Annotated in this window: 55 protein-coding genes and 2 pseudogenes (1 of these 57 running past the window's edge); 41 read left to right on the top strand and 16 right to left on the bottom strand. The window is 45.5% G+C overall.

Going from position 1 to position 57,671, the window contains the following annotated elements; all coding sequences use genetic code 11:
- Nucleotides 1-3,910 carry the 3' portion of an S-layer homology domain-containing protein gene (locus ACUYLD_RS21030; RefSeq protein ID WP_446675916.1) on the top strand. Its footprint begins 662 nt before the window's first position, so the window shows 3,910 of its 4,572 coding nt (coding positions 663-4,572); its start codon lies beyond the left edge, outside the window; it ends in the stop codon at nt 3,908-3,910.
- 321 nt (nt 3,911-4,231) lie between these two features.
- Here ACUYLD_RS21030 and ACUYLD_RS21025 read toward each other — a convergent pair whose 3' ends face one another.
- The 3 genes from ACUYLD_RS21025 to ACUYLD_RS21015 are packed head-to-tail and all read right to left on the bottom strand — an operon-like array spanning nt 4,232 to nt 7,341.
- The gene (locus tag ACUYLD_RS21025; protein WP_061831365.1) at nt 4,232-5,335 is read right to left on the bottom strand and encodes a CobW family GTP-binding protein; all 1,104 of its coding nucleotides are present in this window, start codon (nt 5,333-5,335) and stop codon (nt 4,232-4,234) included.
- An 18-nt stretch (nt 5,336-5,353) separates the two neighbouring features.
- A complete protein-coding gene (locus ACUYLD_RS21020; RefSeq protein ID WP_069291814.1) occupies nt 5,354-6,331 on the bottom strand; it encodes a TIGR03943 family putative permease subunit in 978 nt (325 codons plus the stop codon).
- An 8-nt stretch (nt 6,332-6,339) separates the two neighbouring features.
- Nucleotides 6,340-7,341, bottom strand: coding sequence for a permease (locus tag ACUYLD_RS21015; RefSeq protein WP_254351310.1), 1,002 nt, complete (start codon nt 7,339-7,341; stop codon nt 6,340-6,342).
- Between the two features lie 234 nt (nt 7,342-7,575).
- Between ACUYLD_RS21015 and ACUYLD_RS21010 the strand changes: the two genes are divergently transcribed.
- From ACUYLD_RS21010 to ACUYLD_RS20965, 10 genes are all read left to right on the top strand, one after another.
- Entirely contained in the window at nt 7,576-8,568 is a 993-nt protein-coding gene (locus tag ACUYLD_RS21010) for a CobW family GTP-binding protein (RefSeq protein WP_254351309.1), read from the top strand.
- Nucleotides 8,565-9,689 (top strand): FecCD family ABC transporter permease, encoded by a 1,125-nt coding sequence (locus ACUYLD_RS21005; RefSeq protein ID WP_446675915.1) that lies wholly within the window; start codon nt 8,565-8,567, stop codon nt 9,687-9,689. Before ACUYLD_RS21010 ends, ACUYLD_RS21005 begins: the two co-directional genes overlap by 4 nt.
- The gene (locus tag ACUYLD_RS21000) at nt 9,686-10,474 is read left to right on the top strand and encodes an ABC transporter ATP-binding protein (protein WP_250261500.1); all 789 of its coding nucleotides are present in this window, start codon (nt 9,686-9,688) and stop codon (nt 10,472-10,474) included. Before ACUYLD_RS21005 ends, ACUYLD_RS21000 begins: the two co-directional genes overlap by 4 nt.
- Nucleotides 10,475-10,538: 64 nt before the next feature.
- Nucleotides 10,539-11,561, top strand: a complete 1,023-nt coding sequence (locus ACUYLD_RS20995; RefSeq protein WP_446675914.1) for an ABC transporter substrate-binding protein — start codon at nt 10,539-10,541, stop codon at nt 11,559-11,561.
- A 217-nt stretch (nt 11,562-11,778) separates the two neighbouring features.
- Nucleotides 11,779-12,486, top strand: coding sequence for a metal ABC transporter ATP-binding protein (locus ACUYLD_RS20990; RefSeq protein WP_025724201.1), 708 nt, complete (start codon nt 11,779-11,781; stop codon nt 12,484-12,486).
- Nucleotides 12,432-13,280 (top strand): metal ABC transporter permease, encoded by an 849-nt coding sequence (locus tag ACUYLD_RS20985; protein ID WP_061831372.1) that lies wholly within the window; start codon nt 12,432-12,434, stop codon nt 13,278-13,280. The genes ACUYLD_RS20990 and ACUYLD_RS20985 overlap by 55 nt, the downstream gene beginning before the upstream one ends.
- Nucleotides 13,281-13,335: 55 nt before the next feature.
- On the top strand, nt 13,336-14,334 hold the full coding sequence (locus ACUYLD_RS20980; RefSeq protein ID WP_061831373.1) for a metal ABC transporter substrate-binding protein: 999 nt from the start codon (nt 13,336-13,338) through the stop codon (nt 14,332-14,334).
- 201 nt (nt 14,335-14,535) lie between these two features.
- The gene (locus tag ACUYLD_RS20975) at nt 14,536-16,797 is read left to right on the top strand and encodes an ATP-binding cassette domain-containing protein (RefSeq protein WP_039273336.1); all 2,262 of its coding nucleotides are present in this window, start codon (nt 14,536-14,538) and stop codon (nt 16,795-16,797) included.
- 11 nt (nt 16,798-16,808) lie between these two features.
- Nucleotides 16,809-16,967, top strand: a complete 159-nt coding sequence (locus ACUYLD_RS20970; RefSeq protein ID WP_446675913.1) for a hypothetical protein — start codon at nt 16,809-16,811, stop codon at nt 16,965-16,967.
- Nucleotide 16,968: 1 nt separating this feature from the next.
- The gene (locus ACUYLD_RS20965; RefSeq protein ID WP_446675912.1) at nt 16,969-17,232 is read left to right on the top strand and encodes a MarR family winged helix-turn-helix transcriptional regulator; all 264 of its coding nucleotides are present in this window, start codon (nt 16,969-16,971) and stop codon (nt 17,230-17,232) included.
- Between the two features lie 286 nt (nt 17,233-17,518).
- On the opposite strand, the gene ACUYLD_RS20960 is transcribed toward ACUYLD_RS20965, so the two are convergent.
- Complete coding sequence (locus tag ACUYLD_RS20960) at nt 17,519-17,770, bottom strand: helix-turn-helix domain-containing protein (protein WP_039273332.1); 252 nt, start codon at nt 17,768-17,770, stop codon at nt 17,519-17,521.
- Between the two features lie 240 nt (nt 17,771-18,010).
- On the opposite strand from ACUYLD_RS20960, the gene ACUYLD_RS20955 reads away from it, so the two are divergent.
- The 6 genes from ACUYLD_RS20955 to ACUYLD_RS20930 all read left to right on the top strand — a co-directional run bounded on the left by ACUYLD_RS20955 (nt 18,011) and on the right by ACUYLD_RS20930 (nt 20,817).
- On the top strand, nt 18,011-18,364 hold the full coding sequence (locus tag ACUYLD_RS20955; protein WP_446675911.1) for a hypothetical protein: 354 nt from the start codon (nt 18,011-18,013) through the stop codon (nt 18,362-18,364).
- A gap of 408 nt (nt 18,365-18,772) precedes the next feature.
- Nucleotides 18,773-19,135: a response regulator gene (locus tag ACUYLD_RS20950; RefSeq protein ID WP_023988407.1), complete on the top strand. Its 363-nt coding sequence runs from the start codon at nt 18,773-18,775 to the stop codon at nt 19,133-19,135.
- Nucleotides 19,136-19,219: 84 nt separating this feature from the next.
- Complete coding sequence (locus ACUYLD_RS20945; protein WP_039273324.1) at nt 19,220-19,708, top strand: hypothetical protein; 489 nt, start codon at nt 19,220-19,222, stop codon at nt 19,706-19,708.
- 104 nt (nt 19,709-19,812) lie between these two features.
- Nucleotides 19,813-20,007, top strand: a complete 195-nt coding sequence (locus ACUYLD_RS20940) for a hypothetical protein (RefSeq protein ID WP_446675910.1) — start codon at nt 19,813-19,815, stop codon at nt 20,005-20,007.
- Nucleotides 20,008-20,019: 12 nt separating this feature from the next.
- A complete protein-coding gene (locus ACUYLD_RS20935; protein WP_013310132.1) occupies nt 20,020-20,355 on the top strand; it encodes a YolD-like family protein in 336 nt (111 codons plus the stop codon).
- A 117-nt stretch (nt 20,356-20,472) separates the two neighbouring features.
- The gene (locus ACUYLD_RS20930) at nt 20,473-20,817 is read left to right on the top strand and encodes a cupin domain-containing protein (protein WP_061831375.1); all 345 of its coding nucleotides are present in this window, start codon (nt 20,473-20,475) and stop codon (nt 20,815-20,817) included.
- A gap of 106 nt (nt 20,818-20,923) precedes the next feature.
- Here ACUYLD_RS20930 and ACUYLD_RS20925 read toward each other — a convergent pair whose 3' ends face one another.
- Nucleotides 20,924-21,793: an aminoglycoside 6-adenylyltransferase gene (locus ACUYLD_RS20925; protein WP_446675909.1), complete on the bottom strand. Its 870-nt coding sequence runs from the start codon at nt 21,791-21,793 to the stop codon at nt 20,924-20,926.
- Nucleotides 21,794-22,482: 689 nt separating this feature from the next.
- On the opposite strand from ACUYLD_RS20925, the gene ACUYLD_RS20920 reads away from it, so the two are divergent.
- The 5 genes from ACUYLD_RS20920 to ACUYLD_RS20900 all read left to right on the top strand — a co-directional run bounded on the left by ACUYLD_RS20920 (nt 22,483) and on the right by ACUYLD_RS20900 (nt 27,409).
- Nucleotides 22,483-23,178: a response regulator transcription factor gene (locus tag ACUYLD_RS20920; protein ID WP_446675908.1), complete on the top strand. Its 696-nt coding sequence runs from the start codon at nt 22,483-22,485 to the stop codon at nt 23,176-23,178.
- A 1-nt stretch (nt 23,179) separates the two neighbouring features.
- Complete coding sequence (locus ACUYLD_RS20915) at nt 23,180-24,235, top strand: HAMP domain-containing sensor histidine kinase (protein ID WP_028541664.1); 1,056 nt, start codon at nt 23,180-23,182, stop codon at nt 24,233-24,235.
- A gap of 221 nt (nt 24,236-24,456) precedes the next feature.
- Nucleotides 24,457-25,638 carry an alpha/beta hydrolase gene (locus ACUYLD_RS20910; RefSeq protein WP_446675907.1) on the top strand — a complete coding sequence of 394 codons (1,182 nt, stop codon included), beginning with the start codon at nt 24,457-24,459 and terminating at the stop codon, nt 25,636-25,638.
- A gap of 90 nt (nt 25,639-25,728) precedes the next feature.
- On the top strand, nt 25,729-26,679 hold the full coding sequence (locus ACUYLD_RS20905; protein WP_061831377.1) for an ABC transporter ATP-binding protein: 951 nt from the start codon (nt 25,729-25,731) through the stop codon (nt 26,677-26,679).
- Between the two features lie 13 nt (nt 26,680-26,692).
- On the top strand, nt 26,693-27,409 hold the full coding sequence (locus ACUYLD_RS20900; protein ID WP_250261490.1) for an ABC transporter permease: 717 nt from the start codon (nt 26,693-26,695) through the stop codon (nt 27,407-27,409).
- Between the two features lie 225 nt (nt 27,410-27,634).
- Here the strand turns inward: ACUYLD_RS20900 and ACUYLD_RS20895 are convergent, their stop codons facing one another.
- Nucleotides 27,635-28,009 (bottom strand): hypothetical protein, encoded by a 375-nt coding sequence (locus tag ACUYLD_RS20895; RefSeq protein WP_416145622.1) that lies wholly within the window; start codon nt 28,007-28,009, stop codon nt 27,635-27,637.
- Nucleotides 28,009-28,122: a transposase gene (locus ACUYLD_RS20890; RefSeq protein WP_348622253.1), complete on the bottom strand. Its 114-nt coding sequence runs from the start codon at nt 28,120-28,122 to the stop codon at nt 28,009-28,011. Before ACUYLD_RS20890 ends, ACUYLD_RS20895 begins: the two co-directional genes overlap by 1 nt.
- A 14-nt stretch (nt 28,123-28,136) precedes the next feature.
- On the opposite strand from ACUYLD_RS20890, the pseudogene ACUYLD_RS20885 reads away from it, so the two are divergent.
- A pseudogene (locus tag ACUYLD_RS20885) lies at nt 28,137-28,355 on the top strand (DUF3732 domain-containing protein); the annotation flags it as partial.
- A 94-nt stretch (nt 28,356-28,449) separates the two neighbouring features.
- On the opposite strand, the pseudogene ACUYLD_RS20880 reads toward ACUYLD_RS20885, so the two are convergent.
- The 4 genes and pseudogenes from ACUYLD_RS20880 to ACUYLD_RS20865 all read right to left on the bottom strand — a co-directional run.
- Nucleotides 28,450-29,359, bottom strand: a pseudogene (locus ACUYLD_RS20880) (transposase); the annotation flags it as partial.
- Between the two features lie 52 nt (nt 29,360-29,411).
- Nucleotides 29,412-30,245 carry a class I SAM-dependent methyltransferase gene (locus tag ACUYLD_RS20875; protein WP_446675906.1) on the bottom strand — a complete coding sequence of 278 codons (834 nt, stop codon included), beginning with the start codon at nt 30,243-30,245 and terminating at the stop codon, nt 29,412-29,414.
- A gap of 156 nt (nt 30,246-30,401) precedes the next feature.
- Complete coding sequence (gene hslO / locus ACUYLD_RS20870) at nt 30,402-31,283, bottom strand: Hsp33 family molecular chaperone HslO (protein WP_446675905.1); 882 nt, start codon at nt 31,281-31,283, stop codon at nt 30,402-30,404.
- Between the two features lie 31 nt (nt 31,284-31,314).
- Nucleotides 31,315-31,791, bottom strand: a complete 477-nt coding sequence (locus ACUYLD_RS20865; protein ID WP_250268202.1) for an RrF2 family transcriptional regulator — start codon at nt 31,789-31,791, stop codon at nt 31,315-31,317.
- A gap of 243 nt (nt 31,792-32,034) precedes the next feature.
- Between ACUYLD_RS20865 and ACUYLD_RS20860 the strand changes: the two genes are divergently transcribed.
- The 8 genes from ACUYLD_RS20860 (at nt 32,035) to ACUYLD_RS20825 (ending at nt 42,453) form a co-directional block, all read left to right on the top strand.
- The gene (locus ACUYLD_RS20860) at nt 32,035-33,048 is read left to right on the top strand and encodes an LLM class flavin-dependent oxidoreductase (RefSeq protein WP_061831380.1); all 1,014 of its coding nucleotides are present in this window, start codon (nt 32,035-32,037) and stop codon (nt 33,046-33,048) included.
- A 264-nt stretch (nt 33,049-33,312) separates the two neighbouring features.
- Nucleotides 33,313-35,382 (top strand): bifunctional aldolase/short-chain dehydrogenase, encoded by a 2,070-nt coding sequence (locus tag ACUYLD_RS20855; RefSeq protein ID WP_250261485.1) that lies wholly within the window; start codon nt 33,313-33,315, stop codon nt 35,380-35,382.
- Between the two features lie 338 nt (nt 35,383-35,720).
- Nucleotides 35,721-36,941: an L-rhamnose isomerase gene (gene rhaI, locus ACUYLD_RS20850; protein ID WP_446675904.1), complete on the top strand. Its 1,221-nt coding sequence runs from the start codon at nt 35,721-35,723 to the stop codon at nt 36,939-36,941.
- Nucleotides 36,938-38,413 (top strand): rhamnulokinase, encoded by a 1,476-nt coding sequence (rhaB, locus tag ACUYLD_RS20845; protein WP_446675903.1) that lies wholly within the window; start codon nt 36,938-36,940, stop codon nt 38,411-38,413. Before rhaI ends, rhaB begins: the two co-directional genes overlap by 4 nt.
- Before the next feature lie 20 nt (nt 38,414-38,433).
- A complete protein-coding gene (locus tag ACUYLD_RS20840) occupies nt 38,434-39,192 on the top strand; it encodes a DeoR/GlpR family DNA-binding transcription regulator (RefSeq protein ID WP_069291831.1) in 759 nt (252 codons plus the stop codon).
- Between the two features lie 267 nt (nt 39,193-39,459).
- The gene (locus tag ACUYLD_RS20835) at nt 39,460-40,188 is read left to right on the top strand and encodes a (Fe-S)-binding protein (protein WP_446675902.1); all 729 of its coding nucleotides are present in this window, start codon (nt 39,460-39,462) and stop codon (nt 40,186-40,188) included.
- Nucleotides 40,185-41,714: a LutB/LldF family L-lactate oxidation iron-sulfur protein gene (locus ACUYLD_RS20830; protein ID WP_446675901.1), complete on the top strand. Its 1,530-nt coding sequence runs from the start codon at nt 40,185-40,187 to the stop codon at nt 41,712-41,714. Before ACUYLD_RS20835 ends, ACUYLD_RS20830 begins: the two co-directional genes overlap by 4 nt.
- Nucleotides 41,698-42,453, top strand: coding sequence for a LutC/YkgG family protein (locus ACUYLD_RS20825; RefSeq protein ID WP_446675900.1), 756 nt, complete (start codon nt 41,698-41,700; stop codon nt 42,451-42,453). Before ACUYLD_RS20830 ends, ACUYLD_RS20825 begins: the two co-directional genes overlap by 17 nt.
- Nucleotides 42,454-42,465: 12 nt before the next feature.
- Here the strand turns inward: ACUYLD_RS20825 and ACUYLD_RS20820 are convergent, their stop codons facing one another.
- The 4 genes from ACUYLD_RS20820 to ACUYLD_RS20805 form a co-directional block, all read right to left on the bottom strand.
- Nucleotides 42,466-43,572, bottom strand: a complete 1,107-nt coding sequence (locus tag ACUYLD_RS20820; protein WP_446675899.1) for a sensor histidine kinase — start codon at nt 43,570-43,572, stop codon at nt 42,466-42,468.
- A 15-nt stretch (nt 43,573-43,587) separates the two neighbouring features.
- Complete coding sequence (locus tag ACUYLD_RS20815; RefSeq protein WP_250261478.1) at nt 43,588-44,289, bottom strand: response regulator transcription factor; 702 nt, start codon at nt 44,287-44,289, stop codon at nt 43,588-43,590.
- 110 nt (nt 44,290-44,399) lie between these two features.
- A complete protein-coding gene (locus ACUYLD_RS20810; RefSeq protein WP_446675898.1) occupies nt 44,400-45,590 on the bottom strand; it encodes an acyltransferase in 1,191 nt (396 codons plus the stop codon).
- 320 nt (nt 45,591-45,910) lie between these two features.
- Complete coding sequence (locus ACUYLD_RS20805; protein ID WP_023988435.1) at nt 45,911-46,336, bottom strand: CHRD domain-containing protein; 426 nt, start codon at nt 46,334-46,336, stop codon at nt 45,911-45,913.
- Between the two features lie 168 nt (nt 46,337-46,504).
- Between ACUYLD_RS20805 and ACUYLD_RS20800 the strand changes: the two genes are divergently transcribed.
- From ACUYLD_RS20800 to ACUYLD_RS20790, 3 genes are all read left to right on the top strand, one after another.
- Nucleotides 46,505-46,927 carry a hypothetical protein gene (locus ACUYLD_RS20800; RefSeq protein WP_446675897.1) on the top strand — a complete coding sequence of 141 codons (423 nt, stop codon included), beginning with the start codon at nt 46,505-46,507 and terminating at the stop codon, nt 46,925-46,927.
- Nucleotides 46,928-47,157: 230 nt separating this feature from the next.
- Nucleotides 47,158-48,318: a rhamnogalacturonan acetylesterase gene (locus tag ACUYLD_RS20795; protein ID WP_446675896.1), complete on the top strand. Its 1,161-nt coding sequence runs from the start codon at nt 47,158-47,160 to the stop codon at nt 48,316-48,318.
- A 115-nt stretch (nt 48,319-48,433) separates the two neighbouring features.
- Nucleotides 48,434-48,757, top strand: coding sequence for an MGMT family protein (locus ACUYLD_RS20790; RefSeq protein ID WP_446675895.1), 324 nt, complete (start codon nt 48,434-48,436; stop codon nt 48,755-48,757).
- A 155-nt stretch (nt 48,758-48,912) separates the two neighbouring features.
- On the opposite strand, the gene ACUYLD_RS20785 is transcribed toward ACUYLD_RS20790, so the two are convergent.
- The gene (locus tag ACUYLD_RS20785) at nt 48,913-49,101 is read right to left on the bottom strand and encodes a hypothetical protein (protein ID WP_013370989.1); all 189 of its coding nucleotides are present in this window, start codon (nt 49,099-49,101) and stop codon (nt 48,913-48,915) included.
- A gap of 318 nt (nt 49,102-49,419) precedes the next feature.
- Between ACUYLD_RS20785 and ACUYLD_RS20780 the strand changes: the two genes are divergently transcribed.
- From ACUYLD_RS20780 to glpX, 7 genes are all read left to right on the top strand, one after another.
- Complete coding sequence (locus tag ACUYLD_RS20780) at nt 49,420-50,583, top strand: TolC family protein (RefSeq protein WP_069291842.1); 1,164 nt, start codon at nt 49,420-49,422, stop codon at nt 50,581-50,583.
- A 13-nt stretch (nt 50,584-50,596) separates the two neighbouring features.
- The gene (locus ACUYLD_RS20775; protein ID WP_446675894.1) at nt 50,597-52,057 is read left to right on the top strand and encodes an efflux RND transporter periplasmic adaptor subunit; all 1,461 of its coding nucleotides are present in this window, start codon (nt 50,597-50,599) and stop codon (nt 52,055-52,057) included.
- Between the two features lie 6 nt (nt 52,058-52,063).
- Nucleotides 52,064-52,783 (top strand): ABC transporter ATP-binding protein, encoded by a 720-nt coding sequence (locus ACUYLD_RS20770; protein ID WP_061832084.1) that lies wholly within the window; start codon nt 52,064-52,066, stop codon nt 52,781-52,783.
- Entirely contained in the window at nt 52,780-53,991 is a 1,212-nt protein-coding gene (locus ACUYLD_RS20765; RefSeq protein ID WP_061832083.1) for an ABC transporter permease, read from the top strand. Before ACUYLD_RS20770 ends, ACUYLD_RS20765 begins: the two co-directional genes overlap by 4 nt.
- 236 nt (nt 53,992-54,227) lie before the next feature.
- Complete coding sequence (locus tag ACUYLD_RS20760; RefSeq protein ID WP_223822107.1) at nt 54,228-54,842, top strand: helix-turn-helix transcriptional regulator; 615 nt, start codon at nt 54,228-54,230, stop codon at nt 54,840-54,842.
- 13 nt (nt 54,843-54,855) lie between these two features.
- Entirely contained in the window at nt 54,856-55,659 is an 804-nt protein-coding gene (locus tag ACUYLD_RS20755) for a pyruvate, water dikinase regulatory protein (protein WP_061832082.1), read from the top strand.
- Between the two features lie 147 nt (nt 55,660-55,806).
- Entirely contained in the window at nt 55,807-56,784 is a 978-nt protein-coding gene (gene glpX / locus ACUYLD_RS20750) for a class II fructose-bisphosphatase (RefSeq protein ID WP_013310165.1), read from the top strand.
- Nucleotides 56,785-57,671 lie beyond the last annotated feature (887 nt).

Genomic DNA, 57,671 nt, shown 5'->3' with positions numbered 1-57,671 from the left:
GGACCATGTAGTCCAACTCCAAAAAGTAGAGGATGGAAAGGCTTGGATTAACGGGATTGAATATAAACTCTCGGATTCAGTTAAAGGAATCCTGCAAACCTCTAACCAAGAGATTCTCAAAGGAGCAGATATTCAATTTGTAGCATCACAGCGGACCATTGAATCGATCACCAAACTGGTCATCCATGCGAGCGGGCAAGCTCCGATAGGGCAAGCTTCCGAATTCAGCGGCAATCTTGTATTAGATGGTCATAACTCCTCGATTGACGGAGATTTAACTATTGACGGTGATTACATTTCGGTTATGAATTTGAATGTCAAAAATAGTTTTACAGTTACGTCAAGCCTTGAACATGATTTCTATGCCTCTAAATTTACGGTACAAGGAAAAACATATATTCAGGGCGGTGACCAGAACACCGTATTGTTTAACACATCTGAGCTGCAGGATGTCGAGGTATCCAAACAGGATGTCCACGTAGTCATTCAAGGAAATTCGACGGTGGATCAAATGTCGTTGATTTCCAATGCAACGATTGAAAATGATTCATCCTCAACGATACAGCAGTTGAATGTTCTTACCGGTGCCAAGCAAGTAGAGTTGCAGGGGATTATTAAGCAATTGTCGGTCAACAGTGACCAGCCCGTAGCTCTGACAGGCCAGGCCTCCATTAATACATTGGCTGTGAACAGTTCCTCTCCGGTCAGTCTGGAGGTAGCTGGAACTATTTCAAATTTACAAGTAAATAACTCTGCAGCAAATATTAGTGTAAGCTCCTCCAGCCAAGTCACGAATACTTCATTTGCAGTAGGTGTGTCTTCTTCGACGGTATCAGGAGTCACTGGAGTCACTACAACTTCTTCTGGTAGCTCGCGTTCTACGGTTGTGACCAATACAGCACCGAAGTTAGTGACCAAATATGACGATCAAGCCGTAACGGTGGGCGATTCTGAACTTCAGATTGACTTACTTGGTCATTTTACGGACGAGGAGCAGTCCGAGCTCAAATATACGGCAGTGTCGTCTAGTACAAAAATCAGTACAGTCCGAGTAGAGGGAACAAACCTGTTTATCAAGGCTGTTGGCAAAGGGACTGCGACCATTACGATCGCCGCAGATGACCAGGCCGGGAAAAAAGCGGGAACGAATTTCAAGGTCCGTGTCAATGAATCTCCTGTTTCATTGAGTATCCCCGATCAAAACGAACAGTTGGGGAGCGGCGATGTAACCTTATCTTTAGGATCGTTTTTTACGGATTCTGAAAATGATCCTATGACCTATGAGGTTGCGATCGATGATCCTTCCATTGCTACCTTTACCCTGACGGGTGATCAATTGGTATTAACTCCGGCAGCTGTAGGACATGTCCAAGTTACCGTCAAGGCATCCGATGGTCGGGGAGGCAGCGCAAGCCAGTCGTTTCAATTGGTGGTAACTGCAGTACCTAATCAAAATCCGGTTGTAAATCAGAAGCCGGGCAACCAAACGCTCACTGTGGGCGATGCGGACTACATCCTGGATTTATCTCCGGTGTTCCTTGATTCGGACAGCAATCCGCTAACCATCTCGGCAGAATCCTCGGATCTATCCATTGCGACGGTCTCCGTTAATGGAAACCAGGCCACAGTTCATGCGGTTTCCTCAGGAACAGCAAACATCCAGCTAAAAGCGACAAATGGCCTTGGAGGCGAGGTTAAGACCGATTTTGATATTACCGTTAATGAACCTCCGGTATCCTTGCGAATTCCGGATCAGACGAAACAAATCAATTCAGACGACATTCAATTATCTTTAAACGACTTCTTTACCGACCATGAGAAGAATTCGTTGTCATACAGCATTGATATTTCCGATTCTTCGGTTGCGACTGCAGTGCTAAATGGGGACACGCTTACCATTACACCGTTAAAAATTGGCAGCACATCAGTATCTGTTAAGGCATCTGATGGCCATGGAGGTAGCACAAGCCAGTCGTTTCAAATGGAAGTAACGGCTGTATCTAACCAAAATCCGGTTATAGACCAGAAGCCGGGTAATCAGACACTGAATCTAGGCGATGTGGATTATATCCTGGATTTATCTTCGGTATTCCACGATCCCGATGGCGACCCTGTGGACGTTTTGGCAGAATCTTCGGATTCGTCAGTTGCTGTTGTATCCGTTAACGGATACATAGCCACGGTTCATGCAGTTTCCTCAGGAATAGCAACGATTCAGCTTAAAGCAAAAGATGGCCGCGGGGGCGAGGTCACTGCTGATTTTGATGTTACCGTCAATGAATCCCCGACTTCCACAGGGATTCCGGATCAGATGAAAGAAATAAATACAGGCGATATTCAATTGTCCTTAAATGATTTCTTTTCCAGTCCTGATAGCGATGTTTTAACTTACGATGTTCATAGCATTTCTGACCCGACTGTTGTGACGGCTGCCGTTTATGGAGATATGCTTACTCTTACACCGTTAACGATCGGTAGCACATCGGTATCGATCAAAGCAACAGATAGCTGGGGAGGGAAAGTGATCGAAACTTTCAAAACCACCGTCACGGCTGGACCTCCACAGAATCAGTATCCAGTAGAAACTAAACCTGCCGACCAGTCGCTTACTGTAGGTGGTGCGGTCTACTCACTCAATTTAGGTTCCGTTTTTACTGATCCTGATGGGGATACGTTGACCTTTAAGGCAACCTCTTCTGATCCGTCCGTTGCTTTGGCGGAAATCACTGGAGCTCAATTGGAAATTCAGGCACTAAGTGCAGGGACGACAATCATAGAAATCAAGGCTATGGATGGCCGTGGAGGGGAAACTTCAAGCACCTTCCAAGTCAGTGTCCAATCATCCGGTTCGTCTAACCCATCTTCTAATCAGCCGCCTCAAGTAGATGCGACCATTTATGAACAAGTGTTGACTGCAGGAGTTACGAATGCAAGAAGCTACGACCTATCTCAATTGTTCAGTGATGCTGACGGGGATGCCCTAACGTTTACTTCTACTGTTGAATCAACCGGTATGGTAAATGCAGAGGTTAACGGATCAACGTTGACTCTTACTCCGGGTAATCAGACAGGAAGTACCAAGGTAACGATTACTGCGAATGACGGGCATGGCGGAACAGCCACCTATAATTTTCAGGTAACGAATGCTCCTCTGGCGACGAATGGAATTGTTCAAATCCGAACCAAGCAAGGGGCCAAAGATCCGATTACTTATGACATGTCAACAGTGTTCCCGGGTGAAACTTCATTTAAAATCTATTCGGGTACGGCAGATTCCACCTTTACTGGGCCAATCCCTCTTAATGGGACGGTTTGGACATGGAACGGGGATATTTTTCAATACTTCTGGGTAATCGGGGCGAACGGATCTGCCGCTGTATTCCAAGTGACCTCAAATCCTCAAGGACCGGAGGATCTATATTTTTCCCAGTATCTATCTGTGGATAAAACCCGTACTGCTATTGAGCTGTTTTACAATCCGGTAGGAGATACTTCTAAACCTATAGAAAATGCAGGATACTCACTTGAGATTCATCAATACAATTTAGCTACAAATACTCCCAAGGTGTGGAGCCAGCCTATTAATTCGTTTTGGAAAGGCATGCCTTATATATATATCGATTCCATCTTTTATGACTTTTTCGACATTGTTCCAGCGACATACTATAATGATGAATTGATGTTACTAGAAACGAATACCAATGTAACGACAGGCTATGTCCTGAAAAAGAACGGTGTAACGATCGACGTCTTAGGTGATCCTAACGGAAAAACGCAATTTATGCCGAATAATGGTACTATTATCCGAAAATCGGGGATTAAGTCCGGTTCCTCCTCTTATAATCTTCCAGGAGAGTGGAACTCTTATCCAACCGGAACGCTTCAATATTTTAGTCATCATACTCCATAACATTTTGTTGAATTAACCGGGAAGCCCTCCAGCGCCGATGGTACTTGGGCCGAAGGGTCCTGGGAGAGTAGGAGACATCGCCAAGCAATAAATGTATAACTCTGCATAGTCGTACTCAAGCTGTCGAGACATTCTCGACAGCTTTTTTTATTCCCAATCTTTCAACACGGCATCCTATAAGGTACATACTGCTTATATGCAAATTTATGATAGTTACGAAAAAAAGGCCGTTCCCTGAATTTTAAAAGTCAAAGGAACAGCCTTATTAATTTCGTAGACATACCAAAGGGAATTTTCATCATTACTAGCCGAATATGTCGATTACAGCGACACGAAGCACTGTTCCCATTGATCGGTAATGGAGGCTTTGTCAAGCTGTTCTCCAATGAGTGTGACATATCCCTGGCTCACAGGAAGTGCAGTAGGCTGCCACTCCAAGTGATTTCCTGAAAATTGCAAAAGCATAGTACCTTCCTGAGGAAGCACGCAGTAACCTTTCGCACGAAGCAACGAGGAACCTAACCCGGTCAAAAGGTTTTCCAATCGTTGTTTTTCGAGTGGCTGAGGAGAATATTGATGCAGCGTTAGGCTCTCCAGACGGGAGAACGAATGAGGCTGCTTAGGATCGTGGTTATGACTGTGTGCCGCAATAACTTTAAAAGCCGTACTTCTGGAGACACTACTGGTGCTTCCGATACTTTTGACGGGAATGGAAACGGACGGTACACCTGCATCGGTGGACTGGACTTGTGCAGGTGCAGGTTGAAGTGTCTGTATGGGTTTCGCGGCAACGGATGCGGAGGCCAGAACAGGCTCTAGTAGTGGTTCAAGGTCAATCCGGCTATATTCAGTAGTTTGCAGCTTGGCCGTATCGTTGAGCTTGCGGATGCTCTTGACGACCTTCGTCACTTCACGGCTACTTGCTGCATCCGTCTTGTTCACCACAATAAAGTCTGCGGTGCGAAGTTGTCCGTGCAGGGTGCGAACCAGTTCTTTATCAGCCGTAAAGCGGCTATTGTATTCATGGAACAGCTCAGCATCCACAACACTGATGCTGTGAACCAGATAAAGCCGATCTGCCAGTAGAGGGGAGCGAAGCTCCTCCAGTACTTGTTCGGGGTTGGCTACCCCGGTGGTTTCCATGAAGATCAGGTCTGGCTTCTGACTGAGCAGGGTATGCAGAGCCCCTGCCAGCTCATTTCTTTTGCTGCAACAAATGCAGCCTTCTAGCAATCCTTCTACTGTTACGTCAGGCATTTCCTCTGAAATTATAGCGCTGTCTACATCATATTCACCCATTTCGTTCATTAAAACAGCAGCACGAAGGGGAATTTGGCGAGTATGGGCTAACAGGCGTAAAAGCAGTGTTGTTTTGCCGCTTCCAAGAAAACCACTGATTAAAATAACAGGAACTTTGTTCATCATTTTCCCTCCTTGGTGGGTTTAGTGTACTGTGTTCAAGCGATCAAAGGTAGCTACCGAGTCTGCTTGGGTATAGACATAAGGGGATTCTGGCTGCTCGACAGCGGTTATTTTTTCGGATCGAATTTCAAGTACCGGAACGTTGCCCTTTTGTGTGGCATGCAGTGTTCCTTCAATGGTCACCCAGGTATCCTTGTCAAAGGACGGGGCCTTCTGGGATTGGACGATGATCCCGAATGGCATGGCATCGGCAGTACAGCACATGACGAGGAATCTTCCTACTGCAAATAGGCCTTTACCCGGCAGGTTGTCGTCTTTATAGACAAAGCCAGTCACCTGTACTTTTTTTCCTTCAAAAGCTTGTTTATATAACTCAATGGCGCCAATAGTTTCGGAGAAAATCTCCGGCTTGATCTGTATGATAGGTTGCTGATACAGGCGTTTCGCCAGCTCGGCGAATTCTACATTGTACTTGTCAGGCGGAACGAACAGCTTATCCAGCGTTTCCTGACTCCATTTTCCCTCTGGAGGGGGCGAAGTTGGGACAGAAGATGCAGTTGATAAAAGGGAGGAGGTGGATGCTTTCGTGGTCTGTATATCTGTTTTTCGTCGGATATCCGGGTTGGGATACGTGAAGGACATGCCTTTTTTGGCGGCCATATCACTACCAAGTGCCTGATTGGGCAGCAGAGAACCGAACAGGAGCGGGATGAGCAGCATTCCATATACGAGTGTTTTTTTGAACCAGCTTTGCGGCAACGGATGCTCACAATCACATACATCCTCACCGTCCCGCTCTCCGATGATTCCGTGCCATGCCATCGCCAATGCGATGAACAAGAGTGGTACAGGACAGAGTAGGAGCAGCTTTTGCATATGGGGAGCTAGGTAGTAATGAAGTGCATTCGTACGGTTTAATGAGATAATGTACACAGCCAATCCGATTAGGAGCAAGGAGCGCATACCATATTGCCAGCGGATGCTAAAGGTTGAATTCACGTTTGTATTCACCTCCCCAATAACCATTCTGCAGCTATAGAACCCACAAGGACGAGTGAAGCAATGAGCAAGCCCAGGATGGCGACAAATTTAGTGCGGAAGGTGCTGAGCAGCATGAGCGTGCCTTTGAAGTCTAACATCGGACCGAGTACAAGAAAGGCTGCCAGCGGACCTAGTGTAAAGGTGTGTGAAAAAGCAGTGGCTACAAAGGCATCGGAGGTGGAACATAGCGACAGTATGTAGGCAAAACCCATCATAAAGGCGTACGATCCGACCGTTCCGTTGCTTAACGAAAGCATCTCATCACGTGGGATGAAGGTTTGGATGCAGGCTGTTAATAATGCGCCGATAGTGAGATATTTACTCATGTCCAAAAACTCGTCACCAGCATGTACAAAAAAGCCCCGCCATGTGCGACTATGCCGATGAGTCTGATTGTTCTGCTTTTGCTGGTTAAAAGAGAGCAACGACCGTTTGAGCGGATGCACTCGCACAAAGGCATACACGATCAGCCCGATGATCGCGGAGACGGCAAAAGCCAAACCCATTCGAACGGCAGTGACCTCGGGATGGGAAGGGAAAGCCATCATCGTCGCAGCCAGTACCACGGGATTGATAATGGGCCCGCTTAAAATAAAAGTGATACCCATATAGGCAGGCATTCCCTTGAGCATTAATTGGCGAACGACAGGGATCATGCCGCATTCACAGATGGGAAACAGCATACCTAGTAAGGAGGCCAGCAGGACACCCGGTACAGGATGCGCAGGCGCTATTTTTCGAATCCATGTCTCCGGTACAAGCCACTGCAAAAGGGATGAGACGAGTACACCGATAAGGAGAAACGGAACAGCTTCCAGAAAAATACCCATAAATACCGTTTTTAACGGTTGCAGCTGGCCCATATCTAACAAACGAAGCCACTGGGGAGATAGCGTGACAAGCACAGGGATGAGAAAGGCAAACGGAATCATAAAAGGCAGCATCTTCAACAGCGTACTGTTTTTCATTCCACGTCTCCTTGGGAATAAGGGTTCTTATCTACATCCTATGTCTGTAGAGGGACAATCATGCCCGCTGGATTGTGCTTGTCTCACCTCCTATATTGACAATTCAAAGAGTGGTCATATATATTTATGTTTGTTATTAGTAATTATTACGATTAAAATCCGATAAATGATTGCAAGAAGGAAACTTTTACGGTACGATCCATATTAAATGTTGTAAAGACAAGGAGGGGTTATATGATACCGATAGTTGTTTTATCCGGTTTTTTGGGTAGCGGTAAAACCACTCTTCTTCAGCATGCGCTGGCTTACTACAAGGAGAAGGGCCTCAAGCCAGCCATTTTGATGAATGAGTTGGGTGATGTTAATCTGGACGGCAGTTTGGTGAATGGCCAAGCACCCATGAAGGAAATGCTCAGTGGTTGTATATGCTGTACTATTCGCGGGGATTTGGGCGTCGAGCTCATGAATCTTGCTGAGGAATATAAGCCGGACGTGATTATTGTAGAATGTACTGGAGTAGCTAACCCGATGGAGATCGTAGATGCAGTGACAGACGCCTCCATCTATTCTTCTATGATTCTACAATCCGTTATCACGGTCATAGACGCGCGTCAATTTCTGGATTTTGCCTCGGGGAACGAGAGAGGCAAGTCGCTTCGTTTGATGCAGGATCAGCTTCGGTGCGCTTCCAAACTGATTATTAATAAGACCGATTTATTGGCTGTTGGCGAGTTGCAGAAAGTACAGGCCCTCGTAAAAGAGTTAAATCCATATGCTCTGACTGTGAGCACGCAACGAAGTGACGTGGACGCGGATATTTTTTTCTCCACTCAAGGAGAGGGGCGTATGGACGTTGACCATCACTCTCATGATCACCATGACCACGCCCATGACCACGAACATGGGGAGCATTATCATTCCTACGACCACGTAGTGGTTCACACGCATTTCTTTGGACAACCTGTGCCACGCTCCGAGTTTGAACAGTTGTTCCGCAGTTTGCCAGCTGAAATTTACCGGGCCAAAGGAATTGTGCGGTTTCTGGAATCAGAGGGTCAGATGATGTTTCAGTTTGCCTATCGGGAGCTGGAAATCATTCCGATCCGCCCGCAAAAGCCAGTGAACGATGTAGCGGTTGTCATGGGTGAGAATTTCTCTGCTTCCGAGATCGAGGAACAATTGAGAAAGTTGGAAGCGGCCGAAAAGCCATTGAGTAGTAGTTCATGACTTCGAGAACGAGCAACCTTAATCCATCAAGACCTAATCCATCACAACATAATTCTCGCGCACACCTAGCTGGCAAGTCTACTTGGGGATTTACAACAATTCTGCTGCTGACTGCTGGGCTGTTGCTTTCGGTGACACTCGCAGTCATGCTCGGTCCTGTAGCTGTCGCACCGGGAACGATATGGCGAATTGCACTGTCTCATCTTCCCTGGCTGGACCAGTGGATACCCGTGACATGGACCAAGCCTGAGCAATATATCGTTTGGGAAATCCGCTTTCCACGCGTGCTGCTAGGAGTTGTCGTAGGAGCAGGACTTGCTGTTACAGGGGCGACTATACAGGCATTAATTCGTAATTCGTTAGCGGACCCCTATATTTTAGGAGTCTCGTCTGGGGCTTCGGTGACAGCCACGTTGGTAATTGTGTTCGGAGCTTTCGGATTTTTAGGACGATTTGCGCTGCCTTTATCTGCTTTTATAGGCTCGTTAACTGCAATGCTTATGGTGTTCGCGTTAGCCCGTGTGGCTGGGAGCATATCGACGACCCGCTTATTGCTGGCAGGAGTGGCGGTGTCCATGATGCTGTCGGCTGTGACTAGCTTTATCGTTACGATGGCCCCGAATGAAAAAGGCATTCGTGACGCGATGTATTGGATGATGGGAAGTCTGGCAGGTGCTCAATGGGACACGCTTTTCATTCCAAGCCTCATTGTAGCCGTTGGAACGGTAGTCCTCCTGACCCGATACCGTTCGCTGAATGCTTTGCTAACGGGCGAAGAAACCGCAGTAACGCTAGGTGTGAACGTACAGACGTTCCGCGTATTACTGGTTGTTGTGGCGTCTCTTTTAACCGGGGCAGTCGTATCAGTTAGTGGCTCAATTGGCTTTGTGGGGCTTATGATTCCGCACATCGTTAGGCTGATAGTGGGATCAGATCATCGGCGTGTACTGCCCGTCAGTCTGTTGGCGGGAGCTATTTTTGTCGTGTGGGCTGATGTATGTGCCCGGCTCGTGCTGGCTCCACAGGAGTTGCCGATTGGTATTGTAACGGCTGTGTGCGGAGGCCCCTTTTTTGTGTGGCTGCTGCGTCGTAGTTCCTACTCGTTTGGAGGCGAAAAATGAATATAGAAGTCGAATGCGTGACCTTCAGTATTCACGACAAACGGCTGATCGACGGCATCTGTCTCCAGGTAAAAGCAGGGGAACTGGTCGGATTGATCGGTCCGAATGGCAGCGGGAAATCGACGTTGCTCAAAAATATGTATCGCGTGCTAAAGCCTGACAGTGGTTTGGTTACGTTGGATGGCCAAGATATGCTGCGGATGAAGTATAAAGAAACGGCCCGACAAATGGCAGTGGTGAGTCAGGATGCGCCGCAAACGTTTGATTTTTCAGTACGGGACATCGTCCTGATGGGTCGCCATCCGCATAAGAAACTGCTGGAAGCAGATACTGTCGCCGATCATGAATTGGTCGAGCAGGCGCTGGAGCGGGTAGGCATGAATGCTCAGGCGGATCAGGGCTTTGCCACCTTGTCTGGCGGCGAAAAGCAACGGGTATTGATCGCCAGAGCTTTGGCCGGGCAGGCGAAATTTCTTGTTTTGGATGAGCCAACAAATCATCTGGACATCCGGTATCAGCTGCAAATTCTGGATTTGGTCAAAACACTTCGGATAACTACGCTAGCTGCACTACATGATTTGAATTTGGCGGCATTTTATTGTGATCGAATGTATGTATTAAAAGAAGGCAAAGTGGTAGCCTCCGGCATAACGGAGGATGTGCTTCAGCCAGACCTGCTGTGGAGTGTATTCGGGGTGGAGACAGAAATCTGTATTCATCCAAAAACCGGGAAGCCGAATATTACCTTTTTACCGGATTCTCTCAGGAGAGGAGGCTATCCATGACGCGAACAGAACAGGTGATATGATGAGGTAAGATAAACTACAAATAAAAGAGGAGACGGTACATATGAAAAAATATAGCAAGCCCGCGTTACCGCTGGTTATGATCGCTTTGGCGATGATGCTGTTGTTATCAGCCTGCGCAGCAGGAAACACGGCTCAAACAAGCGATCCATCGGCAAACGGGCAGCAACCTGCCGCATCGCAATCGGCAACCAATAAGACGTCGGTAGAGCTTGAGAACATGGGCGTTAAAATGGCATTTCCCGAGGCGCCCAAACGCGCGGTTACACTGAACCAGCACGCGACTGAGGTTATGCTGGCTCTTGGACTGGAATCCTCTATGGTAGGAACTGCGTATTTGGATGATCAGATTTTACCGAAATATAAGAATCAATATGACAAAATTCCGGTACTGGCCGAACAATATCCGTCCAAAGAGGTGTTTATGGCCGCTGCACCGGATTTTGCCTATGCAGGCTGGAAGAGTGCCTTTAATGATAAAAATCTGGGTTCCCGTGAGGAGCTAGCCAAACAAGGGGTGCTGACCTATGTACAGAAGTCCTCAAACAAGCCGGGTCCCATATTAGAAGATGTATATCAGGATATACTAAATATTGGGCGTATTTTCAGGGTTGAGGAGCGTGCAGAAAAGCTGGTAAATGACATTCGTGAACAAGTGAAGTCCATTCAGACTCAAATTGGTACTGTTGAGCAGGCACCCAAGGTGTTTGTTTATGACAGCGGAGAAGACAAGCCCTTTACGGCTGCCAACAATTATCTAACGTCCTTGATTGAAAGTGTGAAGGCGAAAAATATTTTTGATGATATTGACAAAAGTTTCACCGAAGTAAGCTGGGAAGAGGTTGTGAACCGTAACCCTGATGTGATCGTCATTCTTGACTATGGTGATACTTCACTGGCTGATAAAGAGAAGCTGCTCCTGAGCAAGCCTGCGCTGGCTGGTGTGGAAGCGATCAAAAACAAACGGTTTATTGTCCTGCCATTATCCGCGGCGGCTGAAGGTGTACGTGCACCGATTGCACTGAAAACCTTGGCTGAAGGCTTGTACCCGGACAAAATGAAGTAAACAAACAAAAGAGTTGCCAAAACATTGACGAACCTTGCCTAAACTGTTAAACTTGCTAATGCGTAAAGGTTACGTTTATCAAACGCTTATTTTTTTATTACCAAATCGTAATAATTACGGTAGATGGTTTAATGATCATAAACGACCTGGAGAATCTGCGCAAATGATGATCGCTCAGATGGCTCCAGGCTTTTTAAAGGAAAAGGAGATTTGCGTCATGTTATTGGCCTCATTGGAACAGGTCACATTTGGCTACGGAGATGTTCCTAACTTGGTGGATGCCAATGTTGAAATTTTTTCGGGAGAATTTGTGGCTATTACCGGACCGAATGGTGCTTCCAAATCAACCATGCTCAAACTATTACTCGGCTTGCTTCAGCCTTGGAAGGGCAAGGTGTTTATGTCTAACCGTACAGGTGAAGGCAAAAAGCTTGTTGTCGGCTTTGTATCCCAACAAATTGCTGCTTTCAATGGCGGATTTCCAAGTACGATTTTGGAATTTGTCCGTTCAGGAAGATATACTCATGGCTCTTGGTTACGCCGTATGCGTTCTGAGGATCATGATCTGACTGAGCAGGCGCTGCGTCAGGTAGGCATGTGGGATTTGCGTCACCGTAAAATCGGCGAATTGTCCGGTGGACAAAAGCAACGCATTTGTGTGGCGAGAGCGCTCGCTCAGGAATCGGATTTGCTCATTTTGGATGAGCCCACGACCGGCATGGATCAGGAAAGCCGCCATCATTTCTACGATCTGATGAATCAGCAGGTTAAGGAATATGGAAGAACTGTGGTCATGGTGACCCATGGACTATCGGAAGTACAACATTATCTGGATCGAATTATTGAGCTTGAAAGGAAGGAAGATGGCGGATGGAAATGCTGCACTACGACTTCATGCAGCGGGCATTTTGTGCCGGTGGGGTAATTGCACTGCTGGCCTCGGTGCTTGGAGTATACCTGATGCTGCGGCGTCAGGCTCTCATGGCGGACATGCTATCGCATGTATCGCTGGCAGGGGTGGCAGCGGGTGCCTATTTAGGCATTAACCCGACGATAACCGGATTTGTTGTTGCCGTAATCGGCGCGATTATCGTTGAATACGTCCGCAGGTCTTATAAAACATATAGTGAGATTTCTGTGGCTATTATAATGGTAGGTGGCCTATCGACGGCTGTTATTTTAATGAATCTGAATCAGAGCATCAACAAAGGGTTTTCCGCTTATTTGTTCGGCTCGGTCGTAGCGGTCAATCAGACAGAGCTGATGTTGATGATTGTAGTGGCTGTGATCGGAGGTATTTTCTTTTTTGTATTCCGGCGTCCTTTGTATCAGATTACCTTTGATGAGGAAACGGCAAAGACTAATGGTCTTCCTGTCAAGTCTATCTCATTTGCGTTTAGTATTTTAACAGGGATGATTGTAGCCGCAGCCATGCCGATTGTCGGTGTGCTGCTTGTCTCCTCACTCATCGTGCTCCCTGCAGCGCTGGCGATTCGAATTGCACCGAGCTTCGCGGCAGCCATCTGGATATCTATGGTCACTGCGTTGATCGGCGTATTTATGGGTTTAACGGCATCATATGAACTCAGTACACCCCCAGGGGGGACGATTGCCATGGTGCTGTTATTATTCCTGATCGTAGGAGCTGGTATTCAAAAGCTGGTCCGTAAGCTGGGCAAGCAACAGGCTTCCCGGCGGAAGAATGCGACAGGCCAGTGAGTGTAATTACAGTGAGAATTAACTAAAAAATCTAACGCATAAAGGAGTAATGAATATGAATACATGGTTCAAAAAATCATTTGTATTGTCTGCGGGACTAGCACTTATTTTGTCTGGCTGCGGAGCCAAATCCGATAATGCAGCTACAAATGCTTCCCAAACCGAGCCGAATGCTGCACAAACAGCAGACAGTGGTAAGAAGCTGAATGTAGTCACCACTTTTTATCCAATGTATGAATTCACGAAGCAAGTTGCTGGTGACCATGCTAACGTAACCGCGTTGATTCCTGCTGGTGCTGAACCGCATGACTGGGAACCGAGCGCCAAAGATATGGCACAGGTTAAGGATGCTGACGTATTTGTGTATAACGGTATTGTCGAAGGTTGGGCAGAACAGGCTTTGAGCAGCGCGTCCAACGATAAGCGTGTTGTAGTTGAAGCGAGCAAAGGGTTGAACCTGATGGAAGGGACTGCTGAGGAGGAAGAAGGAGAAGAAGCACACGCAGAGGAAGGCCATGATCACGATCATGTGCTGGACCCTCATGTATGGCTTGATCCAGTCTTAGCTCAAAAAGAAGTAGAAGCTATAGAAGCAGGGCTTGTAAAAGCCGATTCGGCAAACAAAGCTGATTATGAGAAAAACGCCGATGCTTATATCGCTAAGCTGAAAGAACTGGATACCGAGTTCAAAACGGGTCTGAAAGATGTAAAACGTAAAGACTTTATTACGCAGCATGCTGCTTTTAGCTATTTGGCTAAGCAATACGGTCTAACCCAAGTACCCATTGCCGGTTTATCTCCAGAGCAAGAGCCTACACCGGACAAGCTGGCGGGTATTATCAAATTTGCCAAAGAAAATAATGTTAAAACGATTTTCTTCGAAACTCTTGTTGATCCGAAGGTCGCTGAGACCGTAGCTACTGAAATCGGTTCAAAAACCGATGTACTGAATCCGCTCGAAGGATTGACAGATGAAGACAAACAGAAGAACCTGGATTACCTTGGTGTGATGAAAAACAATCTGGAGGCTTTGAAAAAAGCCTTGAATGAATAAGTAAACTTTAAATAAATAGTTCGAAAAAGACGTCGGCATAATAGCGGCGTCTTTTTTTATGACTATCGGCCCTTTGGTTACTGGTGATTTTCGTGTCTGCTGACTAAGTTCAACATTGCCATTCATAAAAATAATGATAAAATATAGTTGATCATATCAACTATCAACCTAATCAACTATATTGTAAAGAAGGTAAATGAAATGAGCGACAATTGTATACGGGTATTAGGAGCGAGGGAACGAAATCTAAAAAATATAGATGTGGTGATCTCCAAAAAAGAAATTACCGTTTTTACAGGTGTATCCGGCTCAGGGAAATCATCTTTGGTATTCGATACAATAGCGGCAGAATCACAACGGCAATTAAATGAAACCTACACAAGTTTTATTCGTCACCGTATGCCGCATTATGGAAAACCAGATGTGGATACAATTGAAAATTTATCAGTCGCTTTTATTATCAATCAAAAACGGTTAGGTGGTAACGCAAGGTCAACAGTAGGGACAGTTACAGATATTTATTCTCTATTGCGACTGTTATTTTCACGAATCGGAACTCCGTTTGTAGGGTACTCTGATGTGTTCTCATTCAATAATCTGGCGGGTATGTGCAGCCAATGTCAAGGTTTGGGAAAGGTTGAAACAGTTGATATCGAACGACTGTTAGATAAAAACAAATCCTTAAACGAGGGCGCAGTCTGTTTTCCCACCTTTGAACCTGGGGGTTGGCGATTAACACGCTATATTCATTCGGGTTTTTTTGACAATGACAAAAAAATTAAGGATTATTCCGAAACCGAGTTGGAAATGCTTCTTTACGCTGATGGTATAAAAGTGAAAAAACCCTCACCTGAATGGCACAAAACCTCGTTGTATGAGGGGCTGATCCCGCGCATTGAGCGGAGTTTTCTAAAAAAAGAAGAAGGAGAAAAGATAAGATACAGTAAACAAATTGAACGTTTTGTTACCAAACAGACTTGTTCACACTGCAACGGGACACGCCTGAGTGACAAGGTCCTATCTTGTAAAGTGAATGGGAAAAATATCGCTGAATGTGCTGAAATGCAGGTGAGTGAACTTTTAGAGTTTATTGAGGCCATTCATACTCCGATGACCACCACAATCGTTTCAGAGTTAGTCAATCGGCTGCGGCAGATGGTATCGATTGGATTAGGCTATTTAAGTTTAAATAGAGAAACACCTACTCTTTCAGGTGGGGAGTCGCAAAGAATCAAAATGGTTTGTCAACTGGGAAGTAGTCTGACTGACCTTACTTATATTTTCGATGAGCCAAGCATAGGGCTACATCCCCATGATATAAGCAAAATAAATGACCTTATGAAACTTTTGCGAGACAAAGGCAACACCGTGCTTATCGTGGAACATGACCCCGATCTGATAAAGATTGCAGACCATGTAATCGACATGGGACCGGGTGCGGGAATTTATGGTGGTGAAATTGTATATCAGGGCGACTTACAAGGATTAAAGGAATCGGGTACACTGACTGGGAAATATTTGTCACACCAGCCTGAGTTTAAACTCAATACACGCACCCCAAAAGGCTGGCTTTCCATCGAAAATGCAACATTACATAATTTGAAAAATATTTCGGTTCAAATACCCAAAGGAGTAATGACCGTTGTAACTGGTGTCGCTGGTTCAGGAAAAAGTACGCTTATCAATCAAGTATTACCTCAATTTTTTCCTGAAACTATATTCATCGATCAAAAAGGGATACAAGCGTCAAAACGTTCAAATATAGCCACCTTTATGGGGATCTTTGATAGGATCAGAAAGTTATTTGCAAAAAAGAACGGTGTTAGTGCCTCCCTGTTCAGCTTTAATTCGCAAGGGGCTTGTCCTGTTTGTAAAGGCTTGGGTGTTACATACACAGACTTAGCTTTTATGGATACAATTGTTACCGTGTGCGAGGAATGCCAAGGGGATCGTTTTACCGATGAAGTGCTCCAATACAAGCTAAGAGGCAAAAATATTAGTGAAGTCCTTAAAATGACTGTAGCCGAAGCTTTGGACTTTTTTCAGGAAGAAGAAATTAGCAGGGGATTAAAAATGCTTTCAGATGTTGGAATCACTTATATTCCTTTGGGACAACCACTAAACACTTTATCAGGCGGGGAATTACAGAGGATAAAGCTTGCTTCCGAGCTTGAAAATGACGGGCAAATTTATGTTCTGGATGAACCTTCAACTGGCCTGCATATGGCGGATATAAAACAGTTAATTGGTGTAATGAATCGCCTAGTGGAACAAAATTCAACCCTTATTGTAATCGAACATAATTTTGATATTATTTGTCAATCTGATTGGATTATCGACTTAGGTCCTTTTGCCGGGCAAAATGGTGGTGAAATCATATTTACGGGGTTAACGGAAGATTTAGTTAAATGCAGAGATTCACTTACAGGAAGTTACCTGAAAGAATATATTGAGCGCACATAGGAGGAAAAGCAATGCCAACAAAAGATTTAGAAGATAGTTATGTTCCTTTTCAATGTATGATTTTAGCTTACTCTAACCGGTTCAGCGTAGAAGGTGTATCAACGGCACAATACTATATACTGGATACTTTGAATAAGCAAGGTCCTAAAAACAACAAAAGAACTCGCTGAAATGAAAGGTATTTCACAATCGGGTATTTCTAAATTGACGAAACGTCTGTTGGAGAAAAAGTATATAAATCAGGAAAGGCAACTCAATGACCGCCGCTCTTATAATATTGTACTTACTAGTGAGGGAAAAGCGTTTCTTAACCGTGTTGAGGATTTCGGAAATGAAATCATGAATTTAATGGAAGAAGCATTAACAGAAGATGAAGTACAGTCCTTCTCATTGATGTGCAAGAAAATTACGAGCCTATACGCTGAAAAGCTGTAGGATAGTCATGAGCGTGATCAACCACGCTTTTCATCTGATAACAACAGCGGCCGCTTTGGAAGAGAGGCTTTTATTTACCCTAAGCTATCGAGTGTATCGAGAAAATCATTATCCACCAGCCGGAACAGGCACGGTAAAACCGCCGCCTGCTATGAGTTTGTTGCTTCCTTTAGGACACTGTCCGAAAAGGTCAGAAATATACTTAAAAAGCTGCGGTATATTATATTTACTTATTGCTATAAGCAGTTATCTCTATTACGTAGACCATAAAAACGATCTCTCTCCATTAGACAGAAGAGAGATCGTTTTTTGCGTTGCGTGGGATATATTCCAGAACATCGCTCAGGTTATGTCTCTGACCTGTAAGATCTTCTAATGTGTCGAGAATGTGACTTAATGTTTCCAGATCTATGCGTTTTGTCTTACCATCGCACATATCGTAGATTAAGTTCGGTCGAACTTTTGCTTCACGAGCCAAGGCATTTTTTGTGATTCCTGCTTTGCCCAATGTTTCCTCTAACTTTATATTTATCGCCAAAGATAATCACCTCTTATCAAGTATTTTACCCTGTTAGTAAGCATTATGAAATAATCATTTGACGATAAACGTTTAGGAGTGTATATTCATTATAGGAGTTATCGTATAACGATAAATATTAAACGATAATATCTACTAGAAATCTATTTTTCACAAACGAATTGATTATTATACTTGCTTGGTTGTTAGATTAAGTTTTGATCCGGTCAAATAAATTTTTTTAGAAAAGAGGAAAAGGACATGTCAGACATTGCTGTGCTTGAGAAGATTGTGATTGTTCATGTATGGGAAGAGGAAGAACTTGATTATGAAACGAGCGAGGCTTATCTTATTAAGCCAGGTTATGCTATGTATGTTCTAACTGGCACTGTTCATTTGGCAAGAGTGGAGAGAATTTATCAAACGGGTTTGCATCGTTTTTACGTTGAAGATCGGAGCACTGTATCTATTCAATTAGCATCTTGTCTAACAGGAGACATATCTGTAAAGATACAAGAAATTGTTATGAAGTTATTGAGTAAAAATGCATTAGATTGGCTCACTTGTGATGTAATGCATGGTATGACAGGGGGCTTTGAATTTGAAACATTATAATATAGGCTACATATTCTAAAGTTAAGAATCCTAAAAAAGTAGAAATTGTTAATCAGAACGGGTTCACAAACTTACATGAAAACGGAGTAGGCGGAATGGTGCTGTACAAGAAAGTACCATCCGTCTGCGGAGTGGCACGATAGGTAGTTTTTAAATTCAGCTTATATAGTACTAAGGTTTCAATAGATACCTAGTACTTTGTAATCTTCACACTACATAAATTATTTACGTCATTGTGAAACGTTTTTTTGAAAACTAATGCTGTAGTAGCTAGTTTCAAATTTCTTTTATAATTCATTGGTAGCGTTTTTATTTTTACAGATTCTTTCTATTAATATTACTAGTTTATTCACCGATATTGAAGTTTGGGCGTGCAATATCATTTGACAACGGATTGGAGAGGTTAATTTGGCAACAGTTATAGTAGTGGATGACTCTTTATTTATGCGTTCTGTGCTTAAGGATATTCTTTTGGATTTAGGTCACGCTGTTATCGCGGAAGCAGAAAATGGGTATGATGCTGTTTTGAAATACGCACACTTTCGTCCCGATTTAATCACCATGGATATTAATATGCCTAAGATGGACGGACTTGAGGCTGTTAAAAAGATTGTAGAGCTTGATCCTCAAGCCAACATTTTGATGTGTTCTGCTTTGGGGCAGCAGGAAGCGATTATAAAAGCATTTCAGGCAGGTGCAAAAGACTTTATTGTTAAACCATTTGAGATGGAAAGGGTCGTGAATGCAGTCACAAAAATGCTGGGGAGTTAATGAATCAAGATTTTAATACATAAATATTGAACATGTTAAAGCGAGAATTCCATGCTTATTTTCACGAATATGGAGATGAATAGGATGAGCAATCGAGTGTTGTCTCAAAAAGTATTTATAGACGAATTGATCGCTACGATCAAGAATGGAGGGCTTGTCCCTGTAAATTATGAACACCTCATCAGCGAACAAAGAGAAAGAATGGATGCTCTTAACAATGAACTTACCCTTCGTATTGAGGGATTAGAGACTGATTTGATCTCTGCTTCGACACATTCCATTCCTTTTGCCAATGGCGAAATTATGTTTCTTGCTCGTTATATTGTACTCATTGGGGATCATACCGAGGGATACTTTGTGTTCTATCGAGCAGAAGATTGTGAAAGTCCAGAGGAATATCAGTTTTTAACAAGCTCTTATCAACTTCCACATTTATTACTTGAATTATCTCTTTCTTTAAAAGAACATGGTACTAATGAGCCGATTGATATTCTGACTTATTGGAATGGCCCTGTCTACCCGCTGAAAGATTTGAATAAAGAAGATATTAAGCTATCCACCTATGAATTTTAATTCCCTTGAGAGAGTCAAATCCCTCAGGGGATTTTTTTACATTGATAATCAAACGCATGTTCGCATATAATACAAACAAACGTTCTGATAAGGAGTGAAGGATCATGTTGGAAAAATACGTGGGGCAGATCGTGGAAATCGTGTATTTGGATCGGAAGGGCAAGCTGTCTCATCGGCGTATCGAGGTGCATCGTGTGCAGAATGGCTTGATACGAGCCACCTGTCTACAGACAGGCCAGCCACGTGTTTTTCGATTAGATTATGTATTGGCATGGCATCCGGTAACCAGAACAGCATAGGAGGGGCTTACGATGGGGAAAAAGCTTGAAGGAAATGGCATATGGGAAAGCTCGCGCATGATTTTGCCTGAGCATCGGGAGGCATATTTGAGACTGATGAAGGAGCAAGGAAGGCGCGGCAAGCCAGCACTGGACGATCAGGAAATGCAGCAGATTGAACAGGCCATCATCGTATCCTATAACGAACGGAAGCCTATTACGCTAAAAGTGTTCAACCCGTTTGATGATGAGGAGCTTCGTGGATTGGTTACGGTGATTAATACAAGTCGGCGAGAAGTGAAGCTGTCCCGTGGGGAAGAGGATTTTAGCTGGATAAAGTTGGAGGAAATTATCGAGGCGGATATATAAAAAAGTCTGACTAAGTCGGACTTTTTCTATATTTGTCCTGCCGTTTTATAATTAAGATTGTAGCTCTATGAATTCATATATAAAATAAACTGTAATTGCAAAAGGAGGAGTTCAATAATGAAAATTAGTAAAAATAATGCGGAACATTATATATGGGGAGATCAATGTGATGGTTGGCGCTTGGTGAAAAATAATGATTTGAGCATTATTCATGAGCGGATGCCCGGAAATACACATGAGGTCAGACATTATCATCATCATGCGCGCCAATTTTTCTTTATTTTATCAGGTACAGCGGTACTTGAAGTGGATGGTGAACGAATCCAATTAGGATCTCAGGAAGGGTGTGAGGTTCCTCCTATGGTGCCTCATCAAATGTTTAATGAAACGAATCAGGATGTTGAATTTTTGGTTATCTCTCAGCCTGCGAGCAGAGGTGACCGGGTTCTGACCGAAAAATAATATTTTGGAGCAGACCTAAAGGAGCATATAGGACAGAATAACTTAGAGTATAAAAAAAAAACCAGCCTAGCACATGAAAATCAAGTGCCGACTGGTTTTTTTTTTATCAATAAATGTCCTTAGCATCTGCTGGGAGAGCTTTTACGTGATGGAGATAGTTCGTAACACGTTGATCGTCCAGAGTCGGATATTCGTAACCATAATAGTTCGCTACTTCCAAGGCAACTTCTCTAAATAAATTTCCCATGATCAAAAGAGACTGCCACATATGTTCATAATCTGCATCCGCAAACGTTTGGATATAGAGTGTCCAAAGTCCAGGCTCAAGGTGGTTCTCAAAATATTTTCCCTGTTTACCCGGATCTGCCGCGAAGTCTGTTCGTATACCAATATGCCATTCCAGCATCAAGTGGAGCGCATCTCTAACAGGCCGATCCAGCATAAATTTAGCATAGGGCAGCTCCTGTCGCCATAACCCTTTAGCCACATAAGTACTGACCCACCAGAACTCGTTGCAGGAATTCGCATAGACTTGGGCAGTTGGAGGTATCGTCTTATAATCTTGAAGACTTGGCGGTGGGAAAGGCTCCACAAGCCCGTCTTTATCCAGCAGCAGTACACTTAAGCTGTCTCGGGTCCAATTGGCGATGTTATTCGTAGGGTAGAGTGTAAGATCTATGCGATTGCCGTCCGTAAATAACATGAGAAAAGCAAAGCGATCATGGGGCATCGGGGTAGGTTCCATATGCTCATCGGGCGTCTGCATAATGATCAATTCACCAAAATGGTGAATCCAGCCACGTTCCTGAATAAAGCTGTCCATGGAAGATACGAGAAAGACGATGTCATAATCCTGAAAAATATCTCGTAGAGCATGTGGATTGGCGCGTGAACCGTTCATAATCACAGCATGTACCCGTTCGTCCTCTTGAGCAAATTGGAGAATGGTATGCAGCATCTCTTGTTCACTTCTCACTATAGTCGTCTCCACAAACGGTATCGAAAGGAAAAAAACGTAGACAAGACAGCAGTAGAAATAAGGGCCACCAGTTCAAGGATCATCAAGAACGACCTCCTGTAAGTTCTTTTATCTGGGAAAATTATCCTATCCTTACAATAGCCTATCCATGGAAGCCATTCAACTGTGCTGCCGAGGCCTTCTTCATTACCCAAAGTATACTTGACCGAATTGTATGTTTTATCCATAATGAAGCGAGGCATCAAGTACAGACCATCGAAACTCTCATAGGCTTATGGGAGGCAAATCAGACAGATGTGTGCTCATCACATGATTCAAGGAATGGAACTCGCAGAATCTTATTTTTATAAGGCATTCGGTCTTTTTAATACAATGAAGCATCACATATCGATTCAAGGTGTCATTAGCGGCACCATACCGGGTAGAATTTTTTATCTAATAATGGGGATAACGCTGTATTGAGCAACCCCCAAGGCATTTTTCTGGGAGGAAGTCCGGACAATAAATTTTTAAAAGAAATCAACATGTTGCTTCAAGAAATCCTATTACCTCAACTGGCATCCAAAGGAGAAATATCCGGAACTGGAGAGGCGCTTTGAGCGCGACTTTTTTTGTCAATTCGAGTCCATGCGGCTCTTGTGTGTTATATAAATGCAGTCCATTTAAAGAGGTTGGGAGGTATAAAGATGCCAAAAACGATATTAGTTGTAGACGACGATGAAGAAATCGTAAAACTCATCACAAAGAGTTTAAGGTACGAGCAATTTGCAATAATTTCGGCATGTTCCGGGAAAGAAGCCTTATCTGCATTGGAAGAAAATCACATTGATTTCATCGTTCTTGATATAGTGATGCCTGATATGGATGGACTTGATGTCTGCAGAAGTATCCGAAATTCTTATAATGTCCCAATTCTGTTTTTAAGTGCGCGTGATAAGGACATTGATAAAATCGTCGGGCTCGAAATAGGAGCAGACGATTACATGACCAAACCTTTCAGTATTCAGGAGCTTGTCTCCAGGATAAAGGCTCACTTCAGAAAAGTGGACAGGCTTTTTAAAGAGTGGGATGAACTTAGTCCCAGTAACGAAAAGGCGGATGCTCCGCTCATTTTGAACGATAAGACGTTTGAAGCATTTCTGAATAGCAGGAGGCTCGACTTATCAACGAAGGAATTTCAGATTCTGTCTATCCTCATGCGCCACCCCAATCATGTATTGACTCGTGAGCAGATATATGAAAACGTCTGGGGAGACGAATACGGAGAAATAAATACCGTAACGGTTCATATAAAAAATATCCGTAAGAAACTTGGTTCTGAATATGACTTTATTAAAACAATATGGGGCATAGGATATAAATACACGGAAAGAGAGCAGTAGTATGAAACTGAAAATAAAGCTTCCTCTTTTGTTCCTGCTGATGTTTATAATATTCATGTTTTCGATTGGAATGTATCTGAAGCTTGTCTTTGCAGTATATTCCCCTATACGCAGTTCATTGCTGGACTCGCGATATATAGCATTGCTCCTGCCCATATTTGCAATTGCCTGTTTCATATTTATTATTCTGATTATCTATATTCATTTTTGCATAGAGAAACCCATTCAGCTTCTGAATACCAGGCTTGAAGAAGTAAATATTGTACATCCACTGCCTCCGCTAGCTCTGAGAAGTAATGATGAGATCGGAGAACTTTATAAGCACTTCAATAAGATGGAGCATCGGCTTCAACTCGCGCACAAAGAGCAGATCGATATGATCGCGGCAATTGCCCACGACTTGAAAACACCCTTGACATCTATTAATGGTTTTACTGAACTGCTGGCTACACACAAGGATTTACCAGAAACTGAAAAGCAGGAATATTATGATTTGATTCAAAGGAAGTCAGGATATATGGTCGAACTCATCAATGATTTCTCCAGCTTCACCAAAGAAAAACTGGAGTTGGAATCTATGGTAGCTAAACCTGTAAAAGCATCAAAATTATTTGAAAACATTGCCCTTGAATATGAGTATGAGTTGGCGGGACTTGACAACGAGCTTACTTGCCGCCATTCATTCACGGAAAATATATTGCTGATGGTCAATGAACCGATGATACGTCGGGTTTTCGGCAACCTCTTTAGCAATGCTGTAAGATATGGAGGGAAAAATAAACTGAAAGTGTATATGACCGGATACCCGCTAGGACAGTATGCCTTTTTTCAAATCGAAGATAATGGAATTGGAGTGCCGGATAAGGATATATCTTCTCTGTTCCTCAAATTTTTCACTGTGGATAAATCGCGGCAAATCCAAAAGGGCGGGCTGGGTCTGGGTCTTGCAAGCTGTAAATCCATTATTGAACATCATAGGGGCGAAATTTGCGCCTACCCTTCCGAATATGGCGGTTTGGGGATAAGATTCAGCCTTCCCTTGGCCGCACAACACTGATTTTATTTTTGCACATTTTCTTTTACTACAGGAGTTAAAGGCTGCTGCCGGGTGTGAACACCCAGGCAGCAGCCTTTTTTGTTTTTTCAGCGGTTTATAGTTTTTTATATTCTCTTTATAAACATTTATTTTTCTTTTAAAGAAGCTTTATCTTTGTGTTGTAAAAATTACTTGTAGTAAAAAAACTACAATCACTAGAACTGGAAAAGGAGGATGTTGCAATGTCAATTGAGTTCAGCCGTTGGCCCAATCACTACATGATGTCATACCAAGTCACCAAAGCTTTGGGTATGGCAAGCCTCGGTGCTACGGACGTCACCGAGATCTACGAGGCCTGCAAAAAAATCGACCCCGATGACAAGGACACGTGGCACAGGGAGTGGCTCATAACGGCTCAGGTATTGGAAAGACACGGCAAGGAGGCCGAAACGGCTGGAAACTGGTATACAGCACGAAACTGCTACATTCGTGCCTGCAATTACTACAGAATTGCGGAATATGCGGTGATGGATGATGACACCGAGAAAATCCGTATATTTAAGAAAGTAAATGAACTCTTCGAAGCTGCCGGAAAGTACTTCGATGTCCAACCGGAGAAGATCCAAGTCGATTACGAAGATGTCAAGTTGGATGGTTACTTCTTCTCCCCTTCCTGGATAAAAGGTCCGAAGCCGACCCTTTTTGCTCTCAACGGTGGCGACGAGTGGTCAATTGAAAACTATTTCTGGCTAGGTCCCGCTTTTATTTCGTGTGGATATAACTTTCTGGTCTATGACCAGCCTGGGACCGGCCTCTCGCTGTACGAAAAGGGAAAAGGAAGACGAGCGGACAGTGAGGCTTTCCATTCCCGGGCAATCGACTTTCTTCTAACGCGGCCGGAAGTCGATCCCGATAAGATTATCGTGCACGGTGAGAGTTTTGCGGCTTACGACTCGCTGCGATTCGCTTCGTTCGATCACAGGATTGCTGCCGTCATCTCCGACGGCGGTACGCACGCCTTCGACTGGGATGCCATGCTTAAATGGATGCCGCCGAGTCTGGCCGCACACGGCATGAGAATTCTGGGGGCAAAAAGCTTGGAGGATTTTGCGGGGAATCCGCGTTTTGCCTATGATCTTGAGGGCGTGCTCCACCAGATAGAATGTCCGCTTCTTGTAATGCACGGAGCGGAAGAGATATTGGTTCAGCCAAATCCGCTGACACAAGCCTTGAAGAATTACGAGCAAGCGGGTTCGAAAAACAAGACGTTCTACCCGATAGAGGATAGACGACTTGGCGGATTAGAACACTGTCAGGTAGACAACATCAACGTGATGCATGAGGTAGTGCTGAATTGGCTCTGCTCAATTGGGCTTGGGCCAGCCTCGCCTCGCTTAAGCGATTGCCAGGACATCATAAAGTAGATTTATTGAAAAATTTCTGATTGAGCTTGTTCAGGAGTGTCGTACTTAGAATCCTGAATAAGCTCTCTGTTTATGGAGGAGTTGAAGGCTTTGAGTATTTTATCAAAGGAAAAAAATGGCGGAACGCCCGCCATACAAATTGAGGGAGTGCACAAAAAATTTGGCGACTATATCGCATTGAACAATCTTTCGCTGGAGGTGAGCCGAGGAGAGATATTTGGATTTTTGGGACTGAATGGCGCTGGAAAGACAACGACCATAAAGATGCTCTTGGCGATGCTCAAGCCAACCTCCGGCAAGCTCTATATGTTAGGTGAAAAGGTCGATGCCGGAAACTATAAATTATGGGACAAGGTTGGATATTTGGAGGAGGCTACTTTTTATCCCGATTTAACTGTAGTTGAAAATCTTGACATAGCACGACGCATGCAAGGGGTGCCTGACAAAGATTCCGTAAATCGGGTTATCTATAAGTTGGGGCTTGAGCTGCACAAACAGAAGAAGGCAAAGAATCTTTCTTTAGGAAACAAACAACGCCTGGGACTTGCGAAAGCAATGATTCACAATCCGGAAATTCTAATATTGGATGAGCCGATAAATGGCCTCGATCCCGCAGGCGTGGCGGAGATACGGAATATGTTATATAACCTAGCGAAAAATTTCGGCGTAACTGTTTTTATATCCAGCCATCTGTTAGAGGAACTCTCGAAAGTTTCCACACGCATTGGGATTATTCACAATGGCCATCTTGTTAAAGAAGTCGCAATGGATAAGCTGGAGCAATCGTTACAGAAAAACTTAGTGGTGAATGGCCGCGACAAACATGCCTTAAAGGAGGTGCTTGAAGAGCATGGATATGAATTTGAGGAGATAATAGACGGCTATATTAAACTAACCGATGACCACGCAGCGGATAGTCCTGAACGACTGGCCGAACTGCTGGTTAAATCCAATCAACCGCCAACATTGCTTCGAGTGATTACGGAGGATTTGGAAGGATATTTTCTCCGCACAATTGGTATGACAAGGGGGAATATATAAGGGGGAATATATAATGAATATTTTTTCTGTCTTACATTGTGAGATTCGCAAGATTATTCGCGCCAATGTGTTTTGGTTGGTATTTCTTATTTTTGCATTTGGGCCAATCATGATGGGAGTCGGAATTATTTTATCCAGTGACGCCGGCGGCATCAATTGGAAAATGTATTTAACCGAATTGCTTGATAGTCTTGCCCCGCTGGGACTTATCGGGTACACCTTTATCGCGGCATGGGTATTTGGACGAGAGTTTTCGGATAAAACAATTAAAGATTTGCTTGCAAAGCCCGTTTCCAGATCGAAAATTGTACTGTCCAAATTTCTTGTAATTTTAGCATGGAGCCTATTACTTTCCATGTATATGTTTGCCATAGGTTTTGCCGTGGGGGGTATTCTAGGAGTTGCGGGCGGGTTAGCTTCTTTTATTTGGAATATCTTCTTTAAATTCATTATAACATCGCTATTGTTTATTATTGTTACCACACCAGGCACTCTTCTGGCCAATGTGAGCAAGGGATACTTGGCACCATTAGGACTCATCCTAATAATCGTCATTCTCTCAAATGTTTTGGCCTCTTTTGGATTCGGCCCCTATTTTCCGTGGACCATCCCGTCGGTATTTCAAAGCACCGGGTTTTTAAAGTTGAGTAGTATAATCATTCTTGCGTCTACGGGAATAGCCGGAATAGTCGGAACATTTGCCTGGTGGAGATTTGCCGAGCAGCAATAAACGCGCTACATGCACTGAGTTGTAGATATATCAATTATGAAAAGGAACAACAATCTCTCCGCTGCTCGCACGTTCATGCTTGACGAAAAACTAAGCGCTGGATTGGAGAGTGTACCACAACCGAAGCAGTTCAAAACGCGCGTTTCAAGGGTTGAAACATACACACAGCCCATTCTGGAGGGCAAAGGGTTGAACGATTAGAACGGACAAATGGATCGGATATTCTCAAGAAATACGAAAGGCGAGGAACATCTGCCGAAGAGCAGGTGTTTTTTTGCTTAGAATTACAGAGGGAGCAGCAACCCTTAAATTATGAGGGGGGATATGATGTGTTCTTATGCTGAACCTGTTTCCGGTGTTCACCGGCATCGGGCTGATCATTCCGATAATGCCGAAATTCATTAATGAACTGGGGATTGCCGGAAGATGTGTAATGCTCCCATTGAGCCAGTCGACTTCAACGGTAAGTTGACCGACCAGCTTTTCTAGGCGCTCCTGTTTGCTTTCGTATTCCTTTCTCATCTTGTCCGCTTCACTCGTCCCTTTCTCGAACACCATAGACGCCCGGCTCAGAAACTCGGCTTTCCACCAGCTAATCATCACGGACTCATTTCATATTTGGCGGCAATCTCGTTCACGGTCTGCTCTTCCTGCAAGACCTCCAGCACAATCTTCGTCTTAAACTCTGGGGTGTATCGGTTCCGTTTTTCCATAGCTTTATTATTATTTATTTATCACCCTCCCGTGTCTAAACCTATGGGAGCATTATAAAGAATGGAACCCTGTACCTCAATTTTTAATTTTTGATCAACCAAGTCAAGTTTATTTTCCTGATAAATTACAAAAAGTCTCGAATATTAATTACACACCGGAAGACATCATAAAAATAGAAAAGATATTTGCAGCTTGTGTTCTTCATATAAATCTTCGAATCAGCGTGTATTAACAGGGGGGAAATTCCAAAACGGCTTACTAGCACACAGATTCCCCCTCCCCAGGAGACCGGGCATCTACATTTCCATGTGAAATTTTAGGAGCGCTCATTCCAATAGGGCGATTCGATATTCCATCCGTTTCCAGGTGTGGTGATTGACGAATGCCTTCGCCAGTTTGAGTACGGTGGTTCGACTATGACTTCCTTGATGTAGTTTTCTATCAACACCGCTAGTTGTAAAAGCGCCACAAATCGATGGATTCCCACTCCAGGCTCGTGACGATCGCTTCATACTCCCAATCGCTATCCAGCAGGAGACAAGCTTGGTCGTCCTGAACGACTTTCGCCTTGCGGATGACGGCGACCCGCCGCGGTTTCTTCCAAGACGTGGCCTGGTACCCAAGGGCGATGCCTTCAATGATCCAGTCTTCGTCCACGTAACGTTTCCAATACCAACAAGCGGCCACTTCAGCCGCCAATCGCTTGGTCCATTTCGTTTTGCCCATATAGTCGATCTGCTGTCCTTCCCAGAGTGAATAGAAGTCTTCGCCGCCAAAGCCCTTGTCAAACCGGACATATTGGACCCGGTGCTGACCTAAGAGGCTAAAGGTTTCTTCCAGAAAAGGGGCAGCCTCAGTGGAAGAGTGAACATTTCCCGCGCGGAGCACGGCATTCAGACAAAGGCGGGACTGTCCTTCAAAAGCGAGCAAAGGATGGTAGCTTTTGCGCCCCGGCTTATAGGCATTCTCGCCTTTCGCCGCTTAGTCCTGATTGCCGTAGACCGTCTCCACAGTCGAATCCAAATCGAGAATGAGCTTGGAGGACAGACAAGGCCGGACCACTTCGAGGTTCACTTGCCGGAGTTCCCTTCGTACATTAGGATTCGTTTATCCCAGCCGATCCAGTTCCTTGTACAGAAGCGAGTAGTGTGGACAGCGCCCCCCAAGAAAACGTTGGAGTAGAGAGTCCTTTTGCCATCTGCGAAAATGAAACAGTCGCTCACAGCCCAGTATCCAGATACGTCTTCTCATAGGCTATATCTCTCCGTAATTGTAGAGGTGCTGAGCTTCAAGACTTGGTACCTACCGCTAGCATATGCGGGCTCATACCGATCACAGATTCCTGCTCTTCAACCTGCCGTGATATATCTAGCAAACGGCTGCGATGGGAAGGAACCGCCCACTTCTCTTCAAATCCGGGTGCAATCCAGATGGGACCTTCTACGCCCAATACACGAGGCTCCGGCAATCCAGCAGCCTGCCAATCTGCACGCAAGGTATCTGGTGTATGAAAGTAGGAGCGTGTGAGTAAAGAGGGGTAAGCAGAGGGGCGCACATGCTGACCATCTGTCAACTCCTGTCTGACCATATCCATGAACGCATCTTCCTCCACAATGGTATTGCGCTCGCCGTATACCGATAGTCCCCACAGTAGCGAACCAAACCTGGAAATAGCTGAAGTAATCAGCGTTCCACCTTTTTTTAAGACACGCGCCGCTTCTTGCAGTGCTTTTACTCGTTCTTTCTGTTCCGTTAAATGATATAAAGGTCCCATCAATAGCACGATGTCCGCGCTTTCATCTTTGCGGTCAAGATTTCTGGCATCTGCGGTTTCCAGCTTGCTGATGATGGGTTTATTCAGTTGCTGCTGACGAGTGAATTCAATGGCTTGGGAAGATAGATCAAATAGATGAACTTCGTACCCCAGCTCTGCCAGCCACGAAGAGTAGACCCCTACACCGCCGCCGATATCGTAAATAACATGAGTAGACTCGCTGAGATAACGTGAAATGATTTCTTTTGATCTTTCCAGTTCTATTTTTCCTATGCCTCGCTCTAACCTACCTATTTCTGCACCGTCATCATAATAAGCCAGAATTTCCTGCGTATCTTTTTCGAGCATAGCGCACCTCATTTCAAGTGATTGGGATAATATAACATTATCACTTACATCATGAACAAGTCTACCGTGTTTAGGATTAAGAAATCATCGGAAGCATTGGGAAAGAAAAAAGCTGTTCCCCAGTAGCTAAACCTACTTTTTGGGAACAGCCCATATTTAAATGATGTTTGTTTCCAGCATGCCTTCGAGATCTTCTTTGGTAAGATGGTAGTGTGCGTTACAAAAGTGGCAATGAGCTTCAGCCTGCCCATCGGTATGGATCATATCTTCTATTTCCTTATTCCCTAAGCTGATAATGGCATTGGTAACGCGCTCTTCTGAGCAGGGACAATGAAATTGCACAGGCATGGTTTCCAGTATGTTCAGGTTGCTTTCTCCCAAAATCTGACCCAGAATCTGCTCTGGCATAAGACCTTCCATGACCATTGCGGAGATGCTTGGAATGCTCTCAATGCGTCTCTCGATAAAACTGATAACCTCCTCCTGCGTATCTGGCATCAGCTGAATAATAAAACCTCCAGCCGCCTGAATAGAGTTATCCGGGTTAACAATAACTCCCGCTCCTACAGAAGAAGGAATTTGTTCGGATTGGACGAGATAAGATGTGAAATCCTCCCCCAGTTCACCCGAAACGAGAGGGACTTGTCCAACAAATGGGTGTTTTAAGCCGATATCTTTAGATACAATTAGCGCTCCATCTGTTCCTACAGCTCTGGCGACATCTAATTTCCCTATCTGATTAAGCTCAAAATGGGTTTGTGGATTTTTTACATAACCTCTAACTTCACCTTTGGAGTTGGTATCGACAAGAATAGTGCCGATAGGTCCGCCGCCATTAATCCTGATCGTCAGTTTATCCTCATCTTTAAGCATGGCTCCCAGCATGACGCCGACCGTCATAGAACGTCCCAATGCAGCCGATGCTGTGGGCCAGGTATAATGACGCCGTTGAGCTTCACTTACCGTTTCCGTTGTTCTCACGGCATAAGCCCGTACCTGGTTATTGTAGGCAAGAGCTTTTACTAAATAATCGTTCATGTTCATATTCCTTTCTGTTCATTAGAGTTCTTTACAAGACCATTTTTTCCTGAATCCAGTTCTCCAAAGAAGTCATTTTGTCATCATATCCTTCTTTAAAAAAGTCAGCGGATAGTGACGCGATGGTTTCTCTTTTCAGAACGGCTTTCCAGGAGGCTTCCGCTTCTTCCATCAAATTTGCCAGTAAACAACACTGATCGTCTTTCTTTAATTCAAGCATATCGTTGTAGATACCGCTGGAAGAATAGAGAGTCTGTTGTCCTTCAATCGCCAGATAAATATCAAATACCCGTATATCCTCAGGTTTTTTCTTTAATTTGAACCCGCCCTTGACACCAGGTACAGAAGTAATCAAATCGGAGCTAACCAATTTACGTAACAGTTTATGAAAATAAGTAGGCGAAGCACCTAACTGCTGGCTAATGGCCTCACCAGGTAAAACAGCTTTGTCCGGCAGCATCGTGAGTAGAAGAAGCGCGTAGACAGATTGTTCGACACCTGTTTTCATATGCACTAGCAATCACCTCAATATTTATAACCAGGCTAATATGGATAATGATTATCCATATAAATGCATGATAGACGAGCTTCTCGTAAAAGTAAACTGTTTTTGAACAAAACTAAAAATTTAAATCATTTGCAATTTATAACGGGACACATTATCATAATTGATGCATCAATTGATGGGTCAAAGAATTAAGGCGTTGAGGAAAATTCATAAAATAATATTTTGACAGGGGGTTTATATATAATGACTACGCGTAACGTTGCACTATCTATATTAGATCTTGCACCTGTCCTTGAAGGCGGCACTCCTGCCGATTCCTTCCGTGACACGGTGGATCTTGCCCAGCATGCTGAACAATGGGGGTACCATCGGTACTGGCTAACGGAGCATCATAACATGCAGGCGGTCGCCAGTGCGGCTACGTCCGTGATCATCGGGCATGTAGCTGCACATACAAACAAAATTCGGGTCGGTTCAGGCGGTATTATGCTGGCTAACCATGCTCCACTCATGATTGCAGAGCAGTTTGGAACCCTAGAGTCGCTCTATCCGGGACGAATTGATCTGGGACTTGGCCGGGCTCCAGGCACGGATCAACCTGCGATGAGGGCACTGCGGAGAGGACTTCACAGTACTGGGGAAGATTTCCCCGAGCAATTGAATGAGCTGCGTTCTTACCTGAATCCAGCACTGAACGGAGCCGTTCCGGGAGTAAGGGCGATTCCTGGAGAAGGGCTGGACATTCCCATCTGGTTACTGGGATCAAGCGGATTCAGCGCACAGCTGGCAGGTCAGCTTGGGCTGCCGTTCGCGTTCGCCAGCCACTTTGCCCCGGCTCATTTGCTTCAGGCTCTGGAGTTGTACCATCGCAATTTTCGGCCATCCAAAGCACTGGATAAGCCATATGTGATGGTCGGTGTTAATGTGCTTGTTGCAGATTCTGATGAGGAAGCAAAATGGCTCTTTACTTCACAAGAACAGCAGTTTCTAAATGTGCTGCGCGGGCACAGCGGAGGACTGAAGCCACCAGTGGATGACATGGAAAAGCTATGGAGTGAGCACGAGAAGGAGATGGTTCGTGGTAATATGCTGGGGTATTCAGCCATCGGCAGTCCTGACACCGTCAAGCAAAAGATGGATTTGATAATCGACCAGACGAGAGCCAATGAGTTGATTACAACCTCTCAGGTATATGACCATCAGGCGCGCCTGCGCTCGTACGAGCTGCTAGCCAAAGTGATGCGTATAGTTGGGTAATTAGATGAGTTAAACGAATGAGGCCGTGCCAGAAAGGTTCTTATAACCGATTCTGACATGGCCTTTATTTTGTGCGTGGCCATGATCGTTTACCAAATGAATATATCCATTTTTTTAGATGGATAAAAATTAAATTTATTTTTGATTATTTTTGTATTACTCATTTTCAAATTAAAACAAAAGTGTTATAGTCTCCATAAACAAAGAAAAACCACTGTAATAAAGCCTTTCAAAACTAAAACTGAACTTGGAGGTCTTTTTCCTATGGTACAAAGTCTGTGGATTTCTTCACAAGCATCTGAGCAGAAAAGCACGCTGGAAGAGCTCGTATACCGTTCTAACCTGATTGGCACAGATAGGAGTGTGTGCAACTGGGGAGGCGGTAACACTTCGGCCAAAACGATGATACAAGATTTTCGTGGGCGTGAAGTAGAAGTGATGTACGTTAAGGGCAGCGGTTCCGATCTCGCAACAATGAAAGCGCATAACTTCACCGGGCTTCGTATGGAGGATATTCGTCCTTTATTTGAAAGGGAAGATATGTCTGACGAGGATATGGTCGCATATTTGGCGAACTGTATGATAGATGCCAAGCATCCACGGGCTTCAATTGAGACGCTATTGCATGCTTTTCTGCCTTTTACACATGTCGATCATACACACCCAGACGCGATTATTAGCTTGTGTTGTGCGCACAACGGTAAGGAAATGGCTAAGGAAATCTTCGGTGACCGTTTTGTATGGGTGCCTTATATCCGTCCTGGCTTTAAGCTGTCGAAAATGATTGCCCAAGGTGTAATCGATCATCCACAAGCTGAATTGGTATTGATGGAAAAGCATGGTCTGGTTACGTGGGGAGACACATCCGAAGCGGCTTATGCCAAAACAATCCAAATCATTCAAGAAGCAGAAAGCTATATTAAAGCTCGTCAAGAGGAAAAGCAGGCGTTTGGAGGCGTAAAATATAAAGCGCTTACTTATGAAGAGCGCCGAAGCATTGCTTCCCAAGTTATGCCATCCGTCCGGGGTGCAGTCAGTGATGAGAAAAAGATGATCCTCACCTTTGATGACGCGGAGGATGTGTTGGAGTTTGTGAACGGCCGAGATTCTGCTGTTTTATCCCAGGTTGGGGCAGCATGCCCGGATCATCTGGTTCATACCAAGATGAAGCCACTCTATGTAGATTGGACACCGAATGTGGAGGACGTAGAGGGCTTGAAAGTTAAGCTCGCTGAGGGTATAGCAGCCTATAAGGAACAGTATCAAGCTTATTTCGAGCGCAATCGGCATGAGGGAGATGTTATGTTTGAGGCTGCGCCACGTGTAATTTTGATTCCGGGTATTGGTATGATCAACACAGGAAAAAGCTGGAGCAACGCGCAGGTAAGCGGCGCCTTGTATCATCGTGCTATTGCTGTCATGCGAGGAGCAACGGCGTTAGGAGAGTTTGTTTCACTCAGCGAGAACGAGTCATACAACGTGGAATACTGGCCGCTGGAGCTTTATAAGCTGTCACTCGCACCAGCAGAAGCTGAATTTTCCCGTAAAATTGCGTTCATTACAGGCGGTGCAGGCGGGATTGGCAGTGCAACCGCACGTCGCTTGGTGGATGAAGGTGCACATGTCGTACTGGCAGATCTGAATCTGGAAGGCGCGCAAAAGGTAGCCGCAGAGATAAATAGCAGCTACGGAGAAAACCGTGCCATCGCCGTAAAAATGGATGTGACGCAGGAGGAGCAGATTCAGGCTGCCTATGCAGAAACGGCATTGACCTATGGCGGTGTAGATATCATCGTCAACAATGCAGGCCTTGCTACATCCAGTCCGTTCGATGAAACATCGTTAAAGGAATGGAATTTAAATGTGAATGTGCTGGGAACGGGTTATTTTCTGGTTGCACGAGAAGCGTTCAAGCTCATGAAGGAGCAGACACTTGGCGGTAGCATGGTGTTCGTCGGTTCCAAAAACTCGGTCTACGCAGGTAAAAATGTAACGGCCTATAGCTCGGTCAAGGCGCTGGAAGCACATTTAGCCCGTTGTATTGCCGCAGAAGGCGGTGAATATGGCATCCGTGTGAACACCATTTTGCCGGATGCCATTCTGCAAGGCTCGGCAATTTGGAACTCCAATTGGCGCAACGAGCGCGCTGCCGCCTACGGCATCGAGCCCGACCAGCTGGAGGAGCATTACCGCAAACGGACGACGCTGTTGGTCAACATTTATCCGCAGGATATCGCTGAGGGCATTGCCTTTTTCGCCTCATCCAAGGCAGAGAAAACGACAGGCTGTATGCTGACCATCGACGGTGGCGTCCCCGCAGCCTTTACACGCTAGCCGAATTAAAATGAACCTATGTAAGCCACATGACGATAGTTTCGAAGGGTTGTAAAACACTTTGGAAAACACGTAAATAAGCAATGTAACGTATTTACGTGTTCTCATCCTTTATATACACACTAACACTTTAAAAATAGAAGTGACTTTATGGGTGGTCAGCAGCGGAGCGGGCGGAATTGTTCTGAAGAAACGAAATGTTCGCCTTTGCAACGGGATTTTAACCTTATCATGTGTTATAAAATGAAAAATCCCGTTGCAACAGCGATCGGAAGAACAATCCGCACGCGAAGCGGCCTCCCCCCGTAACTCACTTTATTTTCCAAGGAGGAACCACGATGAGTGACAAAGCGTACGCCTTATTCGAGGAGCAGCAGCAACAACGAGGCATTGACTTGGAGCAAGTAAAGTCAAAATTGAAAGCGCTTAGTATAGAAACACCATCCTGGGGATATGGCGACTCAGGTACACGGTTTAAAGTCTTTCAGAAAACAGGCGTCCCGCGTGATCCGTTCGAAAAATTGGAGGATGCAACGCAGGTTCATGCTGTGACAGGCTTATGTCCATCCGTTGCGATCCACATTCCGTGGGATACAGTGGACAATTACGGCAAGCTTCGCAGTCATGCCGAAAGCCTCGGTTTGCGGATTGGGGCCGTGAATCCCAATTTGTTTCAAGATGAGGACTACATGCTCGGCAGTGTCACCAATGTAGACCCGGCCATCCGCCGTAAGGCCATCAACCATTTGCTGGAATGCGTGGATATTGCGAAGGAAACGGGCTCTAACGATTTTAGCTTATGGTTCGCAGACGGAACGAATTATCCCGGTCAGGGGGATATTCGCAAACGGAAAAATTGGATGCTGGAAGCGCTCAGTGAAATGTATAAGGCGCTCACACCTGACATGCGCATGCTGATTGAATACAAGGCGTTCGAGCCAGCCTTTTATCATACGGATATTGCCGATTGGGGCATGGCGTACAATTACGCAACCAAGCTGGGGCCGCAGGCACAGGTGCTGGTGGATACAGGGCATCATCTGCCGGGAGCCAACGTGGAGCATATTGTCGCGTTTCTAATTGATGAGCAGCGACTAGGTGGGTTCCATTTTAATAGCTATAAATATGCAGATGATGATCTGATTGTAGGTTCTACCAATCCGTATGAGTTATTTCTAATCTTTTATCAAATTTTAAATGCCGCTCAGGATGTAGAAGCTGATATCCGCCAAACCGTGGACAAAATCGCATACTTGATTGATCAGTCGCACAATATTGAATCCAAAATCCCGGCCATGATTCGCTCCGTGTTGAATGTACAGACTCAATATGCAAAGGCACTCTTGATTAATCATGCAGAGGTGGAAGATGCAGCAAACCGCCAGGATGTGCTGGGTGCAGAGGATGCTGTACGCCAGGCGTTTGAGTTTGATGTGGCACCATTGCTCAGAGCGATCCGTGAAGAGCAGGGATTACCTACAGACCCGATGAAAGCCTACTTGGCATCTAATTATGGCACGCAGATTTTACAAAGAGGCAAGGGTGGTGCAAGCTGGTGAGTATCCTCGCTTATGATTTGGGGGCAAGCAGTGGCAGGGTTCTACTCGGAGAATTGACAGATTCACGTATCGTGGTGGAGGAAATCCATCGCTTTTCGAATGATCCGGTCAAAGTTGGGGAACGTCTGCACTGGGATCTGTTGCGTCTGTATCACGAGGTTCAGCAAGGTTTGCTCAAAGCCAGACATATGGGAGTGAATCCGTCCAGTCTTGCGATTGACTCTTGGGCGGTCGATTTTGGATTGATTGGGGAAACCGGAGAACTGCTAGGCAACCCTTATCATTATCGGGATTGGCACACCCAGGGGGTGATGGAAGAAATACAGGGAAGGCTAGGGAAAGAGTCCATTTTTCAGCGTACAGGCATTCAATTTTTGACGTTTAACACGATTTATCAGCTGGCTGCTATGCGAAATGCCAGTTCACCGTTGCTGGAGCAGGCAAAGCATTTCTTGATGATTCCAGATCTGCTGCGGTATTTTCTGACAGGTGAAATGTACAATGAGTTTTCGAATGCGACCAGCACGCAATTATATAATCCGTTGCAGCAAAAATGGGATGAAGAGCTTTTGTCTGGAATCGATATCCCCCGTTCCTGGTTTGGAGATGTACTGGAGCCAGGAAATGTTGCAGGGACTATCCGCTCGTCGGTCATGACCGATCTGGGCATTGGAGCGGTTCCTGTGATTGCAGTAGCAGAGCACGATACAGGATCGGCTGTGGCTGCCGTACCTGCGCTGGAGCGCTCGTTTGTGTACTTGAGCTGCGGAACATGGTCCCTGATGGGAACGGAAACGGCACAGCCTGTAATCAATGACGATACGCTTCGTTTTAATTTTACGAACGAAGGTGGAGTCGGTCGAACTTACAGACTGCTTAAAAATATCATGGGATTGTGGATTTTACAGGAGGCGCGTAGAGAGTGGGAGCGGCAGGGAAGCTCCTATTCCTTCCCTGAACTGGTTCATATGGCAGAACAGGCTCCAGCATTCACTTCTTTGATTGATCCGGACGATAAACTGTTTCTGCACGCCGGGGATATGAAAACACGTATCCGTCAATATTGCCGCAACACTGGGCAGCCGTTGCCGGAGACGCCGGGAGAGATTACGCGCTGTATTTTGGAGAGTCTGGCGTTAAAGTATCGTTACATTTTGGAGCTTACGGAACGGGTGTCAGGACAACGGTTTAATGGTTTGCATATGGTCGGAGGAGGGATTCAAAATCACTTGCTGTGCCAATGGACGGCCAATTCAATTCAAAAACCCGTGTGGGCTGGACCCGCAGAAGCGAGCGCAATCGGCAATCTTGCGGTACAATGGATGACACAGGGAAAGTTCGCCGATATATGGGAAGCACGCCGGGTCATCGCAGATTCTATTTCCGTGGAGGAATATGAACCTGCCGAGTCAGAAGTGTGGGAGGATGCCTACGGGCAATTCCGGCGAGTGGCGGGACTTTTTGTACATTAAAGATGTGGAGTGAGATTGCCATGCTGGTCGCAGAAAGATATGAGATGATTGTGCAGCTCGTTAATGAAAAAGGAAGCATACGGGTGTCCGAATTGAGTGAGTTGTGCAAAGTAACGGAGGAAACGATCCGCCGTGATCTGGACCGCCTGGAGCAGGCGGGACGACTGCGCCGTTCGCATGGGGGAGCGGTCAGTGTCAAAAACGAGCAACCTGAAACGCCCTATACGGTACGGGAAATTATGAACGCAGAGGAAAAGCGTAGGATTGCCGAAGAAGCGGTCAAGCAGATTCAGCCGAATGATCGTATTTTGCTGGATGCTAGCACAACCGCCTGGTATATGGCGTCAAGCTTACCGGATATTCCTTTGACAATATTAACAAATTCGATTCGGGTAGCTACAGAGCTGGCGGGTAAGGAAAAAATCGAGGTCATTTCGACGGGGGGGCAGTTGCTTCAACGCTCGTTGTCATATGTAGGCCCGCTCGCAGAGCGTTCACTAGAAACCTATTATGTGGATAAATTGTTTTTCTCCAGCCAAGGGGTTCATCTGGATCGCGGTATTAGCGAATCGAATGAACTGCAAGCTCGTTTGAAGCAGAAAATGGTCAGCATTGCAGACCGTGTGATTTTACTGGCGGATGCGAGCAAATTTGGGCAGCAGGCGTTTACGCATGTCGTGAACCTGTCGCAAGTGTCCGAGATCATTACAGATTCACGGTTGTCGGACCCGATTCGCAGTCAACTGGCGGAGCTGGCTATTCCAGTTACGGTTGTATAAAGCGGGGAGTTTCCAAGGTGAAGGCCGCTTTGGGTTTCATTTGATCTTACGATCGCTTTTGCAAGGGGATTCTCTGATAATATAAAAAAGTTATAAGTGAGAATCCCGCTGCAAGCTTCTAAATTATCACTTCCCCAGATTTTTAGCATTGAGTAAAAAATCTGGGGGCAACAGCGATGGAAGCAACATCCGACTGCGCAGTGGCACCAAAGGTAACTTTTCAGTTATAAAGTAATAGCAATTCCATAGACGGAAGGGGTGTTCCGTATGAAGGTATCTTTATTTATTACCTGTCTGAGTGATGCGATTTATCCCAAGGTGGGGGAAGCTATGGCACGCTTGCTTGCCAGATATAGTGTTCAGCTGGATTTTCCGAAGGTGCAGACATGCTGCGGACAGCCGTCCTATAACAGCGGGTATTGGGATGAAACGAGGGCTGCGGCCAAAACGATTTTGAAAGCGTTTAACGACAGCGATTTTGTCGTATCCCCCTCCGGTTCCTGCACATATATGATTCATCATTACCCGGAGTTGTTTAAGGATGAGCCCGAATGGCTCGATTCGGCACGGAGGCTTGAGCAAAAGACGTACGAGTTTACGCAATTTATGGTGCAAGTGCTTGGCGTGACCGATGTGGGCGCGTCTTTTCCGCATAAGGTAACCTACCATCCGTCTTGCCATGGCACACGTTTGCTCGGCGTGAAGGAGGAACCGATGAAGCTGCTTGGCAGTGTAAAGGGGCTGCAATTAGTACCACTTCCCTTTGCTGAGGACTGCTGTGGCTTTGGCGGGACTTTCGCGGTGAAAATGCCGGATATTTCGGGAGCGATGGTGACTGAAAAAGTGGACCACATCAGGGAGACCGAAGCCGAGGTACTGGTCGGACTGGATATGGCCTGCTTGATGAACATTGCCGGAAATCTTCGGTATCGGGAAGAACCGGTTCGGGTGATGCATCTGGCTGAGCTGCTGTACGAAGGGGTGAAGCACGCATGACCGCCGTACATTCACATTCCATGAACCAAAAGGTTAAGAAACGCGCAGAGCTGGCTCTCAATGATGATTTTCTGCGGAATGCAGTTCGTTTCACTACAGAGCGGCTGCGCAACGGTAAGCGGGTGGCCTCAGAGCAGCACGGAAATTGGGAGGAATGGCGTGAGCGCGGGCGCCAAATTCGTCTTCATACCATTGCCCATCTGGACTATTACTTAAATCTATTTGTAGAAAATGCCCGCGCCAACGGGGTGCATATCCATTTTGCCGACACAGCAGCCGATGCCGTACGTATTACACTGGATATTGCTGCGCATAGCCAAGCTCGTTCCGTCGTCAAATCCAAGTCGATGGTGTCGGAGGAGTTACATTTGAATCAGGCGCTAGAGGGTGCGGATATCGAGACGATTGAAAGTGACCTCGGTGAATATATTATTCAACTGGCAGGAGAGCCCCCGTCTCATATCGTCATTCCGGCGATTCACAAAAACCGCTATCAGATTGCCGAGCTGCTGTCCAAAGAAGCAGGGGAGAAACTGTCCGCGGATACGACGATTTTGGCGGGCTTTGTCCGCAAAAAGCTGCGTGAGAAGTTTCTAGAAGCGGATATTGGCATGACCGGGTGTAATTTTGCCATCGCCGAGACAGGCTCTATGGTCCTGTTTGAAAATGAAGGCAACGCACGAATGGTATCCACTTTGCCCAAAACGCAAATTACGTTGATGGGCATGGAACGGATTATTCCATCCTGGACGGATTTGGAGGTCATGGCTACATTACTGCCACGATCCGCTACCGGACAGAAGCTGACCATGTACATGTCTGGTATTTCAGGCCCCCGGCGTAGCCAGGATGCCGATGGGCCTGACGAAATGCACATCATCATCGTAGATAACGGACGTTCACTACAGCTAGGCAATCCCGAGTTTCAAGAGCTGTTGAATTGCATTCGCTGCGGGGCTTGCCTGAATGCCTGTCCGGTGTACCGACACATTGGCGGGCACGCGTATGGCGGGACATATAGTGGCCCTATCGGTGCAGTGCTTACGCCTGCCCTTCATGGCAACATCGAAGAGTGGAACGATATTGCGAGTGCGTCCAGTCTGTGTGGTGCGTGTTATGAAGCCTGTCCGGTCAAAATACCGCTGCATGATATGCTGGTATATTTGCGTAGACGTAAGGTGGAGGCGGGACAAGGAGATAAGCTGGAAACGGCAGGAATGAAAGGTTTTGCGACCGTGGTTTCCAGCTCGAAGCGATTCGCAGCGGCGATTCGGCTAGGGCAGATTGCACAGAAAGCAGTCGTCCGTAAGGGCGAAATTACCCTTAAGCTGGGCCCGCTAAAGGGATGGAATACGTACCGCGTAGCTCCCTCTCTGGCGAAAAAATCCTTTCGTCAGCAATGGAACACGCTGGAGCATAAACTGGAGCAGGAACGCAACGTGATACAGCCGGATGTTCTCAGCCGAATGGAGAAGATTTTGGCAGATAGAAGTAAAGGAGGGACGCAGCATGAGGGAACAGAGTAATCCTTCTGCGCAAGCAAAAGCGGCCCATGAAGCGTGGCTTCAGCAAATGGAAGCAGAATCGCGTGCTAAGCAGGTATGCTTTATGGACGACATCGCGACGCGGCTCAAGCGTCCACGACAGACGGAGCCGCCAGTTCAGCCGTTTCGCGGAGCACCTGCATTTTGGCACGAATTCGAATGGAGCGCGGAGCAGCGCATCGAGGAGTTCACCGCCAACTTTACAAGTGTTGGCGGGCATGTCGTGCGTCTGCCGGATTTGGAGCAGACCGCAGACTGGATCGCGCTCAAAGCGCGAGAGCTGGGAGCGGCCTATATCGTCCGGCAGAATGAGCCGGATCTGGATGCGCTCCAGCTGGAATCGGCGCTGCCGGAAGTCCGTTTATCGGTGTGGAACACCGATCCAGTCGAGGACTGGAAGGCCCGCGCTGCCGAGGCGGATATCGGCATCGTCATCGCCGACGAAGCGGCTGCTTACACCGGTTCGGTAGCGGTGCTATCCTCGCCGAAGAAAGGCCGTGCGGTAAGCCTTTTGCCAACCGCACTGATTATTCTTCTGCCCGTAGAGCGCTTGCGAACACGACTGGGCGAGATTCTAAGTCGCTTTGACGAAGTCGGGCGTGAGCAACTGCCCGCAGGCATTCATTTTATTACTGGACCGAGCCGCTCGTCGGATATTGAAAATGATTTGACGATTGGCGTGCATGGACCCGGCATCGTCTATACGTTGTTAGTGGGCTAGCGTGTAGACCGCCTAAAGAGCATGATACAGGGGAAAACGGGTTTCAAAATCTGTTTGTCTGCGATTACTCCTAACCGAAATGCGGCCATCGTGCAGCTCAGTAATACTTTTTGTAATCGCAAGGCCCAGTCCGGTGCCCCCAGTTTCCTTGGAACGTGATTTATCCACCCGGTAAAACCGCTCAAACAAGTGCGGGACATCTTCCGCAGGAATTGGGGTGCCGTAGTTGGTGCAGATTACCACCGCCTCGTCGTCTTCGCGTCCTATGGTGATATCGAGGCGTTTGCCGTCTTTTCCGTATCGAATAGCGTTAGAAAACAAATTTTCATACAGGCGTACCAGCTCGTCAGTATCGGCTAGAATCCGAACAGGCTCGACGATTCGGACACGGTAGGACATGTCCGCCTGTTCCAGCGAGGGTACAAATTCCTCAGCAAGCTGAGTGAGCAATTTGCCGAGATCTACAGGCTCCAGCTCCAGTGGCAGACTGCCACCGCTCACACGCGTGTATTCAAACAGCTCGTCGATCAGCTTTTTAAGCGTCAATGACTTTTCATAAGCAATGTTCACATAATAGCGCAGCTCAATTTCATCCCGATAGCGGTCGGTTTCAATATATTCCAAAAAACCGATCACGGATGTTAGCGGGGTACGAAGATCATGAGATACGCCGGTGATCAGGTCGTTTTTGGCTTTGGCGGAAGCCCGTTCTTCTTCCAGTGAGAGACGGAGCTTGTCCGCCATGGTGTTCATATTTTTCGCCAAGGTACCCAGCTCGTCCGCTGAAGAAACAGGAATCGTATAGGCCAGATCTCCATCAGCAAACTCCTGCATCCCCGTCGTAATTTCGCGAAGGTAGCCAATCGTATTTTTGGTAAAAAGGAAAAAGAAATAGATATATGTAGGTAGCCCGCCCACCAGCATGATCAGTGGGGACCCAATGTGATTTACGGTCCAGCGAACCAGACGGGTGCCAAAAAATGAACGGGAAGGGTTCAGCCATAGCAGCAAAGATGCTCCATAATAAAACACCATCAAAATCAGTCCGGTTAGAGCGAAAGCGGCAAGGCTAAGGGCTGCCAGCTTCCATCCCAACGTGTCATATCGTTTTGCCTTCAAGACGTGAATCCTCCATTAATCGAATTTTTCCATTTTGTAGCCGATGCCCCACACCGTTTTCAGGTATTTGGGTTTTCTCGGATCAATCTCAATTTTCTCGCGAATTTTACGCACATGAACCATCAGCGTGTTGTTGGATTCCAGATATTGCTCTTTCCACACTTTTTCATAGATCTGCTCCATGCTCAGTACTTGACCACGATTACGGGCCAACAGCTCGACAATGGCAAATTCGCGCGGGGTCAGCTTAATGGATTCTCCGGCGAGAGTGATCTCATGCGTAGCAGAATTAATGGTGAGTTCGTCCAGTATCATTTCATGCTCCAATGCAGGGGAAGAGTGGGTATATTTCCGTACTCTGCGCAGCTGGGATTTGATGCGTGCCACCAGCTCCAACGGGCTGAACGGCTTAGTGACATAATCATCGGCTCCAACGCTAAGTCCTGTGATTTTGTCCATATCTTGTCCCTTCGCAGACAACATAATAATCGGAAAATGCTCGGTTTCCCTGATCTTCATGCAAGCTTCAACCCCGTCCATATTGGGCATCATCACATCAAGCACCATCACATCTATCGATTCCCGACTGACTTGCTCCAGCGCTTCCAGTCCGTCCCGTGCCATGAGCAGTCGATATCCTTCATTTTCTAAATAAATTTGCATCAGCTTAATAATTTCAGGTTCATCGTCTACTAATAAAATGGTTCCGTTATGCATGGTTGTGCACCCTTTCTGTTCTTTCTAGCAGTAAACAATATGGGCGTATTATATACCTTTTTAAAGATGGAGGCTATGGACACTCATCTCAGTTCGCTTGCTTGGGGTCTTCAGCCTTTGGATAGTGCTGTTTCAGTTGAAGAAATACGGTTGTCTTGCTTGAATTGTCTTTTTTCTATTTCTGGTAGTTGACCGAACAAGATCCAAGCAAATGGCAGGAAACGGGAGATGATCGACACGACGAGCCAAGAGCAAAGAAGTGCAAAGAAAAAACCTCCGGCATACCACACATGAATAAGCTGCGGAGAACCGATATGTGGTGAAAACTGCCGATACAGGAGCAGGAAGAACGGATGAACCAGATACACACCAAAGGACAGTGTGCCTAGACGTTCCAGTTTGCGAGTGACAAAGGAATGTTGCCGTCTGTACATTAAAAAGGAAATCTGTAGTATTACCAGCGTGCTAGACAGGCTGTACATATTATACATAAGTTCAAAAACTAGCGAATTGTACGAGATTCCGTACATTCTATTTTCGTACCACATATAGACATGCATGGTGGCTGAAATCAGCCATAAACCCCAAATTGCGATCCATGTCAGCACGCCGGCAACACTTCGTTCCCCCTTACGCATCAGAAACCACGTTTTCAGCTGTGGGTAGTAGTAACCGAGAGCAGCACCCAGCATGTAGCAGGCTATATAAGACAGTGCCCAACTGCCCTTATTTTGAACCTGAAATAGAAATTTATTTCCAATAACAAATGACCACTGTACCAATAGCCCAAGGACAATAGACCATTGTGGAAGTTGCCGACAACGCTGGAACAGCCACAGTACGAATGGAAATGCGAGATAGAATTGCATCATGATAAAAATATAATATAAATGAGTATAAGCTTTGCCTGTGGCCAGTTTCAGAGCAAAGCTCTTCGCAAGTGTGGCTATATTCCATGGTTCGGAGCTGCCAGCTATAAGGGACAGAATGAAATAAAACAGAGAGAACATGACATAAGGTAAGAGGATGTACAGCAATCTCTGCTTATAAAAGCGGCTCAAGAGCTGTCGTCCCATCGGACGATCCTTGTAGTTGTAGAACAGCACCATGCTGCTAAGCGCGATAAATACGGGGGTTCCATACTTCATCAACACATTGAGGGCATTGTATACAACATATAGGCTGGAATTTGTAAGCTGAATAGTTGCATAAGAAGTGGCATGTACCATTAAGACGGCTAAAATCGCCATGGCTCTGACCAACTGCAATTCGGGAATTTTTTCTTTGGTTTTAGGCTTCATAAGCTTCATTTCCTTTCAGGATTGAACTATATCTTGTTGAACTCTTTCTATTAAAAGATAAAGTTCTTAACAACCTGAAAGGGAACGGCTTAAGAAACGCTTATGAACTTCTTAACTTTTGTTAAGAATTGAGGATTTTGCAAAAATCCCATAAGCGACTTCCAATGAACAAGATATAGATCGAAATGGTTTAGTTCGTCTATATCTTGCACTTTGGAGCGACTGGAATCGAATTTTGCAAAATCCTGAAATTAAAAAGAACTTCCATAGCCTCAAAATGAGTGGCATGGAAGTTCTTTTTTATACTCATGTTCATTTCGTTATTTGCAACGTTTGATAGGTGCGCGTCTAATCTGTCCACGAATGGCACCGTTCGGATGACGGATCGTGTGGACATTGACGTAGGCATTGCCCTCTCTAATTTGGCACACCAAATCATAAATGGTTCTGCCTCTGAGCGGACCGGTAAGATCACATGCACGAAGCACGCCGCTAACGACGCCTCTTCTAACGGTTATCCCAAACTTCGAAGGACCAAACAGTGTAGCAACAACAGGGCCATTTTCACCTCTTCGTCCCAGATGAATATGCGCTTCGGTTACCCGTGAGATATTGCGTACAGTCAGTTCAAAGCTTAATTGTTGGCTCGTTGGACGGTAACGGAATTCGGCTGTTCCTGTCGCATTTGTTCTGACAGGAGGCACTTCATTAGCCCCCCTTAAGGTGGCTCTAAACTTATTAGACATGACATCCCTCCTTTCCCAGTGTTGGTTTAGTGTATTCACAGGGCCAGGGAAAGGGCTGCACATTAGCCTATTCATCAGAAGTTGTGTGTTTTACAAGTTATTCAGTCCAAGCACAAAACAAACTTTTTCATAGTCTATGAGTATCTGGTAGAGAGAGGAGGGGAAACCATGGGAACATTTATTGATGGAAGAACATCCCAAAACGCTTCGACAGCCAACTCTATTGCCATTCCGATCACTCTTTTAAATACGCTTCAATTGTTTGGGCAGATCGGTTTAAACACACTGGGGGCTACAGGTACGCCAAGGGTTCTGCTTAAAGGAACCATATCGCTTCAACTTCCGCTTGCTTTAGTCGGAATAACGATCACTATTGTAAGAGGTACCCTGGTCACTGACCCTGTTGTTTATTCGGCTACGTCTACTTTTAGTTTGAGTTTATTAGCTCCACAGGTTATTGCGTTCTCAGCCGATGACTTTAACCCGCCGATTACACCACAATTGGTTTATACAGCTTTTGTTTCTTCTAACCTGCTGGGTACAGTACGAGTAGGTCCAGAGAGTTTTGACGGAATTTTGGTTGCAGATTAATGCATTAATTTTGATATGACGAAATATGCTTCATAAAGCTTCGCAGTTGTAACTGCGAAGCTTTTTTGTGTACAAGTACAAGTTTCAGCTTAACGAATAAACTACTTTTCTTTTGCATAAGAATTACATAGGCATACCCCTGCAACAATGGGTAGAATTTTATGTATACGCTTACAAAAAACGAAATGTCTTTGCTTCATACAATTAAAAATTTGGAGGAGGAATGAAGAATGAAGTGGAAAAAAGGATTGACTGGTATGCTTTTAGCAGCTTTTTTATGTGGTGCACCAGTTGTAGGCATAGCTACCCCGGCACATGCATCCGCTGGCGAGTACAAGTTTGATTTTGGTGGAGGTACGGTCGAAACGGGTTATACTGGAGTGAGCGCTTCGCTGTCCTATGACTCAGCACGTGGCTATGGCTTTCGTACCCCTGAGAATATGCGTAATGTCAGTGCTTCGGGGACTGGAGTGGCAAGCGATGCGGTACGGTTCCTGGCTACAGGTACGAAAAGCGAGAATACTTTTGACGTTGATCTTCCTCCTGGTTTGTATGAGGTGTCGGTTACTTTAGGAGATACCTCTCGTTCGAGTATTGCGGCTGAAGGGGTGTATCAGGTCATTAATATGACAGGGAATGGGGCCAAGGATCGCTTTCAAATTCCAGTGACAGACGGACAGCTAAATCTGCTGGTTACTGAAGGCAAAGAGGGCGCGGTCTTCACACTCAGTGCATTGGAAATCAAGCAATTATCTAGCAATCTGGTTACGAATCGAACGGTTTATATCGGTGGAGATTCTACGGTTTGTAACTATTATCCGCTAGATAGCAGCGTGCAGGCGGGATGGGGTCAACTGCTGCCAGAGTTTGTGAACACGAATACTTTTCAAATTCGCAATATGGCGTCAGGAGGGCAAATTGCTAGAGGCTTCCACCAGGACGGTCAGTTGGAGGCCATCGTCCAATATATCAAGCCGGGGGATTATTTTATTCTCCAATTGGGCATTAATGACACCAATCCAAAGCATAATGAAAGCGAAGCGGAGTTTAAGGACTGGATGCGGGATATGATCCAGCAGGTTAAGGCTAAGGGGGCGACGGTAATCCTGTCAACTCCGCAAGGACGAGCCACTGACTTTAATGCTAACCATGTACACAACGCAGAAAATAGATGGTATAGAAGCGCTATTTTGGCGCTGGCTCAAGAGGAACAAACGCCTTTAGTCGATCTGAATGTTCTTAGCTCAGCTTATTTCACTTCTATTGGTAAAGACGCTACACTGGCCTTGTATATGAATGGCGATACACTCCATCCAAACTATGAAGGTGCAAGGGAACTGGCCAGATTGGTAGCACAGGATTTAAAAAGGCAGGGTCTGAGCGGATTCTAAATTTAAATGATGGGTTTTCCCCTGCTTCTTGCATTCGTAGGAGCAGGGGTTTTTAGCCTCTGTTCAAGGTGCTATAATTATTGAAAAAGCAATAGTAATACGGAGGAATTAGAACATGCAGCCTTTCACTGCCCGTGTGCTTCAAATTATACTGTTGATCCCTGAGGGAAAAGTAATGACTTACGGTCAAATTGCGGCAGAGGCCGGAAGCCCAAGAGGTGCCAGGCAGGTGGTGCGAATTTTGCATACATTGAGCCAAAAACACCGACTTCCTTGGCATAGAGTAGTCAACCGCTTGGGGGAGATTGCTTTGCAGGAGGATGAGTCCGCATCCCTGCAGCGTCTGTATTTAGAGGAGGAAGGCATACATTTTAATGAAAGCGGGCGTATCCCACTAGGTCAATATCTCTATGATCCTCAGGTGGAGATGGAAGAATAGGAATGGAACAAGCTATGCGGTTTTATATTAGGTTTGATCATCACAAAGATCCGGGACAAATCAATTATCGATTTGTCCCGGATTTTTTTATCTAGCATACGAAGCAGATAACTAGAGGTAATCTGTTATTTATAGCATAAGATTCACTTTTCATTTTATCCGATAAGATGCTGCTGATCCCGTTGGGCAAGGTGAAAAGAAATGCTGTTCATCAGCGGTATATCGTTGTTTTTCCGGGCTTCCCGGATTAGTTGTTTCTTTTTTTGTTCTGATTCACGTAAAAAGCGGGTCATCCACAAATCAGACGGTTCGTTAGTGGTTGTCATGCGAGATTCTTTTATCATCTATTAACCCTCCCAGTGAGCGGCTGTTATTCTTTCTCTAGTATATGTTCCAAACCTTAATAGATGCTGTTGGTTTCCTTAAAATTAGCTGAAAATTAGGTAAAGTTCAGGTAAAAATAGGTTGAATCAATATCTCTTTGGACGAAAAGTAGTATAAAGCGAGTAATCAGGAAGTAAAGGTTACAAAAATGTATTGTTTTGACACCTTGTACCAACATAAACCTGAAAGTACAATTAGAATGCAGAGAGTTCGTGGAAATTTATGTCGAAAAGAATGGAAATGATTCGAAGAACGCACGAAAGGGGAGAGATTCATCTATGAAGCAAAAAGCGGCTGCCGTGCTGCTTGTATTGTCCTTATCATCAGGCTTGGCCTCCACTGTACAGGCTGAGAGTTTATCAGGAAATGTAGCATCAAGTACGTCAGTTAGTCCATCCGCTGGGGCTACATCGAAGACATCATCCGTAACGGGTCAGGCTTTACCTACATTGACACTCAAGCAGGCCGCGGAATGGGCACAGACGAACAGTTACAATACGCGTACCGCCGAACGGGACGTAGAGCGTCGCAGAATGGAACTGAAAAATGCAGAAAAGGATCTGGGGAATTCACCTGTCGATTTTATAGACAATGAGTATGTTGATGATGAAACGTCATGGAAGAATTACAGTTCCTCTACCTTATCCTATCTAGCCAGCAAAAAGCAGGCGCAGTTCGCCAAAGACCAGATTTATTTTAATGTGATGAAAAGCTACCAAAGTGTGTTTGTAGCAGAAAACCAGGTGAAAAATGATCTGGAAGCGCTTGAAATTGCTCAAGCGGAGGAAAAGATTGCACTTGCTAAATTTGCGCGCGGCAAGCTGTCTGAGTATACGAAAAACGAGAGTACACAGGCCAGAAGCCAGGCTCAGCAAACAGTAGAGCAGGGGAAAATTGCGTTGCAAAAATCCAGAGATGCTCTGAACTTCCTTATGGGACAGCCTAATGGAACAGCTTATGAATTGGTTGATCGACCCGTGTACAAGGAACCCAAAAAACTGGATATCGAATTACATATACAACAGCTGACAGACATGAATCCGAATTTATGGAAGCTGGAGGATAGTATCAAAACTTCGGAGCTCAATGTGAGATACTTCGATTTTAACAGCGGCGCAGGTGCTTACGATCTAGCTAAAATGGATGTCGATACAGCCAAAGAGGAGCTCGCCAAAGGTCAAAAGGATTTTGCTGAATCACTCCGCAATTTGTATGCCACGGTTAAGGAAAACCAAAAGAAATACGTACAACTGGAAGAAAGCTTGCGTACGGCAAAAGAGGCATTGGAGTTATCACGCAAAAAGTGGGCCAGAGGTCTAATTATCGAGACGGAGTTGAAAAATAATCAGCTAAAAGTGAACCAGATTGAAAGGCAAATGGAAGAGCTGGCGATCGAGTTGGATCAAAATGAGTATACGTTGAACAAGCCATGGAGCACATAGGGAGGAAACGGCGTTGGCAGAAACGGTTTTAAATGATGCTTTAATCAAGTTACGGAAAAAACGGAGAAAAAAGTGGATATGGACTGCAATTGTTCTACTGGTTGTAGGTGGAGGCGGAGCGGCAGTATATCTGAATCTGCCCAAGGAGCAGGAGGCACCTTTAGTTCAGGATGAGACGCTTAAAGTAGAGCGCGGCGATGTGAGTGAGAAGCTGGACACGTCCGGCACTGTGCAAGCATCCAAGGAAGTGAAGTTAAACTTCACGAGTGCAGGTGATAACAAGCTGGCAGCGGTAAATGTGAAAGCCGGGGACAAGGTGAAAAAAGGACAGGTGCTGGCTCTTCTGGACAGTTCAGAAATTAAAATGCAAATTCAGACTGCGTCTGATACTTTGGAAATATCCAAAGCCAAGCTGGCTGAATTAGAAAAAGGTCCGAAGGCAGAGGATATTGAAATTCAGAAGACAAATGTACTTCGGGCCAAAATGGCTATCGATACAGCGCAAGAATCATTTGAATTGGAAGAAGCCGAAAGTCAGAAGAAAACTTCCCAAAAGCTGTTGGAACAGGCGCGAAAGGCATATGAAGACCAAAAGTTTTTACATGATGCCGGTGCGGTGTCCAACAGTGAATTGGAGCAGGCAGAGCAAGCACTGGATAAAGCACAGACGGACTATGATGGTCTGGATCTGCAGTTCCGCAAAATCATGTCGCAAAAACGTCGCACCATTTCAGAAGCTGAAATCGGATATCGTACGGCAATGGCAGAGCTACGCAAAATTCAGGTTCCGGCTGATGCATCCAATATTCAAGCCTCACGGATAGAGGTTCGAAGACAGGCGACGGAACTGGAGCAGAAGAAAAATGAATTGAACAAGCTTCAGGTCACAGCACCTTGGGACGGAGTGATCTTGAAGGTGAACGGGGATGTGGGGACCAGTCCGACCGCTCCATTCATTGTCATGAATAACTCGGATTCCAACGATCTTAAGGTAGTTGTAAAGGTAAGTCAGACCGACATTGTCAAAGTAAAGAAGGGTCTTTCAGCCGTGTTGACTACCAATGCCTATCCGGGTGAATCTTTTCCAGGGAAGGTGCAATTCGTCTCACCGGAAGCCTCTACGGATGAAGGGATGACGACGTATCTGATGGAACTGTCTGTCCATGATCCGAAAGGCAAGCTCAAAACAGGCATGATTATGAATGTGGCCGTTATTTTGGGAGTACACAAAAATGTACTGTTCGTACCTGCGACTGCGCTGAGATCCGAAGGGGGACAGGATGGCGTGTATGTTGCCGCCAATAACGCTGCGAATTCAGGGGCGCGCACATTCAAGCCCGTAGAACTCGGATTTTACACGCCAGATCGAGTCGAGCTCAAGTCAGGTGTAAAGGAGGGTGACACGCTTATTGTGCCTGCTCCTGAACCTCCGCCGGATCCTTCCGCTATGGGCGGCATGCAGGGAGGCTTTTAAACGGGTATGAGATACGTCATTCAGATTGAGGATTTGAAAAAAGTGTACCAGGTCGGAGATCAGGAAATTCATGCCCTGCGTGAGGTACAACTTGATATTGCTGACGGTGATTTTGTTGCGATCATGGGACCGTCTGGATCAGGCAAGTCCACGATGATGAATGTCATCGGCTGTCTGGATTTACCTACATCGGGACAATTTTATTTGGATGGCTATTCGATATTAGATGCCCGCGAGGATGAACTGGCTATTATACGTAATCAGAAAATCGGATTTGTATTTCAAAAATTTCATTTGCTCCCGCGAGCAACGGCTTTGGAGAATGTGGAACTGCCTATGATCTATGCGGGTATTTCTGCCAAGGAGCGTCGTTTACGGGCAATGGAAGCCCTCACTAGCGTAGGTCTAGGCGATCGGATGAACAATAGGCCGAACGAATTGTCAGGCGGTCAGCAGCAGCGGGTATCCATTGCGCGCGCACTTGTGAACAATCCGGTTATTCTCTTGGCGGATGAACCGACAGGCGCATTGGACTCCAAAACTAGCGTTGAAATCATGGGGATTTTTCAGCGTCTGAATGATCAGGGGAAAACGGTTGTATTGGTTACTCATGATCAGGAGGTTGCGGAATACGCCAAGCGTCTGATTCATTTTCGAGATGGGCGGATTGAAGAGGATCAGCCTGTTGGGAAACGAAGAATGGCGGCAGAGGAAGTGAAGGCATGAAGTTTAAGGAAATTATCCGTGTATCGCTCAACAGTTTGCGAACCAATATGCTGCGATCTTTGCTGACCATGGTGGGCATTATTATCGGAGTGGCCGCTGTGATTATGATTGTAGCCATCGGTAAAGGATCAACGGCTACGATTACATCTCAGATCAACAGTATGGGAAATAATCTGCTGATGATCTATCCTTATGCTCCATATGATGGGTCCAGCTCCATGTCGTTCAGTCAGACGAAAGGAATATCTCTGGAAGATATCGATGCGCTAGAGCAGCAAAAAGCAGTAGCAGAGGTAGCACCAAGTGCCATGACCAATGCAGATATTACGTGGAGCCGCAATAAGGTCAGCGGGCAAATTGAGGGGACTTCGCTGGCATTTGTTCATGTGAGAAAGCTGTCGCTAGCTCAAGGTAGGTCCTTTACCCACTATGAAGTGGATAAACGAATGAATGTGGCTGTGCTTGGGAGTGATGCGGCCCGTAATATTTTTGGTCCGGATGCCTCCAGAGCGGTCGGTGAGACGATCATGATCAAACAGCTTCCTTTTAAGGTGGTTGGTGTGCTGGCAAATTCCAATTCCAATATGAGTAACAGTGGTCAGCAGGTATATGTACCGATTACAACGGGGATGGAACGGCTAGGCAATATGAGTATTCAGCAGGTGAACGCCTCCGCAACAACAGAGGAGAAGATTAGTCAGGCAAGTGCTGAAATTCGGCAGGTGCTACGTGTCAGACATGAGCTAAAGCCATCAGAGGGTGATGATTTTCAGATTATGACCCAGACGGAAATCTTAAAAACAGTGTCCGGGGTTGATCGGATTATGAATATGTTGCTGGCCGGTGTAGCTGCAATTGCGCTTGGCGTTGGTGGTGTCGGCATTATGAATATTATGCTGGTGTCCGTTACGGAACGCACAAGGGAGATCGGGATTCGCAAAGCGATTGGTGCGCAGCGCAGTGATATTATGTTGCAGTTTGTGGCTGAGGCTGTTTTTCTCAGTCTGATGGGTGGACTGGTCGGCGTAATGGTGGGTCTCGGAGGTGCAAAGCTGCTCGAGAAATTCGTCCAAATGCCGATTGTGTATTCGATAGAGCCCGTGCTGTACTCTTTTCTGAGCTGTATGGCAGTCGGGGTGTTGTTCGGAGTATATCCGGCGCGGAAGGCGTCGAAGCTACGTCCGATTGATGCTTTAAGATACGAATAAGGGAGCGGGTACTTCGCCTTACTCGAAAGAGCAGGGTGTAAGTACCCGTTTTTTGTGTGTAATAAGTGTTTTAAATGATGAAAAGACATGAATAAACACTTTAGTTTTATATATATGATGTTTTATATGATTTTTAAGGTTGATTTATTGTTATATATGACGTATTATATTCAATATCAGATCGAAAGAAAAAAGGAGGGACGTTCATCATCGACCTTACGGCAAGACAAGTAGAAATTTTAAACATCGTACAAAAGCATGCTCCGATTACCGGGGATCAGATTGCGGAAATGCTTAATCTCAGCAAGGCGACCATTCGGACCGACTTATCCAAATTGGGCATTCTGAATTACATAGATGCAAAGCCCAAGGTCGGATATTTTGTTGGAAAACGGGGCACGCCAAATCGGGAGGAAAAATTCCGGCTGTTGCAAATGAAGGTCGGCGATCTTCATGGGGTTCCAGTCATCGTCCGAGAAACAACAACGATCCAGGAAGCTGTCGTAGCTCTCTTTTTGGAAAATGTGAGCAATTTGATCGTCACCGATGAAGACGGAGATTTGGCAGGGGTAGCTTCCCGCAAGGATTTGCTCAAGGTAACGTTAGGCAATCCCAATGCAGCAACCATTCCTGTCAGCCTTGTGATGACCCGACAGGCGAATGTTGTCACCGTTTCCCCAGAGGATACGGTATTAGAGGCAGCGCGCAAAATTATTGCCCGTCAAATCGACAGCCTGCCTGTCGTCGTCCCTTCCGACTCCGACAAGCCAGGGGAGCACTGGAAAGTCGTGGGACGCATTACAAAAACGAATATTATTAAAATGTTGCTCGATATGGTAGCAGAGGATTAATGGGAGGAATCAAATGGTTCAGGCGAGCAGTCATTTTATAGCGATCTGTTCAGACTCGATTGGTGAGACGGCAGAAGCTGTCGTACAGGCGACCATGCGCCAATTTGAGTTACCAGACACAGAGATCAAAAGATTTATGAACGTGAGGGATGAAGACGAGCTGAGCCGGGTGATGGAGGAAGTTGCCGAGCGTAAAGGCTTTGTAGCTTATACGCTGGTACAGCCGGAATTGAGAGAGGCGATGAAAGAGGAGGCTGTCCGGCTGAATGTGCGGGCTGTCGACATTATGGGACCGATGATGCAGGCGTTTGCCGATACGTTCCATGACGATCCCAAAGAGAAGCCTGGTCTGCTGCATCGACTGGACGACAACTATTTTCGCCGTGTAGAGGCCTTGGATTTTGCGGTTCAATACGATGATGGCAAAGATGTGAGCGCCATTCTTAAAGCGGATATTGTATTGCTTGGGGTATCCCGTATTTCCAAAACCCCTTTATCCATGTTTCTTGCGCATAAAGGTTATAAAACGGTCAACATACCGGTTGTACCGGAGCTGACACCCCCTGTTCAGTTGAAGGATGTTCAGCGTAGTCGAGTGTTCGGATTAACGATCGAGCCAGAGTTACTGTTAAAAATACGCAGTGAGCGACTAAAGGTTATGGGGCTTCCTAATAATGTGCAGTATGCTACAGCGACGAGGGTGGAAGAGGAAATAGCGTATGCGCAGTCTTTGTTTAAAGAGCTGAATTGTCCGGTTATTGATGTTACAGATAAGGCGATTGAAGAGACGGCAGGTTTGATTATCAGAATGTTATAGAGCCTAGTAGCTGCTCATATAACTAAAAATTAAAATCGTAGGATACAGGAGTTTAATAGATAAATAGAAAGATTGCGGCAAAGCTACCCTAAATAATTCATTTGCTTAAGGGTAACGATTATTTTTAGGAGAGGTGGAGGGATAGGTATGGAGAGTCAAATGGCATTGGAATTCGTTCGGGTAACAGAGGCAGCGGCACTGCAATCAGCACAATGGACAGGGCGTGGAGATAAGAATAGCGCGGACGAGGCGGCTACGGTAGCCATCCGCACTCATTTTAATGCGGTATCCATGGACGGCACGGTCGTCATTGGTGAAGGCGAAATGGATGAGGCTCCCATGCTGTATATCGGAGAAAGAGTAGGCAATCGTAGAGGACCGGCTATGGACATCGCTGTCGATCCACTAGAGGGAACCGAAACAGTAGCAAATGGTTTGAATAACGCTCTGTCGGTCATTGCTGCTGCACCTCGTGGTAGTCTACTCCACGCTCCAGATATGTACATGCAAAAAATGGCCGTTGGCCCGGCATTGGCTGGAAAGCTGTCACTTGAGGACCCCATCCCAACTACATTGTCAAAAGCTGCACGAGTACTCGGTAAATCCTTGTCTGATCTTACCGTGTCCATTCTGGATCGTACACGGCACGCCGGGATCATCAAGCTTCTGCGGGAAAGCGGCGTTCGAATCAAACTGCTTGGCCATGGGGATGTGATGGGCGCGATTGAAACATGCCTGGATAGCGGTGTAGATTTGCATATCGGTTCTGGTGGCGCTCCTGAGGGTGTATTGGCCGCTGCAGCGCTGAAATGCATGGGCGGAGAAATCCAGGGTCGCCTGCTGCCTCATGGTGAAGAAGAGATTGAGCGTTGCAAACGTATGGGCATTACTGACCCCGGTGCCTTGCTTTCCATGGATGATATGGTCGGACGCCAAGGCGTGATGTTTGTGGCTACAGGTGTGACACCTGGAGAGTGGTTGCAGGGGGTTCGTTCTCTTCCCGGTCACAGAGCGGAAACTCATTCAGTTGTAATGCACTCGGAAACAAAAACGATTCGCTTCGTGCGGAGTATTCATCATACAGCTGATTCTTCCGGTACGCTTGCGGTAGCGGCATCCTCTTGAACATTAAAGTCATGGCTTCCTAAATCTGTCCCCACAGTAGGCAAAAGGTTCTTCTTCACCTTGCATCGTCGAGAGGTGAACTCAAAGTAGGAGTTGCGTATGCTGTAAACACAATACGGAGATTAAGTTTATCGTTTAACAAACGAGGAACGATAGTTCAATAAAACAGCGGTATCTAGGACTCGTCTAAAGATACCGCTGTTTTTCATATTTCGGGATCAATCTAACTGTCATAGAGCAGATGAAGTTATCAACTCTTGGAATACGCATCGAGTAACCTCACTTTCATTGAGTGACGTAAGCATTATTTTTGCCATAACTAATTGACAAAGCAAATCCTTATGTAAAATTAGAATAACACAGATTTAAGTAATACTTCCGCCTATTGGAATTATGAATTATTTTGGTGTTTATCTATAGTTGTCTATTAAAAGGAATTAATTGCAAGTAGAATTAATTTGGTATACGTGTTAAATTACTAGTCCAGCCGATAAAACAAGATCAAAGAATTTTAATAAGTTTGAACAAGATGGAAACTTTTACAGGTAGACTTAATTGCTTTAAATTGATATATTGTTAATCCAGCCCGAAAATGATTATTAAAAATCTGGGTTGGATGAATCGCCTGGAATTATTTACAGGTTGAATGAATCAGATGAAAATGTTATACTATTATTCTGGCTCAAACAAAGCCGCATGAAAATTTGATCTTTGAAAACTGAACAACGAGTGAGTATGGATTTTGTTTACAAAATCCAACGCTGAGATTTTGGTACATGCCATTAGGTTGTATGAAATGGAAGCGAAAATGAGATATTTTATCTCGTCAGTTTCAACATGAGCTTATCGCTCTTTCTATAAACCAACTTCGGTTGGTCTTTAATGGA

The organism is Paenibacillus sp. SER-28, from assembly GCF_052906305.1.
The sequence above is the reverse complement of the archived record's forward strand: the minus strand, read 5'-3'. Positions and strand labels throughout refer to the sequence as shown.

Coding starts and splice junctions, on each gene's coding strand:
- ACUYLD_RS21025 (WP_061831365.1), bottom strand. CDS start 5,335: ATGATGAACAAAGTTCCTGTTATTTTAATCAGTGGTTTTCTTGGAAGC.
- ACUYLD_RS21015 (WP_254351310.1), bottom strand. CDS start 7,341: ATGAAAAACAGTACGCTGTTGAAGATGCTGCCTTTTATGATTCCGTTT.
- ACUYLD_RS21010 (WP_254351309.1), top strand. CDS start 7,576: ATGATACCGATAGTTGTTTTATCCGGTTTTTTGGGTAGCGGTAAAACC.
- ACUYLD_RS21005 (WP_446675915.1), top strand. CDS start 8,565: ATGACTTCGAGAACGAGCAACCTTAATCCATCAAGACCTAATCCATCA.
- ACUYLD_RS21000 (WP_250261500.1), top strand. CDS start 9,686: ATGAATATAGAAGTCGAATGCGTGACCTTCAGTATTCACGACAAACGG.
- ACUYLD_RS20995 (WP_446675914.1), top strand. CDS start 10,539: ATGAAAAAATATAGCAAGCCCGCGTTACCGCTGGTTATGATCGCTTTG.
- ACUYLD_RS20990 (WP_025724201.1), top strand. CDS start 11,779: ATGTTATTGGCCTCATTGGAACAGGTCACATTTGGCTACGGAGATGTT.
- ACUYLD_RS20985 (WP_061831372.1), top strand. CDS start 12,432: ATGGAAATGCTGCACTACGACTTCATGCAGCGGGCATTTTGTGCCGGT.
- ACUYLD_RS20980 (WP_061831373.1), top strand. CDS start 13,336: ATGAATACATGGTTCAAAAAATCATTTGTATTGTCTGCGGGACTAGCA.
- ACUYLD_RS20975 (WP_039273336.1), top strand. CDS start 14,536: ATGAGCGACAATTGTATACGGGTATTAGGAGCGAGGGAACGAAATCTA.
- ACUYLD_RS20970 (WP_446675913.1), top strand. CDS start 16,809: ATGCCAACAAAAGATTTAGAAGATAGTTATGTTCCTTTTCAATGTATG.
- ACUYLD_RS20965 (WP_446675912.1), top strand. CDS start 16,969: ATGAAAGGTATTTCACAATCGGGTATTTCTAAATTGACGAAACGTCTG.
- ACUYLD_RS20955 (WP_446675911.1), top strand. CDS start 18,011: ATGTCAGACATTGCTGTGCTTGAGAAGATTGTGATTGTTCATGTATGG.
- ACUYLD_RS20945 (WP_039273324.1), top strand. CDS start 19,220: ATGAGCAATCGAGTGTTGTCTCAAAAAGTATTTATAGACGAATTGATC.
- ACUYLD_RS20940 (WP_446675910.1), top strand. CDS start 19,813: ATGTTGGAAAAATACGTGGGGCAGATCGTGGAAATCGTGTATTTGGAT.
- ACUYLD_RS20935 (WP_013310132.1), top strand. CDS start 20,020: ATGGGGAAAAAGCTTGAAGGAAATGGCATATGGGAAAGCTCGCGCATG.
- ACUYLD_RS20930 (WP_061831375.1), top strand. CDS start 20,473: ATGAAAATTAGTAAAAATAATGCGGAACATTATATATGGGGAGATCAA.
- ACUYLD_RS20920 (WP_446675908.1), top strand. CDS start 22,483: ATGCCAAAAACGATATTAGTTGTAGACGACGATGAAGAAATCGTAAAA.
- ACUYLD_RS20915 (WP_028541664.1), top strand. CDS start 23,180: ATGAAACTGAAAATAAAGCTTCCTCTTTTGTTCCTGCTGATGTTTATA.
- ACUYLD_RS20910 (WP_446675907.1), top strand. CDS start 24,457: ATGTCAATTGAGTTCAGCCGTTGGCCCAATCACTACATGATGTCATAC.
- ACUYLD_RS20900 (WP_250261490.1), top strand. CDS start 26,693: ATGAATATTTTTTCTGTCTTACATTGTGAGATTCGCAAGATTATTCGC.
- ACUYLD_RS20895 (WP_416145622.1), bottom strand. CDS start 28,009: ATGATTAGCTGGTGGAAAGCCGAGTTTCTGAGCCGGGCGTCTATGGTG.
- ACUYLD_RS20890 (WP_348622253.1), bottom strand. CDS start 28,122: ATGGAAAAACGGAACCGATACACCCCAGAGTTTAAGACGAAGATTGTG.
- ACUYLD_RS20875 (WP_446675906.1), bottom strand. CDS start 30,245: ATGCTCGAAAAAGATACGCAGGAAATTCTGGCTTATTATGATGACGGT.
- hslO (WP_446675905.1), bottom strand. CDS start 31,283: ATGAACGATTATTTAGTAAAAGCTCTTGCCTACAATAACCAGGTACGG.
- ACUYLD_RS20865 (WP_250268202.1), bottom strand. CDS start 31,791: ATGAAAACAGGTGTCGAACAATCTGTCTACGCGCTTCTTCTACTCACG.
- ACUYLD_RS20860 (WP_061831380.1), top strand. CDS start 32,035: ATGACTACGCGTAACGTTGCACTATCTATATTAGATCTTGCACCTGTC.
- ACUYLD_RS20855 (WP_250261485.1), top strand. CDS start 33,313: ATGGTACAAAGTCTGTGGATTTCTTCACAAGCATCTGAGCAGAAAAGC.
- rhaI (WP_446675904.1), top strand. CDS start 35,721: ATGAGTGACAAAGCGTACGCCTTATTCGAGGAGCAGCAGCAACAACGA.
- ACUYLD_RS20840 (WP_069291831.1), top strand. CDS start 38,434: ATGCTGGTCGCAGAAAGATATGAGATGATTGTGCAGCTCGTTAATGAA.
- ACUYLD_RS20835 (WP_446675902.1), top strand. CDS start 39,460: ATGAAGGTATCTTTATTTATTACCTGTCTGAGTGATGCGATTTATCCC.
- ACUYLD_RS20830 (WP_446675901.1), top strand. CDS start 40,185: ATGACCGCCGTACATTCACATTCCATGAACCAAAAGGTTAAGAAACGC.
- ACUYLD_RS20825 (WP_446675900.1), top strand. CDS start 41,698: ATGAGGGAACAGAGTAATCCTTCTGCGCAAGCAAAAGCGGCCCATGAA.
- ACUYLD_RS20815 (WP_250261478.1), bottom strand. CDS start 44,289: ATGCATAACGGAACCATTTTATTAGTAGACGATGAACCTGAAATTATT.
- ACUYLD_RS20810 (WP_446675898.1), bottom strand. CDS start 45,590: ATGAAGCCTAAAACCAAAGAAAAAATTCCCGAATTGCAGTTGGTCAGA.
- ACUYLD_RS20805 (WP_023988435.1), bottom strand. CDS start 46,336: ATGTCTAATAAGTTTAGAGCCACCTTAAGGGGGGCTAATGAAGTGCCT.
- ACUYLD_RS20800 (WP_446675897.1), top strand. CDS start 46,505: ATGGGAACATTTATTGATGGAAGAACATCCCAAAACGCTTCGACAGCC.
- ACUYLD_RS20795 (WP_446675896.1), top strand. CDS start 47,158: ATGAAGTGGAAAAAAGGATTGACTGGTATGCTTTTAGCAGCTTTTTTA.
- ACUYLD_RS20790 (WP_446675895.1), top strand. CDS start 48,434: ATGCAGCCTTTCACTGCCCGTGTGCTTCAAATTATACTGTTGATCCCT.
- ACUYLD_RS20785 (WP_013370989.1), bottom strand. CDS start 49,101: ATGATAAAAGAATCTCGCATGACAACCACTAACGAACCGTCTGATTTG.
- ACUYLD_RS20780 (WP_069291842.1), top strand. CDS start 49,420: ATGAAGCAAAAAGCGGCTGCCGTGCTGCTTGTATTGTCCTTATCATCA.
- ACUYLD_RS20770 (WP_061832084.1), top strand. CDS start 52,064: ATGAGATACGTCATTCAGATTGAGGATTTGAAAAAAGTGTACCAGGTC.
- ACUYLD_RS20765 (WP_061832083.1), top strand. CDS start 52,780: ATGAAGTTTAAGGAAATTATCCGTGTATCGCTCAACAGTTTGCGAACC.
- ACUYLD_RS20755 (WP_061832082.1), top strand. CDS start 54,856: ATGGTTCAGGCGAGCAGTCATTTTATAGCGATCTGTTCAGACTCGATT.
- glpX (WP_013310165.1), top strand. CDS start 55,807: ATGGAGAGTCAAATGGCATTGGAATTCGTTCGGGTAACAGAGGCAGCG.